Origin of the sequence: Pantoea sp. RG18 (assembly GCF_025910075.1) — a bacterium.
In the GTDB taxonomy this organism is placed as follows: domain Bacteria; phylum Pseudomonadota; class Gammaproteobacteria; order Enterobacterales; family Enterobacteriaceae; genus Pantoea; species Pantoea agglomerans.
This window is the reverse complement of the sequence record NZ_JAPCIL010000020.1, coordinates 1-57,671: the sequence shown is the minus strand read 5'-3', so window position 1 is coordinate 57,671 and position 57,671 is coordinate 1. Positions and strand designations below refer to the sequence as shown.

General features: G+C 53.8%; 49 protein-coding genes (1 of these 49 running past the window's edge). 27 read left to right on the top strand and 22 right to left on the bottom strand.

Features of this window, described 5'->3' with window-relative positions; all coding sequences use genetic code 11:
* On the bottom strand, nucleotides 1-822 hold the 5' portion of the coding sequence (locus OK409_RS20435; RefSeq protein ID WP_264367426.1) for an EAL domain-containing protein. The gene continues 351 nt to the left of window position 1, outside the view; the window shows 822 of its 1,173 coding nt (coding positions 1-822); its start codon is at nucleotides 820-822; its stop codon lies off the left edge, out of view.
* An 817-nt stretch (nucleotides 823-1,639) separates the two neighbouring features.
* On the opposite strand from OK409_RS20435, the gene OK409_RS22505 reads away from it, so the two are divergent.
* From OK409_RS22505 to fetB, 5 genes are all read left to right on the top strand, one after another.
* Nucleotides 1,640-2,818, top strand: a complete 1,179-nt coding sequence (locus tag OK409_RS22505) for a PAS domain-containing protein (protein ID WP_158149862.1) — start codon at nucleotides 1,640-1,642, stop codon at nucleotides 2,816-2,818.
* Nucleotides 2,819-3,309: 491 nt separating this feature from the next.
* The gene (locus OK409_RS20420) at nucleotides 3,310-4,668 is read left to right on the top strand and encodes an esterase-like activity of phytase family protein (RefSeq protein ID WP_264367425.1); all 1,359 of its coding nucleotides are present in this window, start codon (nucleotides 3,310-3,312) and stop codon (nucleotides 4,666-4,668) included.
* A 430-nt stretch (nucleotides 4,669-5,098) separates the two neighbouring features.
* The gene (locus OK409_RS20415) at nucleotides 5,099-5,587 is read left to right on the top strand and encodes a hypothetical protein (protein WP_264367424.1); all 489 of its coding nucleotides are present in this window, start codon (nucleotides 5,099-5,101) and stop codon (nucleotides 5,585-5,587) included.
* A gap of 303 nt (nucleotides 5,588-5,890) precedes the next feature.
* On the top strand, nucleotides 5,891-6,559 hold the full coding sequence (gene fetA, locus OK409_RS20410; RefSeq protein WP_264367423.1) for an iron efflux ABC transporter ATP-binding subunit FetA: 669 nt from the start codon (nucleotides 5,891-5,893) through the stop codon (nucleotides 6,557-6,559).
* Nucleotides 6,546-7,325, top strand: coding sequence for an iron efflux ABC transporter permease subunit FetB (fetB, locus tag OK409_RS20405; protein WP_264367422.1), 780 nt, complete (start codon nucleotides 6,546-6,548; stop codon nucleotides 7,323-7,325). The genes fetA and fetB overlap by 14 nt, the downstream gene beginning before the upstream one ends.
* A 205-nt stretch (nucleotides 7,326-7,530) precedes the next feature.
* On the opposite strand, the gene OK409_RS20400 is transcribed toward fetB, so the two are convergent.
* Nucleotides 7,531-7,932 (bottom strand): VOC family protein, encoded by a 402-nt coding sequence (locus OK409_RS20400; protein WP_010247037.1) that lies wholly within the window; start codon nucleotides 7,930-7,932, stop codon nucleotides 7,531-7,533.
* A 175-nt stretch (nucleotides 7,933-8,107) separates the two neighbouring features.
* Between OK409_RS20400 and OK409_RS20395 the strand changes: the two genes are divergently transcribed.
* From OK409_RS20395 to OK409_RS20380, 4 genes are all read left to right on the top strand, one after another.
* A complete protein-coding gene (locus OK409_RS20395) occupies nucleotides 8,108-8,974 on the top strand; it encodes an alpha/beta fold hydrolase (RefSeq protein ID WP_264367421.1) in 867 nt (288 codons plus the stop codon).
* A 106-nt stretch (nucleotides 8,975-9,080) separates the two neighbouring features.
* Nucleotides 9,081-9,392 carry an antibiotic biosynthesis monooxygenase gene (locus OK409_RS20390; RefSeq protein WP_264367420.1) on the top strand — a complete coding sequence of 104 codons (312 nt, stop codon included), beginning with the start codon at nucleotides 9,081-9,083 and terminating at the stop codon, nucleotides 9,390-9,392.
* Nucleotides 9,393-9,563: 171 nt separating this feature from the next.
* A complete protein-coding gene (locus tag OK409_RS20385; protein ID WP_250489051.1) occupies nucleotides 9,564-10,202 on the top strand; it encodes a TetR/AcrR family transcriptional regulator in 639 nt (212 codons plus the stop codon).
* On the top strand, nucleotides 10,199-10,381 hold the full coding sequence (locus tag OK409_RS20380; RefSeq protein ID WP_071778610.1) for a hypothetical protein: 183 nt from the start codon (nucleotides 10,199-10,201) through the stop codon (nucleotides 10,379-10,381). The genes OK409_RS20385 and OK409_RS20380 overlap by 4 nt, the downstream gene beginning before the upstream one ends.
* Before the next feature lie 175 nt (nucleotides 10,382-10,556).
* Here OK409_RS20380 and OK409_RS20375 read toward each other — a convergent pair whose 3' ends face one another.
* The gene (locus OK409_RS20375; protein ID WP_264367515.1) at nucleotides 10,557-10,778 is read right to left on the bottom strand and encodes a hypothetical protein; all 222 of its coding nucleotides are present in this window, start codon (nucleotides 10,776-10,778) and stop codon (nucleotides 10,557-10,559) included.
* A gap of 291 nt (nucleotides 10,779-11,069) precedes the next feature.
* Nucleotides 11,070-13,244, bottom strand: coding sequence for a TonB-dependent siderophore receptor (locus OK409_RS20370; RefSeq protein WP_264367514.1), 2,175 nt, complete (start codon nucleotides 13,242-13,244; stop codon nucleotides 11,070-11,072).
* Nucleotides 13,245-13,551: 307 nt separating this feature from the next.
* Between OK409_RS20370 and OK409_RS20365 the strand changes: the two genes are divergently transcribed.
* On the top strand, nucleotides 13,552-14,658 hold the full coding sequence (locus OK409_RS20365) for a tyrosine-type recombinase/integrase (protein WP_264367419.1): 1,107 nt from the start codon (nucleotides 13,552-13,554) through the stop codon (nucleotides 14,656-14,658).
* Between the two features lie 18 nt (nucleotides 14,659-14,676).
* Here OK409_RS20365 and pagP read toward each other — a convergent pair whose 3' ends face one another.
* A complete protein-coding gene (gene pagP / locus OK409_RS20360; protein WP_033760546.1) occupies nucleotides 14,677-15,246 on the bottom strand; it encodes a lipid IV(A) palmitoyltransferase PagP in 570 nt (189 codons plus the stop codon).
* 444 nt (nucleotides 15,247-15,690) lie between these two features.
* Here pagP and fhuE point away from each other — a divergent pair, with 444 nt between their 5' ends.
* Nucleotides 15,691-17,913, top strand: coding sequence for a ferric-rhodotorulic acid/ferric-coprogen receptor FhuE (gene fhuE, locus OK409_RS20355; RefSeq protein WP_264367418.1), 2,223 nt, complete (start codon nucleotides 15,691-15,693; stop codon nucleotides 17,911-17,913).
* Nucleotides 17,914-17,983: 70 nt separating this feature from the next.
* On the opposite strand, the gene OK409_RS20350 is transcribed toward fhuE, so the two are convergent.
* The 16 genes from OK409_RS20350 to OK409_RS20275 all read right to left on the bottom strand — a co-directional run bounded on the left by OK409_RS20350 (nucleotide 17,984) and on the right by OK409_RS20275 (nucleotide 37,489).
* The gene (locus OK409_RS20350; protein ID WP_264367417.1) at nucleotides 17,984-18,829 is read right to left on the bottom strand and encodes a VOC family protein; all 846 of its coding nucleotides are present in this window, start codon (nucleotides 18,827-18,829) and stop codon (nucleotides 17,984-17,986) included.
* A 20-nt stretch (nucleotides 18,830-18,849) separates the two neighbouring features.
* Nucleotides 18,850-19,989, bottom strand: coding sequence for an amidohydrolase (locus tag OK409_RS20345; protein WP_062758891.1), 1,140 nt, complete (start codon nucleotides 19,987-19,989; stop codon nucleotides 18,850-18,852).
* Nucleotides 19,990-19,991: 2 nt separating this feature from the next.
* On the bottom strand, nucleotides 19,992-21,092 hold the full coding sequence (locus OK409_RS20340; RefSeq protein ID WP_052270711.1) for an alkylhydroperoxidase domain protein: 1,101 nt from the start codon (nucleotides 21,090-21,092) through the stop codon (nucleotides 19,992-19,994).
* Nucleotides 21,089-22,096: a putative FMN-dependent luciferase-like monooxygenase gene (locus OK409_RS20335; RefSeq protein ID WP_264367416.1), complete on the bottom strand. Its 1,008-nt coding sequence runs from the start codon at nucleotides 22,094-22,096 to the stop codon at nucleotides 21,089-21,091. The genes OK409_RS20340 and OK409_RS20335 overlap by 4 nt, the downstream gene beginning before the upstream one ends.
* Nucleotides 22,093-23,712 (bottom strand): dipeptide ABC transporter ATP-binding protein, encoded by a 1,620-nt coding sequence (locus OK409_RS20330; RefSeq protein ID WP_033787060.1) that lies wholly within the window; start codon nucleotides 23,710-23,712, stop codon nucleotides 22,093-22,095. The genes OK409_RS20335 and OK409_RS20330 overlap by 4 nt, the downstream gene beginning before the upstream one ends.
* Nucleotides 23,709-24,560, bottom strand: a complete 852-nt coding sequence (locus OK409_RS20325; protein WP_223564417.1) for an ABC transporter permease — start codon at nucleotides 24,558-24,560, stop codon at nucleotides 23,709-23,711. The genes OK409_RS20330 and OK409_RS20325 overlap by 4 nt, the downstream gene beginning before the upstream one ends.
* Nucleotides 24,557-25,498, bottom strand: coding sequence for an ABC transporter permease (locus OK409_RS20320; RefSeq protein ID WP_045140088.1), 942 nt, complete (start codon nucleotides 25,496-25,498; stop codon nucleotides 24,557-24,559). Before OK409_RS20320 ends, OK409_RS20325 begins: the two co-directional genes overlap by 4 nt.
* A 12-nt stretch (nucleotides 25,499-25,510) precedes the next feature.
* A complete protein-coding gene (locus OK409_RS20315) occupies nucleotides 25,511-27,145 on the bottom strand; it encodes a TIGR04028 family ABC transporter substrate-binding protein (RefSeq protein ID WP_264367415.1) in 1,635 nt (544 codons plus the stop codon).
* 347 nt (nucleotides 27,146-27,492) lie between these two features.
* A complete protein-coding gene (gene nudI / locus OK409_RS20310) occupies nucleotides 27,493-27,918 on the bottom strand; it encodes a nucleoside triphosphatase NudI (protein ID WP_022624355.1) in 426 nt (141 codons plus the stop codon).
* Nucleotides 27,919-28,236: 318 nt separating this feature from the next.
* Nucleotides 28,237-29,463 (bottom strand): MFS transporter, encoded by a 1,227-nt coding sequence (locus OK409_RS20305; RefSeq protein ID WP_264367414.1) that lies wholly within the window; start codon nucleotides 29,461-29,463, stop codon nucleotides 28,237-28,239.
* 77 nt (nucleotides 29,464-29,540) lie between these two features.
* On the bottom strand, nucleotides 29,541-31,895 hold the full coding sequence (locus tag OK409_RS20300; RefSeq protein ID WP_264367413.1) for a GNAT family N-acetyltransferase: 2,355 nt from the start codon (nucleotides 31,893-31,895) through the stop codon (nucleotides 29,541-29,543).
* A 1-nt stretch (nucleotide 31,896) separates the two neighbouring features.
* Nucleotides 31,897-33,189 carry a lysine N(6)-hydroxylase/L-ornithine N(5)-oxygenase family protein gene (locus OK409_RS20295; RefSeq protein ID WP_010247061.1) on the bottom strand — a complete coding sequence of 431 codons (1,293 nt, stop codon included), beginning with the start codon at nucleotides 33,187-33,189 and terminating at the stop codon, nucleotides 31,897-31,899.
* Between the two features lie 10 nt (nucleotides 33,190-33,199).
* The gene (locus tag OK409_RS20290; protein WP_264367412.1) at nucleotides 33,200-34,753 is read right to left on the bottom strand and encodes a pyridoxal phosphate-dependent decarboxylase family protein; all 1,554 of its coding nucleotides are present in this window, start codon (nucleotides 34,751-34,753) and stop codon (nucleotides 33,200-33,202) included.
* A gap of 552 nt (nucleotides 34,754-35,305) precedes the next feature.
* Nucleotides 35,306-36,679: a PTS ascorbate transporter subunit IIC gene (locus OK409_RS20285; RefSeq protein ID WP_033760509.1), complete on the bottom strand. Its 1,374-nt coding sequence runs from the start codon at nucleotides 36,677-36,679 to the stop codon at nucleotides 35,306-35,308.
* A 39-nt stretch (nucleotides 36,680-36,718) separates the two neighbouring features.
* A complete protein-coding gene (locus tag OK409_RS20280; RefSeq protein ID WP_010247066.1) occupies nucleotides 36,719-36,991 on the bottom strand; it encodes a PTS sugar transporter subunit IIB in 273 nt (90 codons plus the stop codon).
* A 48-nt stretch (nucleotides 36,992-37,039) separates the two neighbouring features.
* Entirely contained in the window at nucleotides 37,040-37,489 is a 450-nt protein-coding gene (locus OK409_RS20275; RefSeq protein WP_010247067.1) for a PTS sugar transporter subunit IIA, read from the bottom strand.
* 576 nt (nucleotides 37,490-38,065) lie between these two features.
* Here OK409_RS20275 and OK409_RS20270 point away from each other — a divergent pair.
* The 15 genes from OK409_RS20270 to OK409_RS20200 all read left to right on the top strand — a co-directional run bounded on the left by OK409_RS20270 (nucleotide 38,066) and on the right by OK409_RS20200 (nucleotide 53,880).
* Nucleotides 38,066-38,800, top strand: a complete 735-nt coding sequence (locus OK409_RS20270) for a GntR family transcriptional regulator (protein WP_010247068.1) — start codon at nucleotides 38,066-38,068, stop codon at nucleotides 38,798-38,800.
* Nucleotides 38,801-39,353: 553 nt separating this feature from the next.
* A complete protein-coding gene (locus OK409_RS20265; RefSeq protein ID WP_033768955.1) occupies nucleotides 39,354-40,352 on the top strand; it encodes an MsnO8 family LLM class oxidoreductase in 999 nt (332 codons plus the stop codon).
* Nucleotides 40,353-40,375: 23 nt separating this feature from the next.
* Nucleotides 40,376-41,527 carry an amidohydrolase gene (locus OK409_RS20260; protein ID WP_264367411.1) on the top strand — a complete coding sequence of 384 codons (1,152 nt, stop codon included), beginning with the start codon at nucleotides 40,376-40,378 and terminating at the stop codon, nucleotides 41,525-41,527.
* An 80-nt stretch (nucleotides 41,528-41,607) separates the two neighbouring features.
* Nucleotides 41,608-42,921 (top strand): LLM class flavin-dependent oxidoreductase, encoded by a 1,314-nt coding sequence (locus OK409_RS20255; RefSeq protein ID WP_022624348.1) that lies wholly within the window; start codon nucleotides 41,608-41,610, stop codon nucleotides 42,919-42,921.
* An 11-nt stretch (nucleotides 42,922-42,932) separates the two neighbouring features.
* A complete protein-coding gene (locus OK409_RS20250) occupies nucleotides 42,933-43,874 on the top strand; it encodes an ABC transporter substrate-binding protein (RefSeq protein WP_010247072.1) in 942 nt (313 codons plus the stop codon).
* A 10-nt stretch (nucleotides 43,875-43,884) separates the two neighbouring features.
* Nucleotides 43,885-44,403 (top strand): GNAT family N-acetyltransferase, encoded by a 519-nt coding sequence (locus tag OK409_RS20245; protein ID WP_010247073.1) that lies wholly within the window; start codon nucleotides 43,885-43,887, stop codon nucleotides 44,401-44,403.
* A gap of 9 nt (nucleotides 44,404-44,412) precedes the next feature.
* Nucleotides 44,413-45,339 carry an amino acid ABC transporter permease gene (locus tag OK409_RS20240; protein ID WP_010247074.1) on the top strand — a complete coding sequence of 309 codons (927 nt, stop codon included), beginning with the start codon at nucleotides 44,413-44,415 and terminating at the stop codon, nucleotides 45,337-45,339.
* Nucleotides 45,323-46,117: an amino acid ABC transporter ATP-binding protein gene (locus OK409_RS20235; protein ID WP_010247075.1), complete on the top strand. Its 795-nt coding sequence runs from the start codon at nucleotides 45,323-45,325 to the stop codon at nucleotides 46,115-46,117. The genes OK409_RS20240 and OK409_RS20235 overlap by 17 nt, the downstream gene beginning before the upstream one ends.
* On the top strand, nucleotides 46,114-47,013 hold the full coding sequence (locus OK409_RS20230; RefSeq protein ID WP_191917407.1) for an ABC transporter substrate-binding protein: 900 nt from the start codon (nucleotides 46,114-46,116) through the stop codon (nucleotides 47,011-47,013). Before OK409_RS20235 ends, OK409_RS20230 begins: the two co-directional genes overlap by 4 nt.
* Nucleotides 47,014-47,169: 156 nt before the next feature.
* Entirely contained in the window at nucleotides 47,170-47,730 is a 561-nt protein-coding gene (locus OK409_RS20225; RefSeq protein WP_010247077.1) for a non-canonical purine NTP pyrophosphatase, read from the top strand.
* A complete protein-coding gene (locus OK409_RS20220) occupies nucleotides 47,727-48,521 on the top strand; it encodes an SIR2 family protein (protein WP_010247078.1) in 795 nt (264 codons plus the stop codon). Before OK409_RS20225 ends, OK409_RS20220 begins: the two co-directional genes overlap by 4 nt.
* Nucleotides 48,522-48,679: 158 nt before the next feature.
* Nucleotides 48,680-49,024: a YebG family protein gene (locus OK409_RS20215; RefSeq protein WP_111534203.1), complete on the top strand. Its 345-nt coding sequence runs from the start codon at nucleotides 48,680-48,682 to the stop codon at nucleotides 49,022-49,024.
* Between the two features lie 615 nt (nucleotides 49,025-49,639).
* The gene (gene licT / locus OK409_RS20210) at nucleotides 49,640-50,473 is read left to right on the top strand and encodes a BglG family transcription antiterminator LicT (protein WP_245114949.1); all 834 of its coding nucleotides are present in this window, start codon (nucleotides 49,640-49,642) and stop codon (nucleotides 50,471-50,473) included.
* Between the two features lie 137 nt (nucleotides 50,474-50,610).
* Complete coding sequence (gene bglF, locus OK409_RS20205) at nucleotides 50,611-52,473, top strand: PTS beta-glucoside transporter subunit IIABC (RefSeq protein ID WP_264367410.1); 1,863 nt, start codon at nucleotides 50,611-50,613, stop codon at nucleotides 52,471-52,473.
* Between the two features lie 12 nt (nucleotides 52,474-52,485).
* The gene (locus tag OK409_RS20200; RefSeq protein WP_264367409.1) at nucleotides 52,486-53,880 is read left to right on the top strand and encodes a glycoside hydrolase family 1 protein; all 1,395 of its coding nucleotides are present in this window, start codon (nucleotides 52,486-52,488) and stop codon (nucleotides 53,878-53,880) included.
* Between the two features lie 68 nt (nucleotides 53,881-53,948).
* On the opposite strand, the gene OK409_RS20195 is transcribed toward OK409_RS20200, so the two are convergent.
* Complete coding sequence (locus OK409_RS20195) at nucleotides 53,949-55,076, bottom strand: Fic family protein (RefSeq protein ID WP_264367408.1); 1,128 nt, start codon at nucleotides 55,074-55,076, stop codon at nucleotides 53,949-53,951.
* Nucleotides 55,077-55,598: 522 nt separating this feature from the next.
* Between OK409_RS20195 and OK409_RS20190 the strand changes: the two genes are divergently transcribed.
* Nucleotides 55,599-57,539, top strand: a complete 1,941-nt coding sequence (locus tag OK409_RS20190) for a methyl-accepting chemotaxis protein (RefSeq protein ID WP_264367407.1) — start codon at nucleotides 55,599-55,601, stop codon at nucleotides 57,537-57,539.
* Nucleotides 57,540-57,671 lie beyond the last annotated feature (132 nt).

Sequence of the window (57,671 nt, the reverse complement as noted above, 5' to 3'; positions counted from 1 at the left end):
CGCGCGCTGCTCAAGAGACATTCGTGCCACACGACTATGAAATTTACGGCCAGAGCCAGCGGTGAGAAAATTATGTGTTTCTTCAGCCGGGATCGGCCTGCTGAATAAGTAGCCTTGTGCATAAGCGCAGCCGATACCCCGCAACATCTCAGCCTGTTCCTCTGTTTCAACACCCTCAGCAATGACGTCCATATCCAGGCTGCGGCCCAAACCGACTACGCTGGAGATAATTTTCCGGCTATCCTTTTTCTGAAGCATTGAACGAATAAAACTGCCATCAATCTTAATCGTGCTGGCGGGAAGCTGGATTAGCCAGGCAAGGCTTGAACAGCCGGTGCCAAAGTCATCCATAGCAATCATACAACCCATTTCAGACAATGCTTCGAGTTCTGCATGAGCCGTCTCTATATCATCGATCAATGCTGTCTCGGTGATTTCAATCCTGAGCCGCGAAAGGCTGAACTGATAACGTTCAGCCAGTTTTCTTAAAATTTCGGGAAGGTGCTTACCGTTCAGTTGCGAAGGAGAAACGTTTATAGACAGAAACTGGTGTTCTGGCCAGGTGCTCGCTGTCATGAATCCCTGAGCGGCCAGACTTGTCATCAGCTCATTGAGTAACCCATGATGTTCCATAGCCGGAATGAACGCAGCCGGAGATACGATAAGCCCTTCGGGCAAAATACGCCGTGCCAGCAATTCAAAACCTACTACGCGCTGATCCTCAAGTGAGACTATCGGCTGAAAAAAAGGTTTAAACTCGCCCGACTTAATTAGCTGCTGATAAGCTGCACGAGCATCAGCATCTTTCAATTTTTCATTCATTTAAATATCCTGAAACGTATTTCTGTAAGGCATTGATGACCTGAGCGGGAATGGAATAGAAAACCTTTTTTAAAACCCTGTTTTGTTTGCGGCGGAAAAATTAATCTTTTGCAAACGTCATTTTGCGGAGGCCTTAAATTGTCTATGGTTATTAAGTGCGATACACATAGCTATAATGTCAGTGAGCGGGGAAAGTTCATGAACATAAAATGCCATACTTATTTAACTCACGGGTCTGCATGAGGCTGATGGTATCTGGTATGGTAAGCCAGAAACAAAGTGAAACCAATCTCATAAAAATATCGCTTAAGTTAAATATTAAACCCTGTTAATACATCCAATATGATCAGCAGCCAGTTTCTCTTATGAATTGCTGAAGTATACCTATGGATATCAATAAGTAATGTGCGGGTTTTCGCCTGTCAGCAGAAGTGACATGCCACAGCTAAACCACTCATTTAATATCCGCGATAGCCAGCTAGTATCAATCCACAACCGCGTATCAAAACTAAGAGTAACATTTCAACGTAAATTTCGTTGGGAGTCAGAGCGTCGGGATTATAAGGCCTGAAATTTTCCAGATATCATAGACCAAAGATAATTTCGCGCCACATGATTTCAAAAAAATACATTTAGCACGCTGGCGGTGAGGCTCATCCATCACCTCAGCTCCGGTAGTTGTCGCTGGCGAGCTATCTATAGCATCTTGTTACAGTATTAATTCAAACCAGCGACCTTTAACTGAATATCCAGAAAGTTCTGCCGATAACCCTTTCAGGCATATTTTTATGCCTGTATATGCTCACCAGGAGAAATAATGCTGAATTTATTCCGGAAACAGTCCGCCAAAGAGCCGACAACGATGGATATCGCTGAGAAATTTATCGATGAAACGATGGATGTGGATCATAGTGATGCCACGCTGCTGAAATGTATTATGAACCTCAGCCAGAAAGGCTATTGGTATGTTGAGACGACCGATCTTAAAAGTGACGCGCCTGCATTTGTTTCACCTGAAGCACGCCAGCTTATGGGATTGCCTCTGCAGAAGGAGGTCGGGCTCTCTTCGCTGATCCAGATGATCCATGCGGATTTCCGGGAAGCGTTCAAAGGTTTGATAAGTCATACACTCAAACATAGCGGTGATGAAAAGCTGTTACGCTGCCTGATAAAAACTGGCGCAAATACCTTTCAGTGGTTTTGCATTCGTGCATCATACAGTCGTGAATTTACGCCACCGCGCCTGGTTGCCGTTATAGAGAATACAGAAGAAGAAACGTCACAGTCCCGCAAGTTTGATATTGTCTCCACCCGTTTTGACCTGTCGCGCGAAATGCTTAATGACGGCCTCTGGGATCTGGATATTATTGGCGGAAATCCCCTGAATCCCGATAACGTATTCTGGTGGTCACCGCAGTTCAGGAAGCTGCTGGGTTTTGAAACCATTGAAGAGTTCCCTGATGTGATGGACAGCTGGGCATCACGCCTTCACCCGGATGACAAACAGAATGCGCTCGATGCTTTCGTCAACCACCTGATGGACTTCAGTGGTAAAACCGGTTTTGATATTGAATATCGTCTTAAACTGCGAAGTGGTGAATACCGGTGGTTTCAGGCCCGCGGGCAGACTAAACGTGCACCTGATGGTACCCCTTTGCGTGCCGTCGGCGCGCTTATTGATATTCAGGGCCGTAAAGACCGTGGCCGACATGAGGAAAGCGAAGTCAGGCGAAACATTCAGACCGCCGAAACCGCAAAAGAAATTGCCGAACTCGTCTCTGAAAACGGGATTATTGCTGCGCAGATCAAACTCATTTCACTGAACGCCAGTATCGAAGCCGCGAGGGCAGGTGTACATGGCCGTGGATTTTCTGTTATCGCCAGTGCGATCCGGGGATTAGCGGAAAGAACGGCAGATATCACCGGACACATTTCTCGTCTTCAGATGCGAATAAGTAATTCTGCTAGCGGCATAGAAAAATCGCCTGAACAATAAACATCACACATTGATGAACACTTACTACAGGTAAATACAGGGATGTTCTGGTGAAGAGATACGACGGCCTGTCTCTGATTTACTCTAACCAGAACATCAGTTCAGTTCGCAGTTTCAACCTATGAAAATTCTCCCGGAGTGGGTTCACATTTCATTACGCGAACTTGCTCTGGGAGTTACTCAGCACCTCAGAGCAAATATCTGGATAGTAAGTAGCCCGCAAGCTTTCTCATCTGTGGTTCACATCCGGAAGTGCATAATGATAGCAATAGGGTGATGAATAAAAATCATTTTTCTGCCAATGTCAGATCCTGGCACTGAGGAGACAGCGTTGTGCACAAGGCAACGTACACTCTACGTTCACCACCTCATCAACCGGCGCCCTAACGGCGGAAAAATCAATCTGTTAGCAGTCCGTTTTTACCGCACATATCATTTTCCTGTCATTTATTGCCTTTACGCTGTCAGCTTTCTCTCATGGATTTAATATTATGAAAATAAAAACGATTTCTTTGGTTATCAGTTGTGCGCTCTCGTTTTCTGGTCTTGCGGCGCAACCTCAGGCTGAGCACTATATCGTCAGTTTTCCGGAAGGTACGCGCGTGAGCTACAGCGGCGCGTTCGCCAGTGCGTTTCCGGATGGTTTGCCGGTGGGAATCGGCTCCGGTTTGCTGTTTACCGGTAAGCAGGGGGATGCGCTCACCTTCGCGACCGTCACCGATCGTGGGCCGAATGCCGACTCACCCGATGTGGGCAAACATGAGTCAAAAATTTTCGTCACGCCAGATTTCGCTCCGCTGCTGATGAATATTCAGGTGCAGAACGGCAAAGCAGAAGCCACGGATGCCAGACCACTACATGACGACAAGGGCAATATTAACGGATTGCCGCTACAGGATGGTGTCATCGGCTCAACCAATGAAGTCGCGTTAAGCGACACACTGAAAGTGCTGAAGGGCGATAACCGTGGTCTGGATACGGAAGGCATTACGCCGGACGGGAAGGGCGGGTACTGGTTGTGCGACGAATATGGCCCGTTTCTGATTAACGTTGATCAACGCGGCAAGATTCTGGCGATTCACGGGCCGCAGGCCATGGCAGGGGAAAAATCCATTGCGGGCGGACTGCCTAATATTCTTAAGTGGCGTCAGCCTAATCGTGGTTTTGAAGGGCTTACCCGTATGCCGGACGGGCGCATCATCGCCGCGGTGCAGAGTACGCTGGATATCAACGGTAAAAGTAAAAAGCAGGCGCGCTTTACCCGCCTGGTGAGCTTCGATCCGGCGACCGGGAAAACCGCGATGTATGGATATCCTATCGACAGCCAGGCTTATAGTAAAAACAGCGACGCCAAAATTGGCGATATCGTGGCGCTCGATAATCAGCATATTCTCTTGATTGAACAAGGCAGCGATAAAAACGACGCGATGCGCAACCTCATCTATAAGGTGGACCTCAGTGCGGCTACAGATCTTGCCGCATTCGATAAGCCTGGTGAGTATCCGGAGGCTGACAACGAGAAAGCGCTGGCGCAGCGAGGCATTAAGCTCGCAGCTAAAACGCTGGTGGTCGATTTACGTCAACTCGGCTGGCAGCAGGAGAAGGCCGAAGGACTGGCGCTGATAGACAGTAAAACCCTGGCGGTCGCCAATGACAATGACTTCGGCGTGAAAACGGTCATGCAAAATCCTGTGGAAGGTAAGAAGCGCAAGGATTATCGGCTGAACGAAAAGGGGGAACTTACTGTAGAGGGTAAGCCGGTTGCAACGACGATCGGCGTGAAGCCGCTGAAGAAACCGGAGTCGGACAGCGAGTTGTGGATCGTAACGCTGCCGGAACCGCTGAAATAAACGTTCCCCTTGCCCTGGGCTGTCTGCGCTTAGTGCCTGATTTTCTGTAAAAGAGCAGGATTCAGCCCGGATTTGCCAGCGAAAGATCGGTCTGCGCCGTATTGTTATAGCGGCCGGCAGCAGACCGATATTCGTTTAAGCAGTTAAACAGCTTTCCACCGCGTTGCGGCATTAAGCGTCACTGGCGAACTTTAAACGTCAGCCTGGCGTTTATTTTTTATTTTCAATGCGATAACCGCTTCCTTCTGCATCCGAGCGCTTTCGATATCGGGCAACCCGGTCAACTACGGCTCAAGTCGCCAGGTTACAGGGCGTGATTATAACATTGTGTAATAATGTGTTATCTGCCTCTTCAACAGATACTCACCACCGTGTAAGTTCTGGGGTCTTATACGCTTGTTGTCCCCATAATCCGCTGAGGAGAAAGAGAGTGAAAGCAACCGCAATGGCCGCTACAAGTCTGTTAATGCTGATGAGCAGTGTTCACGCTGAAGGTCTGACGACGTCGGCAGATGGTAAAAACCTCACCGTCAGCTTCGGCCAGCCCACCATCAAACAGGTGCTGCACTACCGAAAAATGTATGACAAAAAGCCGTTTCCGGATGCGGAGATTTATTATTACGACAACGGTACCTATAAAATCATTTCTCAGGGCGAAAACCACTACGGTGTTTACGTCATGCAGGGCAGGTTTGATGATGAAACTTTCACCGTGCGTTTTATCTCTCTGCCTTCTGCTGACTGGGGCAATAAAACGGCTTTTCATCAGTTAACTTTTATCAGAGGTGACAAGCAGAACGTCTTTATTCAGAATGCCATTGTGGATACCGGTGAAGCCATTGCGCAGCAGAACGGCACCTATACTCAGGAAAAAAACACCGTTACCAACCCGGTCTCTACCAGCTGGAAAAATAAATAATTATCGGGTGGCAGCGTGTCTGCCACTCTGATCCAAACCCGCTGCCTGCCACGTTCCTCGCGCAGGATCGTATTGAGTTTTGTCTGGCGGATACTTTCATACACTGATTTCTTTACTCAGAAGATGCATAGCCGCAATTAAATGCCTTATATTTACTAGCCTGATGTACATTTGCCTTGCCGCGCCCACGCCAGCAGTTTGAGTGCGCTGCAACATGCAGTACCGGTAATCTGCCTGTGAAGGGTAACTCCTGCTTTTTTTTATAATGCCAACACTCATTTTGTCAGGTCCTGAGGCGTAAATATGGACAGAGTTTCACCCCTGCTGGATGTGCAGGATGTCGCTTTTTCAGTCGGGGATCGTCAGCTACTGAAACCGGTCTCCCTGCAGTTATATCAGGGTGATTGCGTCTTGCTGACCGGTCCATCCGGAAGCGGAAAAAGCACCTTCCTCAAAATCCTTGCTTCGCTGATTACCCCCACCTCCGGGCAACTTTTTTTCAGGAACAGTGATATCACCACGCTGAGAGCAGAGGCCTATCGACAGCAGGTCTCGTACTGTTTTCAGACGCCGCAACTGTTTGGTCAGACGGTATATGACAACCTGGCGCTGCCATGGCAGATTCGGCGTCAGAAACCTCGGCGGGACAAACTTGTTGCTGCGCTGGAAAGCGTAAATCTCTCTCCTGATATGCTGAATAAACCTGTTGAACAACTTTCAGGCGGAGAAAAGCAGCGTGTCGGACTACTGCGCAATCTGCAGTTTATGCCTGAGGTGCTGTTGCTGGATGAAGTCACCAGCGCCCTTGATGAAGAGAACAGACTGTCAGTACTTTCACTGATTAACCGGATCGCAGCTGAAGAAAAGGTAGCCGTGGTGCGGATTAGCCATGACGTTAACGATATCCAGCAGGCTGAGCAGGTGCTTCGGCTTGAGACGCCAGAAAAGGAGAATAAACGTGAATCAGCATAATATCAGTGACACCTCGCTGTTACTGTCACTGACGCTGGTGGCTATAGCGCTGCTTATCAGCCAGAAAGAAAAGCTCGGCATGAGCAAAGATATTCTCTGGAGTGTATCCCGGGCGATAATTCAGCTGGTCATTGTCGGCTTTGTATTAAAGTCTATATTCGATGTTAATAACAGCTGGCTGACGGTACTGATGGTGCTGTTTATCTGCGTTAATGCCGCGGTCAACGCCCGTAAACGCGGTCGAAATATTGATAACGCCTTTACGATATCGTTTGTCGCTATTTTTAGTGGCACCGTTATCACGCTGACGATTCTGGTGCTGAGCGGGGCGATAGCGTTTGTTCCGATGCAGGTCATCCCCATCACGGGCATGATCGCCGGTAATGCCATGGTCGCAGTAGGGCTCTGTTACAGCAACCTGAACCAGCGCTTCAGCGACAACCAGCAGAAAATTATGGAGATGCTGAGCCTTGGCGCATCGGTGAAGCTGGCATCGGGCCGCATCATTGCCGACAGCATTCGTACAGCCATGATGCCGACGGTGGACGCTGCCAAAACTGTCGGACTGGTCAGCCTGCCAGGGATGATGTCCGGACTGATTTTCGCCGGAATAGATCCGCTCAAGGCGATTAAGTATCAGATTATGGTCACGTTTATGCTAATAGGGACCGCCAGTCTGTCAACGATCATTGCTGTCTATTTATCCTATCGTCGTTTTTATAATGCCAGGGCGCAGCTAAAAATATCGGATAGATCGCTGGATTAGCGAAACTGATTGGCGGATCTGAAGGTTATAGCTGGTGAGGAAAGTAAGTCTGTTATCAGACGCGCTCGGTTGCTTGCGAGCGCTTAACTGACAGCAGAGTGCTCAGGGGATGCTGCAAAAAACTCCCCGCTGATCTGAAATATCCCTGCAGGGTTCGTGCTTTGATTGTTCATCTGAATGCCTGATACACAACTGGCTTTGGTGTTTAATTCTGCCTGTTCTGATAAAGGTCCCAGCGGTTGCCGTACAGATCTTCAAAAACCACCACGGTTCCGTACTCCTCTTCACGAGGCTCCTGGGAGAATGTAACGCCTTTCGATTTCATGGCTTTGTAGTCTCTCCAGAAGTCATCCGTCTGCAGAAAAAGGAATACTCTTCCGCCGCACTGATTGCCGATAAAACCTTCCTGTCTGTCATTTGAAGCGCGAGCCAGAAGAAGATTGCAGTCGCTTTCAGGGTCAGGTGTAACTACAACCCAGCGTTTACCTGGCTGCGGTGTATCCTCAACAAGGGTAAAACCCAGCTTTTCGGTGTAATACTCAATTGCCCGATCATAGTCATCAACCACGATGGCCACATAACCCATACATCGCTTCTGCGTTCTCATTTCTGCTCCGTCATGTTTCAGTCCTGGTTGCCTTGAAACATTGTTTTAACACAAACGAGTATCCCGGAGTTGGTTGAATTGATTCGGTCTTCACAGTATTAAGCCGTTGTAATAAAGATACATCAGCTGACTTCAGCCTATAATTTTTATAAATCCATGGCGCGGGTATAAAAAAATGTTTGAGGGATTTACTCATACACAAGTCAGACTTTCTGAAGCAGTGCTAAATGTTCGCTATGGAGGTAATGGCCCTCCGGTTTTGCTGTTGCATGGACACCCCCGCACCCACGTAACCTGGTCAAAGGTGGCCCCGCAACTTGCCGAATCTTTTACCGTTGTTTGTCCCGATTTAAGAGGATTTGGCCGCTCATCTAAACCTGCTGATGAGCCCAATCATGCTGGTTCTTCTAAGCGAGATAAAGCGAAAGATTGTATTGAGTTGATGAGCCAGTTAGGTTTTGATCAATTCGCGCTGGTGGGACATGACAGAGGTAGCTATACAGCATATAGGGCCGCACTTGATTACCCTGAGAGAATTACACGACTAGCTGTACTGGATTGTATACCCATACTTGAAGCGCTCAACCGGTGTAATGAGAAGTTTGCCCGACAGTGGTATCACTGGTTCTTCTTCGCTCAGCCTGAAAAACCCGAAATGGCAATTTTAGCCGATCCGGACAAGTGGTATGGAGGCCAGCCCGAAACAATGGGGAATGATGAATACATTGAATTCAGACGAGCTATACACGATCCGCAGACTGTACATGGGATGATCGAGGATTATCGTGCCGGTCTTACTATAGACAAAGAGCATGAGCTTTATGATCGTCAGAATGGGCGATTGATTGAATGCCCGACGCTTTGTTTATGGTCAAAATATGATGATCTGGAAGATATTTACGGCGACGTATTGGGCATCTGGAAATCCTGGGCACCACATGTTCGGGGTAAAGCGATAGCCAGCGGTCACCATATGGCTGAAGAAGCACCAGAAGAAGTGACAACTGAGCTCCGGCATTTTTTATTGCATGAGAATCTTTAACTGGCCGTTACGCAGTAACATCCCATTCTCCATCCCCAGAGAACGAATCGTTGTTCCTGCATTGTCATGTTATGGTTAAACTCTTCAACAACATGAGGATAGCAACATGATTGTAAGAACATGGCACGGATGCGTACCGGCCAGGCACGCTGAAGGCTTTGCAACTCACTTGCAGGAGACTGGTGTTGAACATTCAGAAGCGACGCCAGGGAATCTGGGAGCCTATGTACGCAGAGAAACGCAGGGCGAATGGGAGCATTTCTTCCTTGCGACGTACTGGAAAGATTTAGAAGCCATCAAAGCCTTTGCAGGCGACCAGTATCAGATTGCCGTTACCTATCCGGATGATGAACAATATGAGTTGCTATCAGATCCCTACGTTTTTCAGCATCAGGTCCAGACTGTAATCCCATTATAAGTATTTGCCTGCCGCCGCCAGAAGGCGGCCAATGACTCACCTGTGCCTGTCCACTGACTCAGCATTAAATTTTACCAGGCAAAAAGCATGACTTTTAACACAAGGTTTAGATAAAGCCTTTTAATTGTAGATTGATCGATCTACAATCAATCTTCAAAACAGGAGAACCTCATGAAAGCATCAGCAGGCAGACCCAGAGAATTCGATCCAGAGACGTTCCTCAACACCGCACTTGAATGCTTCTGGCAGAAGGGATATCAGGCAACGTCTATGGCTGATCTTATGAAAGCATCAGGTCTTGCAAGTGCCAGCATCTATAAACTTTATCCCGATAAGCGTGCTATTTACCTGGCTGCTTTGCAGCGATATATGGATGAAGGCATTTCAAGGACAGTGAATCGAAATGCAGAAATGTCGCCAGAAGCTGCATTGCGAGAAACGCTCGAATTTGTGGCTCAGTTATCATCTGCTCCTGCCGGAGAGAAAGGGTGCTTTACTATTGCGGCAGCCAGTGAGCTTTTACCCGGAGACGAAGAGGTCAAAGGGAAAGTTTCCTTTAAATTTAACCATTTAATTAACGAGATAGAGAACATCTTAAAAAGAGGCCAGGATCAGCGGGTATTTCGCCAGGATGAAGATGCGCGAGTCATGGCTCAAAGCATTTTCATGATGCTGGAAGGTATGCGGATATATGGAAAACTCCAGCCAGCGATTGGAGATCTGAGAAAAAGTAATGACTTCATTGTCAGAACGATACTTTCAGACAACCATGACGTAACCGGCAATAGTGCAATTAAGGCATCCGCATGATTGAAGTGGGCACCATTGTTCGGCGAAGAAAAAGAAGAAGAATAATGGTGGTAATTGAATATGCAGATGGTATGGCATTGTGCGGATGGGTCGATAAAGGACGTTTTTTTAAAAGGCGTTTTCCACTGTCTGAATTAAAAATAGGCGTACCTTATTCAAATTTCTGGTCACTCACCTAAATCACTGCACCTTTAAAGACATCGAGTTCAAATAAACATAATTACCATAACCGGCTGCCCTTAATGCGCCGTACTTTAGCGATGCAACAGACTCAGAATAGTTATCACTCAGCGATCACCGGACATCATCAATGCCCGGTAATCAGTTGATTTACATCGGTGCTACAACCTCAGCTTATTTTTGAGACTGCTGATTTTGCTCAGCCTCTTTCTGTTTTTTCTTCGCCATATGATGACCGACTGCGCAGCCCGCTGCGGCACCGGCCACACTATGATGAGCAACATGACCTGCGACGCCGCCTACTGCGGCTCCCTTAAGACAGCCCTGGGCATTAGCCTGTAAATTCACCGACAAAAACAGTCCGGTAGCAATAACGATAACTGATAATTTTTTCATCACTTAATATCCTGATAGTTAGTTATAGTTGCAGGTTGAACCCGACAGAGCATAGCCGCACTCTGGGGTGTTTCGCTGGCCGGGATACAGGAATCACGACATTAGTTACCTGTCGTTACGCTTTCCAGAGGGAATGTAAGTATTTAATGCCATACCCGTGAGTCAGATACTTTCCGGCTCGTTAAGCGGCAGCCAGAGATCAGCATTGAGAAGATAAAACGGGGAGAGTGTAAACCGGAGGTTAGTCGATGAAGATAAAACAGCGCCTCCACCGGGAAGCGCTGCTGCAGATCAGAAGGACATTGTCAGCCCGGCATAATAAGCGCGTCCCGGTTCGTTATAGGTCGATGCGCCATCAGCCTCGCGATATAGCTGTTTATCCAGCAGGTTATTAATCCCGGCATTGGCACGCAGATTTTTGGTGATGTCATAATTAAAATTGATCCCAAATACTGAATAAGCACCAACTTCGCGATTCGACATTGAATTGTTTTCTGTGCGGGATTCCGCATACTGGCGTGGTTTCTGACGGCCATACATCGTCCAGTTCAGATTAGTGGAGAAATCCTGCGTCACCTGCCAGTCCAGCATTGTATTGATCGTGTATTCAGGAATAATCGACAGCGGATTGCCGGTCTTTTTATCCTTCGACTCGATCATATAAGTTGCGTTAGTCCGCCACTCCAGCTCGTCACTGACCAGCGGGATAGTGAAATTGCCTTCCAGACCTTCGACTACCGCTTTGCCGCCGTTACTCCATTGCAGGATATTGTTGCCATTTGAGGCGTAACCCAATACTTCCGTCCCTGAGACGATTTTGTTTTTATAGTCATTGCGGAACCAGGTGATACCCGCAATATAGCCATCCTGACTGAACTCGATACCCAGCTCTTTATTTACGCTGACTTCAGGATCGAGATTTTCATTACCCAGCAGATAACAACTGCCACGGGTAACGTTGATCGGACAGCCATTTCCCCGCGTCGCCAGTAAATAGCCTTCGCTGGACTGATAAAGGTTAGGGGCTTTAAACGCACGGGCGATACCCGCTTTCAGGGTAAAACTTTCTCCCAGAGCCTGAGAAATATTGAGCGACGGACTCCAGTTCGCCCCAAAGGTGTCGTGATAATCAAAACGCAGACCGGGGATGACTTCAGTGCTATCGGTCGCAGCAATATTATCTTCAAAATAGAGTGAGCTCAGCGTTGCGCTGTTTTTACTGTTGCGGCTGCCCGCATCACCACTGACACCGTCGATGGATACGCCAGCCGCACTGGTGCCGTTCATTGAATTTGGATCGTTCAGCTCATCACGGTTCCACTCGGCTCCCAGCGTAACGGTCTGTTCACGCAACAGTTCCAGCGGGAAGCTGACTTCGCCTCCTGCCCGGTAACTTTCAAAGCGACTGGTTGAGAACGTGTTGCTGTTGATCCGGCCTTCACCCGCACCCGCCGTGCCTTCATTCAGGCGGGTGTTATTGGTTTTTTCATAGTTAAAGGTGAGCTTAGATTGTCCCCAGTCCCAGATGCCATTATGCGCAAGGCCCCAGGTCTGACGATACAGACGGTTGGTTTCTGAACCATCGAGAGATTCGATCAAGGCATTACCGGCACCGTTGCTGTACTGGGTATCCCCGGTGTAAATGTTGCCCTGACGGCTGTATCCGTAACTGAAATCCAGCACCTGTAATGGCGTAATCTTCCACGACAGCACACTGTTGATGTCTTTATTGCGAACGCCTTCGCGACCGGCGGCGCCGGAGCCATTGTGCGACTGGTTAATGTCGAAAGCATCGCTGTCGGTTTTGTTGATGTTGCCATAGAGCCGCATGGTCAGAGCATCGCCCGCCAGCGGACCACTCAGGTTAAAGTTAGCGCGGCGGGTTGCGCCTTCTTTATCATCTTCCGGCTGGTTAGTGTAGAGCGACAGCGATCCGCTCCAGTCATTGGTCGGGCGTTTGGTAATGATATTAACTACGCCACCAGCCGCGCCGGAACCGTAACGCGCTGCCGCCGGTCCACGAATCACTTCAATCCGTTCAACCATCTCTGGTGGTACCCAGTTTGAGTCACCGCGGGAATCGCGCTCGCCACGCCAGCTATAACGAACCGAATTGCGCGAGGTGGTCGGCACACCATCAATCAGAATCAGCGTATTTTCCGGCCCCATGCCGCGAATATCGATCTGACGATTGTTGCCGCGTACGCCGTTGGCGCTGTTGCCGGTAAGGTTAACGCCTGGCATTTTACGGATAATGTCGGAAAGGTCGTTGACCGGCGGGTTTTTCTCAATGTCCTGCGAGGTGATCACCGAAACGCCAGGCTGCTGTTTCAGCTCCTGTTCAGCGGTGACCAGCATCGTCTCATCATCAGCCAGCTTTTCTGTCTCTTCCTGATTAGCGCCGTTAGCAGAGGTACTCAATAAACCGGCCAGCAGTAGCGCCACAGGGCGCTTATGGACACGCATGGTTACATTCACTTAGAAAATCTCCCTGAAGTATTAAGGCATGTAAGCAAATGCGTATGATAATGATAATAGTTATCATTGTATATCGCGGTAAGCCACCTTTACATTCCATAACAATGGGCTATTTATTCGCCATAACCATGACCAGAAGGGAGAAGTGACGTTAGTTTTACTTGTTGGGTATCACCCGAAAACTTCCTCAGATTTCATCATAACGCGTCTTTATGACTCCAGACTTATTAGGTCTGGAGTCATAGATAAACAATGGATAGAATGGCCCGCTCTGCAGTGACAAACAGGTATAAATGTGACCCCAGATCTGACACAGATCCCTGCGCGTTCAGCCCACGTAGGCCGCCATGTACTGATCTGGCTGGAGCAGGTTAAAAAGGCTTCACTCAGCGAGCTGGATAATTTTGGCGATGAAGGCTCGGTAGAGCAGGTGATGAAGGTCTGGGTAAAACTCTCGCTGCTGATCAGTCGGCGGCGTCCTGAGATCGCCATCTCCTCATTGCTGAAACATGTCCTGCCGAACATCGGTTCGCAGCCACTCAAAATGCTGAACCGCTTACGCCTTAACCGGCTCTATAACATTCTGATCGCCGACGGTAAAAAAGAGGAGGCGCGGCGGGTGTTCGCGCTGACCAAACAATTTCTTGCCTGGGCCGAGATGCAGGGCTATCTCGATCATTCACCCATCGCTTCAATGAAAAAGCGTGATGTCGCGGGTCGCGCTACGCCGCCGCGCAGTCGGCAACTTACCGATGCAGAAATCTGGGTGTTCTGGCACGGGCTGGATAACTGGGCACTCTCGGAACAGGCGCGCTGGGCGCTGCGTTTATGCCTGGTCAGCGCCCGGCGGCCGGATGAAATTGTGCAGGCGCAGAAAGCGGAGTTCGATCTGCAATTAGGATTGTGGATGCAGGGTACGCGCAATAAATCGCAGCGGGAGCATGTGCTGCCCATTTCACCGCTGATGCGTCAATGCATCGAAGCATTGCTGCGCGCCGCCGAACCAGCCTCACCCTGGCTGGTGCCCGCGCCACGCGATCCGCAACAGCCGCTGTCAAAAGGCGCGCTGAATCAGGCACTTCGCCGGATAATCCGCGCTCCCCGTGGGCTGGGACTGGAGGCGTTTACCCCGCGCGATCTGCGCAGGACTGCGCGTTCAAAACTCTCAGCGCTCGACACGCCTAATGACGTCGCCCGAAAAATCATGAACCATGCGCTGGAAGGAATCGATCGGGTCTATGACACCCATGACTATCTGAGTCAGATGCGCAGCGCCATGACTATCTTTTCGGACGCGGTAGAGCAGATTATTGAATGCGAAAGCTACCATCTGCTGCGTCATCGCTATGATGGCGAAACCCTCACGCTGGACGATCTCTCGCTCATGGCGATGTCACGCTAACGCTTATATCGGCAACTGTCAGAAGTGGTAGCGCAGCCAGGCAAAATAGACGTTACCGTTGTTATGGGTGCCGGGAATATAGGTCATCTGGAAATCGAGATCGCCATAGCCGACAGAGGCCAGCGGCAGTATCGCTGGCACCGGAATATAATCCCAGTTGTGCCGTGCGGTAAAGCCCGCCGTGTAACCCGCACCCCAGTGAAAATTCTGGTCGGCCAGCGGACGCCAGGTTGCCACCCAGCCATAGCCACCAAAGGGTTCCCATTTATTAAAGGAGTCCTTAAACGCCATTAAGTAGATGCCGTTCCAGTTCCCTTTTTCATCGTAGCGGGAGATACCTCCGCCCGCGCCCCAGGGTCTTTCATTATATTTATTGATATGTTCACGATCGTAAGTGGCCCGATTGTGCCAGGTAATCGCGGGCAGATAAAAGTCGTAACCTTCAGGCTGCTGCCAGGTTGTGGCGACTTTATCACTGAAATTATCCCAGCCCGCACTCACGGTCTCCACAAGTGTGGCGGAGTGGGCTGAAAAAACACTGAAAACGGTGGTCGTTATCAGCGCTTTAAGCATTGAAATTTTGCGCACGTACGAATTCCTGCAATATCTGGTGTTAAATAAGGTGATAAAAGATTTAAGGCAGATATTGTGGCATCAGGAGTGACAACTACAGTTCAATGAACGGCCATTACAGGATTTTATCTTTAACAAATAATGATGCAGCAGCCCTGTTGCTCTGACAAGTCAGCAGGCGTGCTGACCCTATAAACGCCTCCCTGTCTTTATCATCTTCCAGCCGTCTTTCACACGCAGACAATTCCCTGAAAAAATTCGTATTGTTTGCTAACAAAATCTTGCAATGATAATCGCAATGCGTATATTTCTCATTTGTTTTAGAAGTTCATCACACCCGCGCGCAGGCGCTCAGGGAAAGGTTTCTGGTTCCTCAAACCATAAGCAGGGCAGCGATGTCCGCAGGAAGCATGGTCGTGACAGTGGCAGCATAAAAACATAAAGATAATTGAGGAATTAATGAACGCTTTCGATCTTCAACACCCCAGGGCAACGGACACTTCTGCTCTGCAACGTCCATTCCGCTTCTCCTTGCTGGCTGTCATCGTCGCCTCGTCGCTGGCGCATAACGCTGCTCATGCCGCAGAGACCGGCGCACCCGCTGCCAGCGATAACCAGACTATGACGGTCAGCGCGTCAGCCGATGATGCCGTAGCCGCTTCGCCCGCCACTGATTACAGCGTACCGGTTACCCGTGCGGGCACTAAAATGCTGGGCACCGTACGTGATGTCCCGCAGTCAGTCAGCATCGTCAGTAAGCAGCGTATGGCCGATCAGCAACTCCAGTCACTGAATGATGTGCTCGCAAATACCACCGGTATTCGCGGTATCAGTGGTGATATGGATCGCACCAACTACTATGCGCGCGGCTTTATGATCGACAACTACATGGTCGATGGTATCCCTACTGCCTTTGCCGCTCGCTGGAACCTGGGTGATGCGCAGACCGATATGGCGCTCTATGAGCGCGTTGAAGTGGTGCGCGGAGCGACCGGTCTGTTAACCGGACCGGGCAATCCATCAGCTGCCATCAATATGGTGCGCAAACACGCCGACAGCAAAGAGTTCGGCGGCACCGTCTCCGCCAGTTACGGCAGCTGGAATAAGCAGCGTTATGTGGCCGATCTCTCGGCTCCGCTCAGTGACTCAGGCAATGTTCGTGGCCGGCTGATCGCGGGATGGCAGGATAACAACAGCTTCATAGAGCGCTATGGCGCCAAAAAACAGTTCATCTATGGCGTGGTTGACGCTGACCTGACCGACTCTGCCACGCTTTCGGTCGGCTATGAATTCAGCCAGGTCAATACGGACTCCACCATGTGGGGTGGCGCGCCGCGCTGGTACACAGACGGCACGCAGATACATACCCGACGCGGCTACAACACCGCACCTGACTGGGCCTACAACGATAAAGAGAACCGTAAAGTCTTTGTGAATTTGAAACAGGACTTCGATAACGGCTGGAACATCACGCTGAACGGCGCGCACAACGAGATGCGCCTCGACAGTAAGCAGATCTACCTTGATGGCTATTTCGATCGTAACACCGGGGCGGGCGTCTCTTCGTATGCCAACTATCCGGTGGTAGGCGGGACCGGTTACAACACCGGTAAACGTAAAGTGGATGCCGTTGATGCCTTCGCCAGCGGTCCTTATGAATTGCTGGGTCGTCAGCATGAGCTGATGGTCGGCGTCAATTACACCCGCCAGGATAACAAGTACTTCAGTACCTTTGAGAATATCTCATCGGAGTCGCTGGGCAACTACAACGAGTTTAACGGTCAGTATCCGGAATCGGCCTGGACGCCGCGTCTGCCAGCCAGCGATACCCAACTGGTTCGCCAGAAATCGACTTATATGGCGACCCGTCTGTCGCTCGCCGATCCGCTGCACCTGATTATCGGTGCCCGTTACACCAACTGGAACCGTGAAACGCCTGGTGGTGAAATGGAAGAAAATAACACCACCCCTTACGGCGGATTGATTTATGACTTCGCTGAAAACTGGTCGGCTTACGCCAGCTATACCTCGGTGTTCCAGCCACAGGACTATCGCGATGCCAGCGGCGCTTTCCTGTCGCCCGTTATCGGCAAAAACTACGAGGCAGGCCTGAAATCTGACTGGATGGATAGTCGCTTCACCACCTCGATTTCGGTGTTCCGCACCGAGCTGAATAATGTCGGTGAAGCAACCACTCAGACGGTTCAGGGGTCAGGTGATGCCGCGTACATTGGCCGTAAAGGCGTGGTGAGTCGTGGCGTGGAGTTTGAAGTCAACGGCGCATTAACCGACAACTGGCAGATGACCCTGGGCGGCACGCGCTACATTGCGGAAAACCGCGATGGCAGCACCTTTAACCCGCAACTGCCGCAGACCAGCTTTAACCTGTTCAGCAGCTATCGCCTGCCGACGTTGCAGCAGCTGACGCTGGGTGGCGGTGTGAACTGGCAGACACATATCTGGAATGATGTCGGTGGCCCGGAAGGCAATGGCACCTGGCGTGCCCGTCAGGGCAGCTATGCGCTGGTTGATCTCTTCGCCCGTTATCAGGTGAACAAAAATTTGTCGCTGCAGGGCAACCTCAATAACCTCTTCGACAAAGAGTATGACACTAACGTGGCCAGCTCCGTAGTCTACGGCGAACCGCGTAATTTCTCAGTGACCGCCAGCTACACCTTCTGATTTGTGTCGTTGTAAAGCCTGTGAAAAACGCCTCAGTTGAGGCGTTTTTCATCCCCTCCTGAATCTGTACTCAGGTAAACCGCAGTGCCAGGTTAAAACCTTCTGAAGACTCCACCACAATCGCCTCGGGCTGCTCATGAAAGGCAATTTCCCCCGTCACCAGCGCGCGTTTAACCAGGCCGAGATCATCCGTCTCAAAACCCAGCGCGACCATCCGGGCGCTGCCATCATAGTCTTCCGGCAGCGGGCCAAATCGCTGCTGCGCATAGTCTGCCGAAGCAAAACGAACCGTGGCAGCACCCGCGCGCAGGACAAAGGCGCCTTCGGGACAGGCGAGCACTTTAGCGGCCCCAAACAGGCGGCTATAGACCAGCGCTGAAAGCGCCGGATCCTGCGCGACAATCACAAACTCACTGATATTACGCACGCCATTGGGGTGACGCTGCCATGCCGGCTGCCATACCACTTCGGGCGTCAGATGCTGGCAAAAAAAACTGCGGCCATTGGGTACCAGCGAAGGGCGAATCCGTACGGTCCTAAAGTGCGCTTCACTCACCGAACCGTCGGGCAGGGTAACCGGACGATGAAAAGCCGCTGGCGGATCGCCATCCAGATCCTGCCGTTGCAGATGCTGAAACTCACTCTCTGCATCGCTGCTTTTCCACACCAGACCGCTCAATCCCAGCGGCGATTGCCAGAGATCGGCGCGCTGGCTCCCTTTGCCCGTCTCATAGCCCAGCAGTTCCAGGTAGTTCTCACCAAAAATAGCCAGGTGATTACTCGATCCCAGCGAGTGATGACCCCGTTCAGTGAGCTGAAAGCCGAGCCTTCGGAAGCGCGCGCTGGCGCTGTCGAGCTGGTCGGCCACGTTAATCACAGCATGATCAAGAATCGGTTGTGGAACCTGAACTGACATAGCAGCACTCCTTTTTTTCGTCATTGCGCCGCCACAATCTGCAACGCGCGTGGCACCAGCTGCGTGAAGTAGTCCACCGCCGGGCCAATTAACGCTTCATCAGGATCGAAGGCGGCGTGATGCAGACCAAACTCGCTGGCACTGCCGATGCTGACAAACGCCCCCGGCACCTGCTGCAGATAGAAGGCAAAATCTTCTCCGCCCATCTGCGGCGACTCAACGTGCTCCGCGAGATAGCCACTCTGTTGGGCAACGTCCAGAGCAACATCCACCCAGCCTGGCGTGTTAATCAGGGCCGGCGGTCCTTCAGTCCACTCCAGTTCGGCGGTCGCACCAAACCCGGCGGCAATACCCTGAATCAGGGATCGCATGCGGTGCGGGATCTGCGCCCGAATTTCGCCATTGTGGGTGCGCACGGTGCCCTCCAGCTCAACGCTTTGTGGCAGCACGTTCCAGGTATTTCCGGCGGTAAAGCGCGTCACGCTCAGCACCACCGTTTCCAGCGAGCTGAATACCCGGCTCGGCAGGGTCTGCAGAGCCGTTACGATATGGCTGGCAATCACAATCGAATCGATGCCCTCCTGCGGTCGTGCGGCATGGGCGCCTTTGCCCTCAATGCGGATAACAAAGCGGTCTACGTTGGCATAAAACGCACCCGCCCGACTACGCAGCGTGCCCAGCGGCAGGTCGGGCGCGTTGTGCAGGCCGAATATCGCCTGAACGCCTTCCAGCGCACCGGCATCAATCAGTTGACGTGCGCCATTAAAGGTCTCTTCAGCGGGCTGAAACAGAATCCGTACCCGGCCTTGCAGCGTGTCTTCCTGCTGTTTCAGCTGCAACGCCACGCCGAGCATCACGGCGCTGTGAACGTCGTGACCACAGGCGTGCATCACGCCCGGCTGCTGTGATCGCCACGGGCGTTCGGTGGTTTCTTCAATCGGTAACGCATCGATATCCGCGCGCAGGGCGATCAGGGGTTCGCCATGACCGATTTCTGCCACGACGCCGGTTTTCAGCCCCAGCGGCAACAGCCGGATCCCGGCCTGCTCCAGCCAGCGGGTAATACGTTCCGTGGTGGCAAATTCATGATTCGAAAGTTCCGGATGCTGATGCAGTTCGCGACGCCACTGCACCAGTTGGTCGGTTAAAGGCAAAGTCATGATTATCCCTGTTGTTCCGGCAGAAAAGGTTCGCCCAGCGTCAGCATCAGGCGATTAGCCCAGGCAAAAAAGGCGGTTGATTGAATCAGATCGAGCAGGGCGAGCGTATCCAGACCCTGTTCACGCAGTGCAGAGAGCTGCGACTGTGTCGGCTGGGCAGGGGTCAGCGACAGTGCTGCTGAGAATGCAATGATCGCCTGCCAGCGCGCGGCGTGTCCGTGAGATAACACCGCGCCGGGTGCAACATTCAGCAGCTTCTGTACCGCTTCATCCTGCTTTGAGAGCTGGCTGGCTTTACGCGCATGGACTGAGGCGCAGTAAATGCAGCCGTTGACCTTACTCACCACGGTGGCAGCCAGTTCGCGCTCGGCGCGTGGCAGCCCTCCTGCGGTATAAAAAATGCCTTTATCGGTCAGGGTGCGCTGTTCCAGCAACGGCAGATTGCGCGCCAGCAGGCGAAAATAGTCGGAGTCGGTGTGACCGAATTTTGCCAGTGTCGCCTGCTCTTCCTCGCTGAATTCCGTCAGCGGTTTTGCCGGCAGCCAGGGCTCCCAGCCGAGTTCCTGTTGCGTAAACGCGGTCAGGGCAGTTTTACCGCTGGCGGTATGTAAGGCCTCGTGCCAGTGACCGGCGACTACCGGGGCAACCTCACCCGACGCCTCATCGCCCTGTAAGCTGCGCAGACCCGCCAGCAACCGGCTCTGAAAACTGACAAATGCCACCAGCTGTGCCAGTGTGACAATGCCGCGCAGGCTCCAACCCGCCTGTTTCAAAGCCTCCAGATGCGCGGGAGCAGCAGTAACCGGCTCAAAGGTCAGGCGATGGGCAAAAGCCTGTGCCGCGTTGATCCGAACACTCCCGGCCAGACTCTCCTGTGGCTGGTAGTGCGCCTGCAGGCCGGGTTGTGCATGCCAGCCGGCAACCTGAGCAGCCAGCAGACGGCGCTCCGCCAGCGGAAAATCTTCATCACCCTGGCTAAACAACAGGGTGTAGCTACCCTGAGCATGTTGTGTGGCGGCGTGACGTGTCTGGCGCGCATGGGCCAGTTCGGAATCGGGATCGATATCTGCCAGTGTGGCGATCAAATCGTCAGGTTGATTCATGAAATTCTCCTGTGAGGTTCGCCAGCGGCACGAAGCGCGGGCGCAAGATGTTGGGCAATCAGTTCAATCGAGCGCAGCGTGTCGGCATGCGAAGGCTCAACCGAATGCACCTGAAATGAGATGTCGGTGACGCGCGCCAGTGCGCTGTCCTGCGCCAGCGAGTGCTGCACCTGATCGATGCCGCCAACATGGGCATCAAACTGCGCCAGCAGGTCATCAAAGCGTTCACCGCGTAATTCGCCACGATACTGCGCAGCCTGCTGACGAATTCCCGGTTCAGCTACCTGACGGGCATAGCGGTCAGAATCGGCCACGAATGCGGTACGGGAGGCGAGGATGCGCGGCGTGATTCCCGCAGGAAGTGCCGCAAGATAGGCATCGATCAGCGGATTCTGCAATGCATCCAGCGGCAGCTCAGGCTGGCCCGCCGGGCGCGGCTGGGTGCGGGACAGCATCAGACCATGGCCGCCCTGAGCGGCACGGATTGCGCCCTCAACCGAGAAGGTGGCGATCCACACCCGTCCGGCAAGCTGCGGCGCGGCGGGATAGAGATGATTATCAGGATGCCCCAGTGAATCCCCGCGCCAGGCGCTGAGCAGCGTATGCAGATGGTCGGCAAAAGCGGCACCGCGCTCGGTAAAGGTCAGACCAAACGGCAAAAACGAATCCGGCGTGCCACCGGAGCCCAGCCCGATCTCCAGCCGCCCATCTGCCAGCAGATCCAGTACTGCGGCATCTTCAGCCACCCGCAGCGCATTTTCCATTGGCAGGGTGATGATGGCGGTGCCGAGCCGGATGGTGCGGGTCTGCGCGGCGACATGCGCCAGGAAGAGCAGCGGCGACGGCAGACCACCCTCATCCTGATGAAAATGGTGCTGAGCAATCCACGCATTATCAAATCCGCAGCGTTCGGCATGCTGAATCTGTTCGGTGGCCAGCTGATAGCGCTGTTTCGCCGGCACCTTATCCAGCAGTCGGGTAAAAAATCCGAGACGTCGGCTCATGCTGACTCCTTGTGGGTTAAGGGAATAAGCGGAGGAATGGCAGCCATTAATTCCCGGGTATAAGGATGCTGTGGCGCACTGAAAATAGTGACAACGTCACCTTGCTCTGCGACTTCGCCCGCTTTTAACACCGTGACGCTGTCGGCAATCTGCCGCACCGTCGCCAGGTCGTGCGTGATAAACAGATAGGTCAGACCCAGTTCGGCCTGGAGCTGCTGCAACAGGTCGAGGATTTGCGCCTGCACCGTGACATCCAGCGCCGAGGTCGCCTCATCCAGTACCAGAATCTCCGGCTTGCAGATCAGTGCCCGCGCAAGCGCCACACGCTGCCGCTGTCCGCCGGAAAGTTCGTGAGGATGACGTGAAAGAAGAGAGAGCGGCAGCGCCACCCGCGTGGTCATCGCTTCTACGCGCTCACGGCGCTGACTACGGCTCAGCCGCTCAAAATTACGCAGTGGCTCTTCAATAATTGCATATAGCGTCTGACGCGGATCGAGCGAGGCAAATGGGTTCTGATAGACAAACTGGATCTTCCGCCGCAGCTGACGCAGCGCCTCGCCGCGTAATCCGTTGACCACGATGCCATCCAGCGTCACCTCGCCGCTGTCGGCGGTTTCAAAACCCATAACGATGCGCGCCAGCGTGGTTTTGCCTGAGCCGGATTCGCCTACCAGTGCATGCGTAGTGCCGCGCGCCACCTGAAAGCTGACCTGGTTCAGCGCCTGCAAACGCTGCTGTTTGCCCAGCGAAAAGCTTTTCATCACGCCGGTTGCCCGGATGGCGGGGGCAGAAAAACGGGCGGTTGCAGATTTAACTCTGGCGGGTCGCTGTGGTGCCGCATCATTCAGTAACTGACGGGTATAAGGATGAGCAGGCGCGCTGATAACCTGTTCAGTGCGGCCCGATTCCTGAATCTCGCCGTGACGAAACACGATAATACGATCTGCGCGTTGCGCCGCCAGCGCCAGGTCGTGGGTGACAAACAGCACGGCGGTGCGGGACTCCTGCCGCAGGTTGTCCAGCAGATCGAGAATGCGCTTTTGCACCGTGACATCCAGCGCGCTGGTCGGCTCATCCGCAATAATGATCTCCGGCTGCAGGGCGAGGGCAATGGCGATCAATACCCGCTGCTTCATGCCGCCCGACAGCTGATGCGGATACTGCTTAACCCGCTGTTCCGGATGGCTGAGGCCGACGCGATTCAGCAGGTCAATCACCCGCTGCTGGCGCTGCGCTGACGGTAATTTCAGGTGCAGTCGCAGGATCTCTTCCACCTGTTCGCCGACCGTTTTCACCGGGTTCAGGGAATTACCGGGATCCTGCGGCACCAGACTGATGCGCGCCCCGCGCAGGGTATCGAAGCGCTTTTGCGACCACTGACTGATATCCACGCCGTTGAGCAGGATTTCGCCCCCTTCGCGGCGGCCATTTTCCGCCATCAGACCCATTATCGCCTGTGCGGTGGTGGTTTTACCGGAGCCGGACTCCCCGACCAGCGCCACCATCTCACCGGGCTGCAGCTCGAAGCTGACATTATGTACCACCGGCTGCCAACGGTTGCCGCTGCGATAGCTTAGCGTCAGATTATTGACCGCGAGTAACGGCTGAGCGCTCATCGGCGTCCTCCTGAAAGTTGCTGGCTGATGCGATTGGCTGCGAGCACAACAGCGACCACCACCACACCAGGAAAAGTGGTCAGCCACCAGGCGGTAGCCAGATAATTACGCCCTTCAGCGATTAACAGACCCCATTCCGGCACCGGCGGTGGGGTGCCGTAGCCGAGGAAGCTCAGAGTCGACAGCGCCAGAATCGCCTGACCAAATTGCAGGGCGGCATAGGCGATCACCGGCGTCAGCGCATTGGGCAGAATGTGACGCCACAGCACGCTGAAAAAGCGGCCGCCGCTGCCGTAAGCCGCTTCGACATACTCACTGTGACGAATGCGCACCACTTCGGCGCATGCCAGTCGGGCGAAGCTGGCGATGGAGGCAATGCCCACCGCTAATGCGGCATTCAGGGTGCCGAAGCCGAGTAAAATCAGCACGCTCAGAGAGAGCAGCAACGCCGGAATCGCCAGCAGGACATCCACTGCGCGCATCACAATTGATTCAGTTTTGCCACCGATAGCCCCTGCCACCAGACCCAGCGCGGTACCTGCCAGCAGTCCGATCGCCACCGCCATGACGGCGGCGGAGAGCGAATGGGACGCGCCGTAAACGATGCGGGCAAAAAGATCGCGGCCGAGCTGATCGGTGCCGAGCCAGTGTCCGGCCTGCGGAGCGAGTCGCTGTGCACCCGCAACGCCTTCAATCGGGCTGGCCTGGGTAAAGAGGGCCGGGAACAGGGCTGCCAGTACGGCCAGCAGCATGACTGAAACGGCGAGCCACAGGCCCGGCGAAAACTGTAAAGTGCGCATCTTTGCCGCCACGGGTTGCCGCGCAGCAGCGTAATCAACCAGACTCATGTTGCACCTCGTAACAGCTGTAAGCGCGGGTCAAAGAGCGGCATCAGCAGATCCACCAGCAGGTTGATCACCACAAAACCCAGCGCAGAGATCATCACCACCGCCTGCAACACCGCCACATCCTGATTGTTCACCGCCTGCTGCGTCAGCTGACCGAGACCGCCCAGGCCAAACACCGTTTCGGTGATCAGCGCACCGGCAATCAGTTCTCCCAGCAGCAGGCCCGCCACGGTGAGCACCGGCAGCATGGCGTTGCGCAGGATGTGCCGCCACAGCACAGAGTGCTCGCTGGCTCCTTTGGCGCGCGCCACCGCCACAAAAGGCCGGGTTGAAACCTCATCGATGCTGCGCAACAGAATCTGAGCCAGCGGCGCTGAGATCGGCACGGCGACCGTAATGATGGGCAGAATCAGTCCCTGCCACGGTGAGGGATTGATTACCGGGATCCAGCGCAGCTGGAATGAGAAGAGCTGAATCAGGGCTATGCCGAGCCAGAAGGTCGGCACTGAGATAAACAGCGCGGGCAGTGACTGCAGCAGATTACGCAGGCCGCGCAGGGCAGGCAGCCGCGACAGTGTCGCCAGCACGAATGCCAGCAGTGTCGCCAGCAAAAAGCCGCACAGGGCCAGTCGCAGCGTGCCAGGCAGATTGCTGGTCAGCAGTTCACTGACCGGCACGCCCGCCTGCACCGAATAGCCGAAGTCGCCGTGCAGCATCGCCACCAGCGTGTGCAGATATTGCTGCCACAGCGGGCTGTCCGCGCCATAGGCCTGACGCATCTCAGCAATCTGCTGCGGACTCAGGCCGAGATCCGGATTCTGAAATTTGATCAGGACCGCATCGCCTGGCAGCACCTGCAGCAGCACAAACGACAGGGTAAACGCGGCCCACAGGACCAATACCCCCAGGCCAGCACGTTGCAGCAGATAATGACGCATCCTCACCTCCGGTTACTGTTTTTCCAGCCAGGCGCCATAGAGTGCCGGACGGCCTACCGCTTCAAAACTGACCCCTTTCAGCCAGGGCGCACCGGCATAGACCTGCGGCTCTTCGAAGATCGGAATCACATAGGCCTGGTCCAGCAGATACCGCTGAACGTCACCGGTCAGCTGTAATCGTTTTGCCGGGTCAACTTCAGCGGAGATGGCGACCAGCAGCTGGTTCAGCTTGTCATCACGGAAGTTTTTCACTTTGTCGCTGGAGCCGCCTTTCTGCAGCAGGTTGTCGCGGTTAGCCGGATAGAAACTGCTTTTGATCACGTCGGGATCGGCGCGGCCGACTTCGGTGACGTTCAGCGGGGTCTTAAGGGGGTCGAGATTATCCAGCGTTTTGCTGCCGGCATCGCCCGCTTTAACGCTGAGGGCGACGCCCGCCTGGCGCCACTGCTGTGCCACCAGTTGCAGCACCTCTTTGTTTTGCGGCTGCGGCAGTGATTCATAGACGGTTAGCGCCAGTCGCTGGCCTGCTTTTTCACGGATGCCATCGGCACCCGGTTGCCAGCCCGCCTGGTCCAGCAATGCCTTCGCTTTTGTCAGATCAAAAGTGAGTTTGTCCGCCAGATTGACGTAGCCGGCGGCGGTGGTGGCCACGACCGAGGTTGCCTGCGGATAGTTCGGCGAGAAGAGCGTCTCAACCACCTGTTTCGCATTGGTGGCGTGCAGCAGCGCCTGACGCACCCGGATATCGCTGACCAGCGGATTATCCGGACGGAAGCTGAGGCTGTCGTTTACACCACGGGTCGGCGCGGCATAAACCGGGAAGTTCTGATCTTTAGCCTGCTTCTCGTCGTAGGCCTGCACCTGGCGGATCAGGCCTGCCTGGCCCGCCAGCAGTGCACCGATACGCACGCTGTCTTCCGGCGTCACGATCACTTTTATCGCATCCAGATTGGCCGGACCTTGCTGCTGAATGTTTTTCGGTCCCCACTGATAATCTTTACGCGCTACCAGATCCACCTCCCGACCGAGCTTCTCATCACTGACCACAAACGGGCCGGAGCCGACAATGTGACGCGCATCGCCCAGCTGATCGAAACTGCGCGCCAGGGTACTCAGCGAGACCAGGCCAGAGCCAATGGTGGCGGTGCCCTGTAAAAATCCGGGCGAGGGTTTTTTAAAATAGAATTTCACCGTCAGCGGGTCGATCACTTCGCTGCGTTCATAGTTATTAATCACTTCCGATACCGGCAGGCGCAGCGCTTTATTTCCCAGCCCGTAGGTATCAAAGTTTTTCGCCACCGCGTTCGCATCTAATGGTGTGCCATCGGAAAAAGTCACGCCAGGCCGTAATTTAAAGGTATATTCGGTTTTGTCGGCATTGGTGGTCCAGCTTTCCGCAATCCAGGGTTCAACCTGCAGCGTTTCGGGATTCTGCCAGGTTAATTTATCGGTAATCTGATTGAGAATGCCGCCATTAGGGTAAAAGCCGCCGGCAGGCGGATAGAGGTTGGTATGTGCCTGCTGTTCAAGATAAATCAGCGTACCGCCTTTGACCGGTGCAGCCACCGCGTTAAAGGTCAGAGTCCCGGCAAGTAAAGTAAAAACCAGCGTTTGTGCGCGTGGTTTAAGGGGAAATAACGTCTTCATGGTGAATTCCTTTGTTATCAATTGCCTCAGCAGGCGGAATCATCATCGAATGACGCAACACACAGATAAAGTAACGATTTGGTCAAAGCTTATCTGAAAAAAATAAATGCGGGATTGGGTGGTTGATATTAGTCTGAATGGGATGACCTAAGATAAACGTTCAAAGTGTAAATCGGCATCCATTGCCAGAGCAGGGAGCCCATGAATAGAGTGTAAGATGAGGCAGTGTTGAAACACTGGACATGCCAGAAAACGCTGAAGTTTTCCGTTGCATAAGCACTGCCCCGTTTAGCTAAAATCGTACTTAAGTTATCGATAGACTTTTAAGGAGATCCTGCAATGCATATTCAGATAAGTCCTTTTTGGCTAAACGTAATCCGGGTGGCTTCATTCAGATCAATGTTTTTTAAAGCCTCAGGTTCTACCCAGATAATCTCCTGAAACTCTTCATTGAAGGTTATTGTTCGGTTTGCGCTCAGACAATCAAAGATAAGATAGATCATATAAATTTCTTCAGTCATTCCATCAGAATAGGTTTTGATTCTGACATCATCCCGAAACGTCCAGGGTGTGATATTTGTTATCTTGAGCGCCTCGCCTAATTCTTCCCTGATTTCCCGCTTTAATGCTTCTTCGATTGTTTCACCTGGCTCCATTCCGCCGCCTGGCAAAGCCCACTGTCCAGGAAAAACACCCCTGTCAGATGCCATTTTACATAGCAAATATTTACCCTCATTTTGAATGACCGGGCACACAATGACTCTCTGTCGCATTACTTCTCCTTATTGATGTTAAAAATTCCAGATCTGAAATGGGCGGTTCAGAAGGCCGATAGTTGTTTTGTCATTTTTCTGGTCATACTTACCGCTCAACAGCTTAGCGAGACAATGCTTCTGACACCGATGTCACAAAAGTGGCATTCCTGTTATAAAAACCAGGAAGCACTCTTAAGAATCCTCAAATCAGAAAGATTATAACCATGGATATTGTAAGGGTATGGTGCGGCGATCACGCTTTAATGATGCCGTAATCGGATTCTTTATGGTTAGCAGTGCGGGCAAGTACTATATCGCACTGCTAAATATATTCGATTATTCCGTGCACAATTTCCGCTGGTCTGCTCGTAGAAAAGCGCTGACCAGAACCAGCCACAGCAGACCGCAGATCAGGTTCACCACACTGAAGCCGCCGGTGCCGTAACTAAAATACGCGGTTTTGGCTGCTTCAATGCCCAGCGCAATAATCAGAATACTCACCATGCCGAGCATCGCCGCCACGCTGCCTTTTCCGGCGCTGCTGGAAAAAAGCGTCATGCGATAGAGTCCGGCGCTGACCAGCCCGGCGCCGAAGCCGTAGAGGCTAATTCCGGCAGTCAGCCACAGATAGCTTTGCGGATTTAGCACGGTAGCGGTTACTGCGATTGCCAGCCCGCAGACCACCGGCCAGGCACCGAGCCGTAACGGCTGTTCAATGGGCAGACGGCTGGATAAGCGTCCCAGCGTCAGGTTGCCCGCAATCATGGCGGCGAAGACCGGCAGCTGTAACAACGCATAGCCGATGCGGCTGAGTCCCGCATCGTGGATTAATATCACCGGCGACAATGCGACCCATGCGATGCAGGGCACGGTGACCAGCCCGATGGCCAGCGAGCCGCGCATCACCTGACGATCCTTCAGCAATGCCGCGTAACCGCTGATAATCGATCGCAGCGACAGCGGTTTCTGCCGGTCACCTGCGGTTTCGGGCATCGCATACCACAGACCTGCCAGCGCCAGCGCCGCAATAGCGCCAATCAGCCAGAACAGGGTGCGCCATTCACCCACGGTAAGAAAAGCCGCACCCACCAGCGGACCGGCCAGCGGGGCCAGCAGGGCGACGTTGGCCATCAGCGCCATCATTTTGATGCTGAGCGATTCCGTAAACGCCTCCTGCACCGCCGCGTAGCCTACCGCGCCAATAAAACAGAGGCTGACGCCCTGCAGAAAACGCAGCAGGACGAACTGCTCAATGCTTTGCACCCAGTGCGTCGCCACACACGAGAGCATAAAAAAGGCCACGCCGCTGAGCAGCACCGGACGCCGCCCGATACGGTCAGAGAGGGGGCCAAGCAGCCATTGCAGCATAATGCCACCGGCCAGATAGGCGGTGAGCGAAGTAGAGACCCACTCCGGCCCGACCTTAAATTCCTGAGTCACCAGCAGCATGCCGGGCTGGATCATGTCGTGAGCGATATAGGTAGCGAACTCAAACAACACCAGCGACAGCGGAAAAATCAGATGTCGTCGGGTCAGTTGCGCGACCGGTTCGAAAGAAACCATTACAAATACCTGCGATAAAGCCATTAAAAAAGCGGCCACCAGGGTGACCGCATAATTTCAGCGTGACGGTGTAACGCTTATCGCCAGCGGGCGATCGGGTTATTCAGCGTTCCGGCGAACTTGAGGTTCTCAGCGGGATCGGCGAGGTTTATCATCTGCTGGTTATTCGCCAGCTGCAGGCGGTTCAGACAGGAGCGGGTAAACTCCGGCGCGAACATGTCATAGCGCGCGAACTTAGTGGCATGCTCCGGGTGCGCCTGCTGGTAATCCTTCACGCAATGCGCCACCGCCTGCCAGAACTCTTCCTCCGGCAGCGTTCCTGACTGATGCAGAATCGCGCTGATAAAGCGGAAGATGCAGTCAAACACATCGGTGAAGATCGAGAGCAGCTTCAGGTTCTCCGGCACATCCACCGCCAGACGCTGCACGCCTTCCGGCAGCACCGCATCCGGATTCATCACGGCGATCTCTTCGCCGATATCCTTCATGTATGCACTGACCGGCACGTTGTTCTCCAGCAGCATGATGAGGTTTTCACCGTGCGGCATAAACACCAGGTCATGCTGATAGAAGCAGTGCAGCAGCGGGCTGAGATAGCAGGTCAGGTAGCGTTCTATCCACTGCTTCGCGGGCAAACCAGAATCCGCTATCAGCGCAGGCAGCAGTGCCTGCTGATGGTGATCGACGTGCAGGAAAGAGGCCATGGTCATCAGACGCTGGCCGGACTGCAGGCTGGCCGCAGGATTATCCCGCCACAGCGCTGCAAACATCTTTTTATAGGCGGAGTCGCCTTTGATCGCCTGCTCATAGTAGCGGTTGTGATAGCCGACCGCCGCGACTTCGCGCAGGATGCGGAAATCACAGCGATTCAGCCACGCATCGCCAGCAACCAGTTGTTCCAGCCAGCCGTTTATCGCGGGCGTTGTCGCCATATAGTAGGGGGACAGTCCGCGCATAAAGCCCATGTTCAGCACCGACAGGGCGGTTTTCACGTAGCGCTTCGCGGGCTGGCTGCGGTTAAAGAAAGTGCGGATCGACTGCTGCGCCTGGTAAGCATCGTCTCCGGTGCCGAGATAAACAATATCGTGACTGGCGATGTCCGCCGCAAACACGGTCAGCAGCTTGTTCTGCCACTGCCACGGATGCACCGGCATCAGGATATACTCCTCAACCGCCAGCCCTTTATTCACCAGCTGCGCAGTAAACTGCTCCAGGGTGGTGTCGCCCAGTTCATCACGCATCAACTGCTCATAGCTCAGCTCGCTGAGGCTGGAGAAATGGGCGTTGCGGCGATGAACCGCGACCCAGATGAGGTGAACGGGCGCGGCGGCCTCGGGCGCATACGCCAGATAATCATGGGCATCGAAGCCAATACGCCCGTTGTTGGCAACAAAGCAGGGATGGCCTTCGGTCATCGCCGCTTCCACCGTCTGGAAATCGGCTGAGACCAGCGCCTGGCTGTCAGGATTATTCTTCTGCAGCTTATAAACGCTGCTGCACAGCGTGCTGCTGATCTCTTCCATGTAGGTCGCCAGCAGTGCCTGTGTAATGCCGATCTCCCCGTTAAACTCCACGATAAATTTCAGCGCATCCAGCGGCAGATCACGACCGTTCTCCTGCTTGCGCAGTGAGCCGGCGTCGATTTCCCAGTGATCCAGCGCCAGCCGCGACGCCCGGAAATGGTAGCTCGCTTCACCGCCTGGCACCGCAAGCTGATAGCTGCCGTCGCCCGACTCCTGTGGCGTAATGATTTTCTCATGCGCGAACTCGGCAATCGCTTTACGGATCAGCATGCGGTTTGCCTGCGCCCATTGGTCGCCCGTCAGATGTGTACCGTTCATCAGCGAAGAGGGGGTGTTCATAGTCTGCGACTCCTGCAGTAACGCGTGTTGATAATCTTCCCGCTGGCAAAAGGCCAGCCAGGCGGTTTTATGACCCATGTCGATGGTGTGCTGATAGCGGAACCCGGCACGCTTATTCAGCACGTGAATCTTCTCATTGCGCACATCTGGCTCTACCACCACGCGGCGCACCTCGGGGCGGCTGAACATGTAGTCCATCACCAGCGTGAAGACCTGCCAGCTGAAGGCTCTGATCGGCTGGCTAGCGGGGGCAATCAGGATATGCATGCCGTAATCATCGGGTGCGGCAGGATAAAATTTGCCGACCTCGTCGTCGCAGGCGCGATAGCACTCAATCAGGCAGACCGGCTGGTCGTTGCAGCAGCCAATCAGCGCAGCATGGGGATCGGCAGCAGTCAGCGTCTGATAGAACTCAGCGACCTGATTCAGGCTCTGCTGCTGCATACCCCAGAAGCGGGCGTAATCGCGGGTGACCCAGCGATGAATCAGCGGCGCATCGCTGGCGAGCATGGGCCTCAGGGTGAACTGGCCTGCGGGGCGGGCGGCGCTGAACAGTGTTTGTGAACTCATCTCAGTGCTCCGATTTAGCCGGGAAGGTCTGGAAGGCAATCTGACGCTCGATCGGGTAGACCTCGCGTCCGGTCAGTTCGCGCAGCAGCACCGAGTTGCGGTAGCAGGCCATGCCGAGATCCGGCGTAACAAAGCCGTGGGTGTGTAGTTCGGCGTTCTGCACGAAGATCTGATTGTGATAATCGATGCTGTAGTTGCGCTGCACGTCGTAGCGGCCTTTGTCATCCCAGCGCAGGCGGGCGTTGATGCCCTCTAAAAACATCGGTGGCTGGTAGTGATAGCCGGTCGCCATCACCAGTCCTTCGGTGCGACGGGTGAAGGTGCAATCCTGCTCCTCCTGATGCAGCGTCAGCTCGAACTCTCCCTGTGGCAGCCAGCGCATAGCGGTCAGCGCCGAGTGAGTAAACAGGTTAACGTTCAGATCGCCGTCGAGCTGTTTGACATACATCAGGTCATAAATGTCGTTAATCAGGCTGCTGTTGATGCCTTTGTAGAGATTCTTGTGGCGCGCATTCAGTTCGTCACGGGTGCTGGCGGGCAGCGCGTGGAAATAGTCGACCCACTCCGGCGAGGTCATCTCCAGCGTGAGCTTGGTGTACTCCAGCGGATAGAAGCGCGGCGCGCGGGTGATCCAGTTGAGCTGATAGCCAAAGCGGTCGATATCGGTCAGCAGGTCGTAGTAGATTTCTGCCGCGCTCTGGCCGCTGCCCAGCACGGTGATGGAACGCTTCTGCTGCAGTTCCGCTTTGTTGACCAGATAGTGGCTTGAGTGCGTCAGGCGCTGGCGGTGCGGCTGGCTGCACTCCGGCATCCAGGCTTTAGGCCCGGTGCCGAGGATCAGATGTCGTGCCAGATAGTTCTGTTTCTGACCATTCCGGGTGTCGGTCACCTGGAGTTGATAGACGCCAGCCGCCTCATCGTAGCTGACATACTCGACGTGGCTGTTCCAGCGCAGATTAGAGAGCCGTGAACTGGCCCACTGGCAGTACTGATTATACTCTTTGCGCATCAGGAAGAAGTCTTCACGGATATAAAAAGAGTATAATTTCCCCTTTTCCTTCATGTAGTTAAGCAGGCTGTAAGGGCTGGTCGGATCGGCGAGTGTCACCAGATCGGCCATAAACGGCGTCTGCAGATGGGCATTTTCCAGCATCATGCCGGTGTGCCAGTCAAAGCCCGGGTTCTCATCCAGGAAAAGACCGTTCAGTCCCTCAACCGGCTCACTCAGACAGGCCAGACTCAGGTTGAAAGGGCCGATACCGATACCAATAAAATCGTAAACGGAATTATTCATTTCAGAGCTCTCACTGTTTCGCCGCGTTCAGCGCAGACGCACGTACCTGCTCGCGGCCATAGTGCGCGATCAGGCTCAGCACATCTTCGATGTCGGCGATGGTCGTGGTGGGATTTAACAGGGTGAATTTCAGGTACTGACGCCCATCGACTTTGGTTCCGGCAATCACTGCGTTGCCGGAGCGGAAGAGCGCTTTACGGATAGCGGCGTTGATTTCGTCGATCTGTGCGTCGCTGGCGTTTTTGCCGGGCACGTAGCGGAAAATCTGGGTGGTCAGCTCAGGCGCGTGCAGCACTTCGATAGCAGGATGCGCAGTTAACCGCTCATGAGCCGCCTGTGTCAGCTCTATCAGCGTATCGAAAGCGTCACCCAGCGCCGCCGGACCCATCACGCGCAGGGTCAGCCACATTTTCAACGCATCAAATCGGCGGGTGGTCTGAATGCTTTTGTTGACCAGATTCGGCGTGCCTTCCTGCTGGGCACTGAGCGGATTCAGGTAATCTGCATGGTGCGTGACATGCTTCAGGTTGTGGCTGTCCCGCACAAAGAACGCACCGCAGCTGACGGTCTGGAAGAAAGATTTGTGATAATCGACGGTGACGGAATCAGCCCGTTCAATGCCATTCAGGCGTGAGCGATGATTCTCTGAGACCAGCAGCCCACAGCCGTAAGCGGCGTCAACGTGCATCCACAAACCATAATTGTCACAGAGACGGGCAATCTCCGGCAGCGGATCGATGCTGCCAAAGTCCGTGGTGCCGCTGGTGGCAACCACAGCAATCGGGATCAGCCCTTCACTGCGACATTTCTCGATCTCCTTAGCCAGGCACGCTGCGTCCATACGGTAGTGGGCGTCGTGATCAACGGCGATAACTGCGTCATAGCCCAGCCCTAAAATCGCCATCGATTTCTGGATGCTGAAGTGGCTGAGTTTTGAGGTAAACACTCGCCATTTCGACGCGGTCTCAGGCAGGCCGCGATGCTTAATCAGATGCCCCGGATGATGTGCCGCGCACCAGCTATCACGCGCCAGCAGCATTGCCATCAGGTTGGATTGGGTGCCACCGCTGGTGAAGATCCCATCAGATCCGGCAGGCAGGCCGATGCGGCCAAGCGTCCAGTCGATCACCTTCTGCTCAATCAGCGTACCGCCTGCGCTCTGATCCCAGGTGTCGACCGAGCTATTCACTGCCGCCATAATCTGCTCAGCCATCAGAGAGGGCAGCACGACCGGGCAGTTCAGGTGCGCCAGATATTTAGGGTGGTGAAACCAGACGGCGTCACGCAGATAGAGCTGACTCAGCTCTGTCAGGGCGTCATCGTTGTTACCCAGGGGACGATCGAGATCGACCTCACTGAATTCCGCCGCCAGTTCATGGGGCAGGATACCGCTGAAAGGCTTCTCAACGCCGGTAACGGTACGGGTCATCAGCGCCAGCACCTCCTGAGTCTGCTGCGACCAGTCCGCCAGTTGCTGATCGTTAAAAATAGCCGTTTCGGCACCGCTGGCATTGGATGCTGGCGCGAGATCCTGTGCCGCCTGAGTGGATGAGCGTAAAAGCATGTTCAGTTCCTGTGCGTTAATACCAGTGACCCTGCCGACGTAAGGTCAGCAGCGTTGGATGTCCGCTCAACAACTCCAGTAAACATAAAACTAACTAACCAGATAAAAACCCTGACCATTAAATGGATTAGTGTTTTCACCTTAAAAAGAGTAAATACCGCATATTATTTGTGGATTTGGCAGCGTTAAACGCTTTGTTATATGCGGATGAGAGTGTAAATGTTAATCATTATCATTCAAATGTTTTGTTGTTAAATTTTATTTATTAGTATGTCTAATGTTGAAAATGTGATGTTGATCACTTTTCTGGATCGGAATAATCCTTTTTTTACGCGGTTTAGCGCCATCAGATGTCAGGTAATTGGGATTGCGATTAGTGGCTATTGGTCAGGGGTGGGCGAAAACGAGTGGTAATAATAATTTTAGTTGGCGCTAAATGAGGCTCATTCTGATTGGTATTCAGGCGGGGCATAAGCGGAGCTGTAAAGCAGGTTACACACAAACAACCAGAAAGCGCTCATTGCCCTTTCTGGTTGCCATTAAGCGTTCTGATTATCCTGCATTTGTTTCTACAGGTGTCTTCTTTTTAGCCGTAAAGTTATAAATCACTAACAAGCCAAAAATGCCGGTGATAATCATGGTAATGGTTCCCTTATCCATAAAGTGAGCCATATTACCCAGCAGGATGCCGGTGACGCCGAAGTCGGTATCCGAGAAGGTGGTGTTGGTCAGCCCTATCTGTCCGAGTACCGGCAGCAGGGCGACAGGCAGGAAGGTAATTAACAGGCCATGAGCAAAGGCACCGCAAATCGCCCCACGCTTGCCGCCGGTCGCATTACCAAACACGCCAGCCGTAGCGCCACAGAAGAAGTGAGGAACCACACCCGGCAGAATCAATACCCAATGCAGCTGACCGAGAACAAACAGCCCCACCAGGCCACCGACAAAGCTGGAGATAAAGCCAACCAGCACCGCATTCGGGGCGTAGGGGAAAACAATCGGGCAATCCAGCGCCGGTCTGGCTTCCGGAACCAGTTTTTCTGAAAAGCCGGTAAAGGCAGGGACAATTTCAGCCAGGATTAAGCGCACACCCTGCAGAATGATAAAGACACCCGCCGCGAAGGTAATGGCCTGGATAAAGGAGTAAACAAGGTAGTTCTGACCATTGCTGAAATTAGCCTCTACATATTCTTTACCGGCAGACACCGACAGGATTAAGTAGATAATCATCATCGTCAGAGAGATCGAGATGGTACTGTCACGCAAAAAACTGAGGTTTTTTGGCATGTTCATCTCTTCGGTGGATTTAGATCCTTTGCCTACCAAAGAGCCGATCCAGCCTGATAAGACATAGCCAATTGTCCCGGTATGCGCCAGCGCGACATGGTCGCCACCAATGATCTTACGCATATAGGGCTGGGCGATCGCCGGGAAGGTGGCCATCAGAATGCCCAACAGCAGTGACCCGGTGTAAATAAGCTGAATACCTTCAAAACCGGCAACCGATAAAATAATCGCGATCATACAGGCCATATAGAACGTCACATGCCCTGACAGATAGATATATTTCAGTCGGGTGAAGCGGGCGACAACGATGTTGGCGACCATGCCGAAGGCCATGATCATCGTGGTAGGCGCACCATATTTTGCCAGAGCGATAGAGACCATCGCTTCGTTATTAGGAATGATGCCCTGAACATCAAACGCATGTTTGAAAATGTCGCCCAGTGGCGTCAGTGAACCGACCAGAACGGTTGCGCCGCCTGCCAGTACCAGGAAGCCCAGAATAGTTTTTACCGTGCCCTTGATAACATCAGGAAACGGCTTCTTCTGCGCAATCAGTCCGAAAAATGCCACCAGTCCGACTAATATAGAGGGCACTTTCAGCACGTCGACGACGAACTGCAAAAGATTTTGAGTAAACATATTAACCTCGAGGGTAAGGTGTTTATCTAATTATTAGCGTCACTTTTTCTCAAAATACTCACGTATTTTCTGCTCCACTTCTTTCAGGTCAATGATGTTATTAATGATGATGACCTTCTGTTCAGGAAGGTTTGCGCTATAGGCAATGTCTTTGGCCATAACAAAAACATCTGCCACATCGGGGGTGACAGAGCCGAGATCCGAATGTTCCACTTCAGCTTCAACACCGATCGTTTTAAGCACTTTCTTGATGTTCATTTCCATCATGAAGCTGCTGCCTAAACCTGAACCACACACCGCCATAATTTTCATATCAAACCTCATTAACTAATGATTAAAAGTCGCGTTTCAACGGGCAGACTAAACGCCTGATAAAATCGTCATGAGCGCTTCTTTGCTGCTCGCATTGAATATCTGCGCCATGATCTCTTCATCGGACAGCACTTCCGCCAGCTGGGAGATCATTTCGATATGGCTATTACTGTCCGGTGCGGCAAACATGAAAATAGCCTTCACCGGATCGTTCTCTTCGGAGTCAAATTTCACTGCTGTACCCAGCAGCACAATCGACAACCCCAGTTTGTGTGCGCCTTGTTCCGGGCGTGCGTGGGGCATGGCAATCTGGGGCGCGATGACAAAAAAGGGGCCGATCTCCTCTTTTTGCTGAATAATCGCATCAATATAATCCTGCGATATTGCGCCCTCACTGAGCAGAGGACGTCCCGCAATAACTAACGCTTCCTGCCAGTCAGTCACGCTTTCGACGTACTGGATTTTCTCGTTATTTAACCACTTAGCCAGGTGTGACATCGTCTTACTCCTCCTGTTTAAATGCGCAATAAAATTTAACTAAACGCATAAACCGTGTGGCGTTTGCCTGCTCCCGGTTGCGCATAACCCATCTCATATAAAATTTTCTCAACCGGAACAGGGCCTGTTATGCATTCCGATTTTTCATAAATTCCTGAGTATGTACAGTCAGTTTCCCTCAAAAACCCCGTTATCACTTTTTTAGATAAACTTTTTGTCAGCAGAGCGATACAAAAATCGAATGTAGTAAAAGGAGGTAACATCCTTAAAAGTCATGATTTTCATGGAGTTATTAAAAAAATATTTTCTCATTGTTCAGATGGGGTTATATTTCACAACGGTCATCACATCTGTACATGTTAAAGGTGTCTAGTCATCCTGATGATGTCCTTCGACGTGTACGGACACAACATGTAAAGTTAAAATATTGCTTATCAGGCTTAACATCAGTGCCAATTTGATAAGTTGATCACATATTCAGCTAGCGGAAGTGGTACTCATCCGGCAATGTCAGGCAGAACTGTACTGACACGGATTAGAGGGAGTCTGTCCTTCACTCAAACGGGAAGAAAGCCAATGGTTGATGGCATTACTGAAAAACAAAAAGAGGTTGTTGATTACATCCTCAATAAAATTAAGGATGATGGCCTTCGACCCGGAGAGAAACTGGATACCGAAATATCAATTGCCAAAAGTATCGGCATTACTCGCGCAACGGTGCGTGAAGCCACACGCATTCTGGTGGAGCAGCAGAGAATTTACCGGGTTAAAGGGTCGGGTATTTTTGTCGGTTCCACGGAAATGAGTAGCCAGGCGAACCGATATCATGTGCTTTCACCTTTTGATTATCAGGCGCAAAGAAATGGTCATAAAGGTGTAAGGAAAATCATATCGGTCAGCATAATCAAGGTTCCTTCTGCTGATATCGCTCAGGCGCTGCGTATTAAAAACAGCGATCAGATCTATAAAATTTTACGCCTGATGTGTTTCGATGACATCCCGGTAGCTCTGGAACATATTCACCTGCCGGTTAATATGTTTAGCAGCATGGAGTTCAGCAAGCTGGAACTGTCAAAATATGCCTACATTGAAGAAGTTACCGGTAAGAAAGTGCAGCTAAGGGACCAGCATTTAACGGCCGTCAATCTTACGGATACACAGTCGCTTACACTGCTTAATTTAGCGGAAGGGGATGCTGTCATTCAGCTTAATGAAACTGTTTATCTCGACGACGGCGTTCCATGTGAAGTCAATGTGGCGCTTATCAACACCCGATTTTTCCCGTTGAAACAAAATTCGCAACGGCCTTAGAAAAATAATCTTGTTTCTGGGCTCAATGCTTTGCTGTGCCCAGATATGACCCTATCAGACAGATTCATGCCCGGTTTACACCTCTCATTACAGTAGAGGATCTTAATTCCGGATAATGTATAAGGTCCTGTAAATCATCTGGCAGTTGCAATGAGTTATCTCTGACTCAATTGCATTCTTCATATGCTTATTTATCTATCTGGCGACCCGTGCTTCAACATCCTGTGAAGAATGTATTTCAATGCCATGAATTCAGGCTGTCTGAATTTCTGCAGTCGCGGCTAACAACAGCTGTCATCTCTCCATACGTAAGACGATTTTCTGCAAACCTTTGCCAGTTCGCCGATTTTACTCACCTGAATATCAGGCAACAAATAGCGTTATACGCAAAATATCTGCCTGATTACCTGTTTCAGAGCCCGTTTTCCCTCTTTCACTTCTCACTGTTCTCCATTATGACGAAATCAATAATGCATAAAACAATATGATGTTTTACCAATGATCGACTGCGCAGCACACTGGTCTGCAACCGGAATAAACAAGGACCAGGTGAATGGCATATCGATTAAGTCTGTTAGATAAAGCGCCCGTGCTGCAGGGTGAATCACCCACCGCGGCGCTGCAGCGCACGCTGCAGATGGCGCAGCGGGCAGAGGAGTGGGGTTATCACCGCTTCTGGCTGGCGGAACATCACAACACCGCGCAGCTGGCCAGTCCTTCACCTGAGGTATTGATTGCCTGGATCATTGCCCAGACACGACATATTCGCGTCGGATCGGGCGGCGTGATGTTGCAGCACTACAGCCCTTATAAAGTGGCAGAGAATTTTAACCTGCTCGCTTCGCTGGCACCGGGCCGTATTGACCTCGGCGTGGGCAAAGCGCCGGGCGGACTTCCACTCTCCACCCATGCGCTGCAACAGGGTGTTGATGCCGCTAAAAAAGGGAGCTTTGCCGAACAGCTTCAACTGCTGGATAGCTGGCTGAAGCCCGGTCAGGCTGATCCTGACGATGAGGGTTTAGCCGCCACGCCACTGCCGCCACGTCCGGCGAACCGTTTTCTGCTGGGTGCCAGTGAAGAGAGCGCACTGCTGGCCGCCAGTCTGGGCTGGCAGTTTGTCTTTGCCGCTCACCTCAATGGCGACCGCCAGTTACTGGAGCATGCGCTGAGTACCTACTCCCGCCTGAGCCAGGGTCAGCGCGCCCTGGTGGCCGTGCAGGTGGTGGTAGCCGACTCACCCGCCGGGGCTGACCTGCTGGTAGCCAATCTTCGTCACTACCATGTAGCGGTGAAAGATGGCCCGAGCGTCAACGTCGCCAGCCTTGAGCAGGCGGAGCGCTATGTGCGTCAGGGCGGATACCGCGATTATCAGATTGAGCCGCGCACGCCGTCACTTCTGAAAGGCACGGCGGCGCAGGTTCATGCCCAGCTGGACGCGCTGCATCATAATTTTGACATTGATGAGTTTGTTATCGACACGCCGATTACTGAGCCGGTTGCACGTCTGCAGTCACTTGAACTGCTGGCCACGCATCATCTGGTCGCAGCCTGAATCCCCGTCAGTGGAGAGTCATCATGAACCCTGAGTCACAACTGATTGAATGGCGACGCGAACTGCACACCTGGCCGGAGCTGTCGGGTCAGGAGTTCGCCACCACCGCGCGACTGCGGGGCTGGCTGCAGGCGGCGGGCATCCGGCTGCTGGACTATCCACTGGAAACCGGCGTGGTGGCAGAAATTGGCAGCGGAGAGACGGTGATCGCGCTGCGCGCCGACATCGATGCGCTGCCGATCCATGAGGCGAGCGGGGTGCGTTTTCACTCCCGCCATCCTGGCGTGATGCACGCCTGCGGCCACGACCTGCATAGTGCGGTCATGCTGGGCGCGGCGTTAACGCTCAACGCACAGCCCGATCGGTTAGCTGGCCGGGTGCGCATCCTGTTCCAGCCTGCTGAAGAGATAGCGCGCGGTGCGCGTCAGTTTATTGAGGCGGGGGTACTGGATGAGGTGCAGGCTATCTTCGGGATGCACAACGAGCCTTCGCTGCCCGTCGGCACCTTTGCCACCCGCAGCGGGGCGTTCTACGCGAATGCTGACAAATTTATTATTCGCGTCACCGGCAAAGGCGCACATGCCGCGTATCCGGAGCAGGGTGTCGACAGCATTGTGACGGCCAGCCAGATTATCCAGGCGTTACAGGGAATCACCAGCCGCAGCTTCAGTGCCCTGGACAGTCTGGTACTGAGCATTACCCGCATCGACGGCGGCAAAAGCTGGAATGTATTACCCGGCGGCGTTGAGTTTGGCGGCACGGCCCGAACCCACGATTTACAGGTGCGCGCCGAACTGGAACAGCGGGTGCGCACGCTGGTTGAGCACTTCGCCGACGCCAATGGCGCGCAGGCAACCCTGAGCTGGCACCCTGGCCCGCCAGTGCTGATTAACGATGCGCACTGGGCGACCTTCAGCAGCGAAGTGGCGCAGCAGGCGGGCTATCGGGTGCAGACCGCCGATCTCCATCTGCTGGGTGAGGATTTTGCCTTCTATCTGCAACAGGTGCCGGGGGCGTTTGTCAGCATCGGCAGCGCCAGTGACTTTGGTCTGCACCATGCCAGCTTTACCCCGGATGAGGCGCTGATTGCGCCCGCCGCCGACTACTTCGCCCGACTGGCCCGCCAGGCGCTGCAACATCTTAACGCGCGATGTCGGGAAGCCATTCTGAACTGAATTCATCTGCAACCCGCTAAAGCACGACGGTTCTGACCACCGTCGTCGGGCATCGCTACGACTAAAAAAGAGAGAGCATCATGACCACAAGACAACTTCGGCTGGGCACCATTCTGCATGGCGCATCGGGAAACATGTCCGCCTGGCGCCATCCGGCGGCGCAGGCCGATGCCAGTATTAATCTGGATTACGCCAAAAAAATTGCCCGCAAGGCGGAGCAGGGCAAACTCGATTTTCTGTTTGTCGCCGACGGGTTGTTTATTAACGAAAAGTCGATCCCGCACTTTCTGAATCGCTTTGAGCCGCTGACGCTGCTCTCAGCGCTGGCGGGCGTCACTGAACATCTGGGGCTGGTTGGCACGGTATCGACCTCTTACAGCGAGCCCTTCACCGTGGCGCGTCAGTTTGCCAGCCTTGATCATCTCAGCGGCGGGCGTGCGGGCTGGAACGTGGTGACGTCACCGCTGGAAGGCTCGGCCAAAAACTTCTCACGCCAGCAACACCCGGAGCACGCATTGCGTTACCGCATTGCCGATGAGTATCTGCAGGTGGTGAAAGGATTGTGGGATTCGTGGGAGCAGGATGCTTTTGTGCGTGATAAGGCGAGCGGACAATTTTTCGATCCGGCGAAGCTGCACACGCTCGATCATCACGGTGATTTCTTCCAGGTACAGGGGCCGCTGAACATCGCCCGCACGCCGCAGGGTCGTCCGATTATCTTCCAGGCGGGCGCGTCCGACGACGGTAAAAAACTGGCGGCGCGTCATGCTGACGCCATCTTCACCCATCAGCCGACGCGTGAAGAGGCGCAGGCATTTTACCAGGATGTGAAACAGCAACTGGTGGCGAATGGCCGTCAGCCAGACGATTTGCACATCTTCCAGGGTGTCAGCGTGATTGTTGGCGATGATGCCGAGGACGTGGAACGCCAGTATCAGACCACGGCGGCGCTGGTGTCGATTACCGATGCGCTTAACTACCTCGGGCGTTTCTTCGACCATCACGACTTCTCTCAGTACCCGCTGGATCAGCCGTTCCCGGATATCGGTGACATCGGTCAGAACAGCTTCCGCAGCACCACCGACGAGATCAAACGCAAAGCACAGCAGCATGGGCATACCCTGCGCCAGGCCGCACTGGAAGCGGCAACGCCACGCCCGCTGTTTCACGGCACGCCGGAAGAGGTGGCGGATGGCCTGCAGCTCTGGTTTGAAACCCAGGCTACTGACGGCTTCATCATTAATGGCGGCACGCCCGATACCTTTGAACGTTTTGTTGACCGCGTGGTGCCGATTTTGCAGGCTCGCGGCCTGACGCGCCGCGACTATCCGGGCAGCACGCTTCGTGACAGCTTCGCCCTGAAACAACCCGTTAATCAGTTCACCTCACAATAAGAGCACAAGCCATGAACAAAACATCGCGTCTTATCGCCCTGCTTATTCTGGCGGCCAGTAGCCATGCGCTGGCTGAAGATACCAGCGTCTCCTATAACGGCCAGCGCGTCAGCCTTGAAGCTAACAAAGCGCCGATCAATACCGTGAAGAATCCGGAGGCGATCGCGCAACTGCCTGCGGGTCATCGTTTTGTGGTGCCGGGTTCCTTTACCGTGGCAGTCGCAGCGCTGAACTCCCCGCCGTTAACGGTGTTTTCCGATGACAACAAAACCCTGCTTGGCAGCGAAGTGGATATTGCCCGGCTGGTGGCTGACAGCCTGGGATTAAAACTCAACGTGGTGCCAGCTTCATGGGAAGACTGGCCGCTGGGTGTGGCCTCGGGCAAGTATGACGCGGCGATCTCCAACATTACCGTGACCAAAGATCGTAAAGAGAAGTTCGACTTCGCCACCTACCGCAAAGATTCACTGGGTTTTTATGTCAAAACCAGCAGCCCGATAAAGTCACTGACCAAAGCAGAAGATATTGCCGGGCTGAGGATCATTGTGGGATCCGGCACCAATCAGGAGGCGATTCTGCTGGCGTGGGATAAAGAGAATCAGGCAAAGGGACTGAAAGCCTTTACGCCGGTATATACCAAAGATGATGCCGCTCAGACGCTGGCGCTGCAGGCTGGCCGGGCTGATGCCTACTTTGGTCCCAATGTGATTGGTGCCTGGAAAGCGGCACTGACCGGCAAAACCCGTCTGGTCGGCAGCGTCGATGGCGGCTGGCCCAAAGCGGCGCACATTGCCGTTACCGTGAAGAAAGGCAGCGGTCTGGCGGAACCGATCAGCACCGCGCTGAACGGTGTGATCGGCAACGGTGACTATCAGAAGGTGCTGAACCGCTGGGGTGAAGGTGTTGAGAAGATCGATCGTTCTGAAATCAATCCCGCCGGGCTGGGCGACTAAGGAGCTGACCATGAGTGAATCCACTTTTCGCGAAGTTTCACCCGACGCGCCGGAATTGCAACCGATCCTGGGCGGCCTGTTTGGCGAATATTCCGCACGCTATGGCGACTATTTTTCCCGTCGTAACGAGCTGGAACAGGAGCTGACCGAATGGTATCTGCCGCCGCAGGGGCTGTTTATCGTGCTGGAGCGTGACGGCGAGATCATCGCGATGGGCGCTTATAAACCCTATGACCCGCAGACCGCCGAGCTGAAGCGCATCTGGACCCGCAGCGATCTGCGGCGTCAGGGGCTGGCGCTGGTGGTGTTACAGGAGCTGGAGCGTCGCGCCTTACAGGCGGGATATCAGCGGCTGTTTCTCACCACCGGCTTCCGTCAGCCGGAGGCGGTGCGGCTCTATACCGGTCACGGTTATCAGCCACAGTTCGATCTCAGCGGGGATCTGGAGCGTTATGGCCAGCCGCCGCACGACGGACGACTGCGTTTTATCAAAGTGATCGGCGTCTATAACGTCGCCGCGGCAAGTTAAGAGGTGACCATGAGCAAACATCAACATCTGCAGGTGGTGCCGGCACGCTACCCGGCACGCACCGCAGGGGCTATCGTTGCGCTGTTTATTCTGGCAGGCGTGGTGCAGTCAGTGGCCTTTAATCCGCGCTGGGAATGGAGCGTGTTTGCCCGCTGGTTCTTTGATCCGGTGATCCTCCACGGTCTGGGCCAGACGCTGCTGCTGACGCTGCTGGGTACGATATTCAGTCTGTTTCTGGGCGGTCTGCTGGCGCTGGCACGTCTCTCCTCATCGTGGCTGCTGAGTACACTGGCGTGGGGTTATATCTGGCTGTTCAGATCACTGCCGCTGATTGTGGTACTGATCATTCTTTATAACTTCTCGTATCTCTACGACACCCTGTCTGTCGGCATTCCGTTTACCGGCCTCTCCTGGGGGGCGTATCAGACGATTAACGTGCTGGGGCAGTTTCAGGCAGCCGTTATCGGTCTGACGCTGGTGCAGGCGGCCTACAGCGCGGAAATTATTCGCGGCGGGATCCTCGGCGTCGATCACGGTCAGGTGGAAGCCGCGTCCGCGCTGGGTCTCTCCGCCACACGCCGCACCTTCCGCATCATTCTGCCGCAGGCGCTGCGCGCCATTATCCCCACCGCGTTCAACGAGATCATCAGTCTGGCGAAAGGCACATCCGTGGTTTATGTGCTGGCGATGCCGGAGCTGTTCTACACCATCCAGATGATCTACAACCGCAATCAGGAAGTGATCCCACTGCTGATGGTCGGTGCCGCCTGGTATCTGATTATCACCACCGTGTTGTCCGTGATTCAGTACAACGCCGAACGCTGGATGGCCCGCAGCGTCACCCGTGAACCGCAACCGTCGCGCTGGCGACAATGGCGCAACCGCGTCACGCCACTTCATCCGACCGAGGAGATCAGCCATGTCCGAAGCCATTGATTACCGCACCTCACACACAACCGGTGCCATCAGCATCACTGGTGTCAGTAAACGATTTGGTAAACATAAAGCGCTGGATGATGTATCGCTGTCACTGGCACCGGGGTCCGTCACGGTGATCCTCGGGCCGTCAGGCTCCGGTAAATCCACGCTGCTGCGCACCATCAATCATCTGGAACGGGTCGACGAAGGATTTATTCAGATTGATGGCGACTACATCGGCTATCAGCAGCGCGGCAATAAGCTGTATGAACTGAAAGAGAAGGCGATTCTGCGCCAGCGCATCAATGTCGGCTACGTGTTCCAGAACTTCAATCTGTTCCCACACCTCAGCGTGCTGGATAACCTGATTGAAGCGCCGATTGCCCATCGTCAGTTAACGAAACCGGAAGCGATACAGCGTGCAGGCGAACTGCTGGATATTGTGGGCCTGCGGCATAAAGCCGATGCGTGGCCGCGTCACCTGTCGGGCGGGCAGCAACAGCGCATCGCGATTGCGCGTGCGCTGATGCTCAATCCACGGGTCATGTTGTTCGATGAACCGACCTCGGCGCTGGATCCTGAACTGGTGGGCGAAGTGCTGGATGTAATTAAAAAGCTGGCGCGTTCCGGCACTACGCTGGTGATTGTGACGCATGAGATCGGCTTTGCCCGTGAAGTGGCGGACAACGTGGTCTTTATGGTGGATGGCCGGATTGTGGAGCAGGGCAGCACCACCCAGGTGCTCAATAATCCGCGTCATGAGCGCACCCGCCGTTTTCTGGCGCGCGTGTTATGAGGGCATTAACGTTAACGGTTCTGACGCTGCTTCCGGCGCTGGCCTGTTCTGCGGCTGAGAAGCTCGATGTCCTGCAAAACGAGACGCCGATTCATGCCCCGGCCAATCCGCAGGCTATTGGTAAAATTCCGGCCAATTACCGTTTTATCGAACCGGGCACCCTGACGGTCGCTACCTCAGCGACCAACTCGCCGCCGCTGTCGCTGCTGGCGTCTGATAACGTCACGCGGATCGGCAGCGATCCCGATATCGCCCGACTCCTTGCTGATAGCCTGGGGCTGAAACTCAGGCTGGTTCCGGCTTCCTGGGAGGACTGGCCGCTGGGCATCAGCGCCGGACGCTATGATGTTGCGATGTTCAATATTGCCGTGACCGAAGAGCGCAAGAAGAAGTTCGATTTTGCGACGTATCGCGCCGACAACCACGCTTTTGCGGTGAAAAGCGACAGTCATATCAGCAAGATTAATAGTCCGGCGGATATTGCCGGTAAGCGGATTATCGTCGCCTCGGGCACCAATCAGGAGCGTATTTTACTGAGCTGGGATGAGCAGAACCGGGCTAAAGGTCTGCCTGCGGTAACGCCGATTTACCTGACTGATGATGCCTCCGCGACGCTGACGCTACTGTCGGGACGGGCAGATGCGATGTTTGGCCCTCACTCGATGGCGGCCTGGAAAGTGGCGTCACGCGGACAGACAAAGCTGGTTGGCAGCGGACCGTTTCGCGCCTGGGTTGCCGTGACCACCAAAAAGGGCAATGGCCTGGCACCCGCGCTGCAGACTGCGCTGGATGGCACCATCGCAGGCGGGCAGTATCAGCAGGTGCTGGCACGCTGGGGCGAACAGGATGAGGCCATCACTCAGTCTACGGTGAATCCACCCGGCATTGTTTACTGAGTCTGCAGAACCGGCTCGCCTGCTGCGGCCGGTTCTGCGCACTTCAACCTGATGAGCACAGAATTGAACTACACTCTCCAGCGTTAGTGATTTATCCTGCCCGCCTGTTTCCGTAAAATCCTCACTGTGTGGCGGAGTAATTGACCTGGAAGCCCCATGAAAATCAGATTCCTTTCTGCCAATGAGCAAAAGCTGGCGGAGGTGCGCAAAATACTCGAACCTGTCGGGGTCGAAGTTCTGCCCATCGCCCGTCGCATCGAAGAAATTCAGACTGAAAACGAACTCGACCTGGTGCGCGACAAACTGACCAAAGCCTTTTCGCTGATTGGGCGACCGCTATTTGTAGAGCATACCGGCCTCTATCTGGATGGCCTCAATGGCCTGCCCGCCGGTCTGACCCGCATCTTCTGGAACCGCCTGGACGCTGAGCGCTTTACCGCACTGGTGCAGGGGCTCGACAGCCAGGCCGTGACGGCCAAAACGGTGCTGGGCTACTGCGATGGTCGCAAAATGTACCAGTTTTCGGGTGAACTGCGCGGCACCATCGCCGCGAAACCTGCCGGAACGCGTGGCTTTCAGTGGGACTGCGTCTTTATTCCTGAAGGCTATGAGCAGACGTTTGCTGAAATGGGCGAACTCAAGAATGAGATCTCGATGCGGCGCATCGCGCTGGATCGCTTCGCCACCTTTTTAAAAACCTCGCGGGGCATGGCATGAAACCTGAACTCAAACGCGCCTATGATTCCGGCAAACTGATTCTGTTTGCCGGTGCCGGTATTTCGCGCAATTTTGGCCTGCCCGAGTGGCATGAACTGATTGCGCATCTTGCTAATGAGCTGGGTTACGATCCAAAAATCTTCAATACCTATGGCACGCACCTGTCGCTGGCGGAGTATTACAAACAGAAAAAAGGTTCGCTTGGCCCGCTGCGCAGCTGGATGGATCGCGAATGGCATCGTCCCGATATTGATGTCCGCTCTTCTGAAATTCATACCATGATTACGCAGGGTAACTTCTCGCGTATCTACACCACCAATTACGATCGCTGGCTGGAAGCGGCGCATGAAGCGCACGGCGTACCCTATTATAAAGTGGCCAACGCCGCGGACCTGGTCTCTCTCACCGAAGATAAGCGTCACATCATCAAGCTGCACGGTGATTTTGATGATGACACTTCAATCGTGCTCGATGAGAGCAGCTATTTTGAACGCCTCTATTTTGATTCGCCGCTCGACATTAAACTGACTCACGATGTGATGGGCAACTCAGTGCTGTTTGTCGGCTACAGCATCAGTGATTTCAATATTCGCCTGCTGTTTTACCGTCTGACCAAGATGTGGGGCCGCACCGGGCTGGCAACCGCCCGGCCAAAATCGTACCTGTTCACTAACCGGAACAACCCGGTGGCCAAAGAGGTGCTGGGGCAGTGGGGGATTGAGGTGATCGTCTCGGAAGAGGACGATCCCCGTAAGGCATTGGCGATGTTTCTTGAAGAGCTGCTGGTGTAGCCGCCGGCCCTCGCGGCGGAGAATACGTCAGGAAAAATGAAAAAAGCCTGTGCCAGGTTAAGGTTAGCCCGTGCACAACCGATAAACTCTATTCTCTGCTGGCAAAGCAGGATCGGCATGATATACTGTATGCATACACAGTACCTGAGGGCGAGAAGATGGCTGTTGAAACAAAATTTGTAGTAGTCAGAAAGGGTGAAGAGAAGATGACGTTTGCCAATAAGAAAGAGGCCGATGCCTACGACAAAATGCTCGATATGGCCGAAGCCTTCACCGACTGGCTGTTACAGCATCAACCTGCACTGGAAGAATCTCAGGCGGAAACGCTGGGCCTGCTGATTGCAGAGCAGAAAGATGCCGTTCAGCATATTCTGCGCACCAGCAAACTGCCGGAAGCGGCAGCAGCACCCGTCTCTCAGCCAGAAGCTGTCTCAGACGATAGCGCGGATGAGCCGCAGGAAGAGCCTGCTGCAAAGAAAGTACGCGCCGTTAAAGCCGCGTAATCTCAACAGCGCCGGAAGCGAACCTTCCGGCGTTGCTGTTTCTGAATAGCGGTTTGAGCTGTTCTCCTGCTAACTTCTTTACAGATAGTCTTCCTTCCACTCTTTTACCCTGCATAACGGGCTCTGACGCTCAACGGAACGATTTCACACGTTAAAAACTTTTCGTCCGATAAATCAAAACATTGTGATCAGTGACAAAAGCGTTCAAAGCGGTGTGTTTTTAATCGCTAAATGGCAGTTAATGAACACTGCAGTCCATTAGTCGATTTTTCAGACGACCTTCCTCGCATGACCATCTTCCTTCCATAACGTGAGTTTTCATTCCACTGAGCGTCATACCCCTTTTGCTGCCCGGAACCGCACCCCGGGCTTTAATACTGGTCTCGTCCGGCGGGTATCGCCACACGCAGGATGCCTGGGTGACTGAACTCAACACGGTAGTCACTTTTTAAGTTAATAAGAGGATTTCGATCGCTGTCACGCTTTTTGCCCTGACAGATTGAGGTCACGACTAAAACTGATAGAGTTCCCGAACTGGATTGTTACTGCTTAGGCAGGCAAAACCTGACTTCTGGCCTCTGTCGGATGTCAGGTTTTTTTGTTTCTGGGGTTCCGATGAAAATCGCCAAAATTCTTAATAACAACGTGGTGATGGTTCAGGATGAGCACGGACGCGAACAGGTCGTGATGGGGCGTGGACTGGCTTTCCAGAAGCGCATCGGTGACAGTCTCAACGCTGCGCACATTGAGAAGGTATTTGCGCTGCAAAGTGATCTGCTGGTACGTCGTCTGGAGGAGTTGTTACACCAGATCCCTGCAGAAGTGATGACCACCTGCGACCGCATTATTGATCTGGCAACACAACGTCTGGGGACATTGCAGGAGAGCTTGTATATCACATTGACCGACCACTGCTACTTTGCCATTGAAAGGCAGAAAAAAGGTCTGGCAATTAAAAATGTGTTGCTATGGGATATCAAACGCCTCTACCCCAAAGAGTTCGAACTGGGTCAGGAGGCCAGGGCTATCATTTCCCGTCGTCTGAATGTCGAACTGGCGGAGGATGAAGCCGGCTTTATCGCGCTACATCTGGTGACGGCGCAGCTCAATAATGAAATGCCGGAAGTGATGCATGTCACCCGGGTTATGCAGGAGATTCTGCAACTGGTGAAGTATCAACTGCAGCTGGAGTACATCGAATCGTCGCTGAGTTACCAGCGTTTTGTCACTCATCTGAAGTTTTTTGCTCAGCGGATGCTGACGCGTACCGTGGTGGACGATGACGATGTATCGCTGCATACAGCAGTAAAAGATAACTATCCCAAAGCCTGGAAATGTGCGGTGAAAATCGCGCAGCATCTGCAACAAAGCTATCAGCGTGATCTGACCGCAGAAGAGATCATGTTTCTCGCCATTAACATCGAACGGGTGAGAAAAGAGGGGCAATAAGCTCCATAAACCGGATTGTTACTGCTTTACGCAGGCAAAACCTGAGCGCGGCCTCTGAAAGGAGGACGTTCTCAGGTTTTTTTCATTTTTGGCTCAGTTAACTGATGTCCGCAGGCATCGGTTGTAAGGAAATCGAGATGGAATATCACACGCTGGCGCAGGATATCCTCAGCCATATTGGTGGCCGGGAGAACATCGTTAGTCTGGTTCATTGTGCCACCCGGTTACGCTTCAAACTGAAAGACAACCATAAAGCCGATGCTGAAGGACTGAAGAAAAATCCGGGCGTTATTATGGTCGTTGAAAGCGGCGGGCAGTTTCAGGTGGTGATTGGCAACCACGTTCATGATGTCTGGCAGGCTGTGCGTAGTGAAGCGGGGCTGGCTGATGAGCTTTCTGCAGCAACAGAAGGGGAAAAGACCGGGGGTAATGTTTTCAACCATCTGATCGACATTGTGTCAGGCATTTTTACCCCGTTTATCGGCATTCTCGCCGCCTCAGGGATCCTAAAAGGTTTGCTGGCGCTGGCCGTGGTCTGTGGCTGGCTTTCTGTTGAAAGTGGAACGTATAAAATCTGGTTTGCAGCCAGTGATGCCCTGTTTTTCTTCTTTCCTCTGGTGCTGGGCTACACCGCCGGGAAGAAATTTGGCGGCAATCCCTTTATTACCATGGTGATTGGCGGGGCGTTGACCCACCCGACGATGATTGTAGCTTTTAATGCCAGCCAGCAGTCCGGTGAAATGACGGACGCGTTTCTCGGCATCCCTGTAACCTGGTTTAATTACAGTGCGTCGGTTATCCCGATTATTCTCGCTGCCTGGGTAAGTTGCTGGCTGGAAAAACAGAGCAGCCGGCGACTTCCCGCCTCCATGAAAAACTTCTTTGCGCCACTGATCTGTCTGAGCGTCACCGTGCCGCTGACCTTCCTGGTGATTGGCCCACTGGCCACGGGCTTAAGTCAGATACTGGCGAACGGTTACCAGTGGATTTATGCGCTGGCACCCTGGCTGGCTGGTGCCGCCCTGGGCACGTTGTGGCAGGTCTGTGTGATTTTTGGTTTGCACTGGGGACTGGTGCCACTGATGATCAACAATCTTGCCGTACTGGGGCATGACTCAATGCTGCCCATGCTGTTGCCTGCTGTCATGGGCCAGGTTGGCGCGGCGCTGGGGGTGTTTCTGCGCAGTCGGGATGCACGACAGAAGATGCTGGCGGGTTCATCCGTGACCGCAGGGATCTTTGGTATCACTGAACCGGCTGTCTATGGCGTTAATCTGCCGCTGCGCCGTCCCTTTATCTTTGGCTGCGTGGCGGGCGCTATTGGCGGTGCCATTGTCGGCCTCAGCAGCACCCACGTTTATTCATTTGGTTTTGCCAACATCTTTACCATCGCACAGATGATCCCACCTGGCGGTGTGGATTCCACGTTATGGGGCGGTATTGCCGGGACGCTACTCGCGCTGATACTGGGTTGCGGCATGACGCTGGTAGCGGGCATGCCCCGAAACACGGCGCCAGACGCAACGCTCCCGATTACCCCTGGCGAAGATGACATTCTGTCACCGATGACGGGCACCGTTCTGGGGCTTGGTCAGATTCCCGATCCAACCTTCGCCAGTGGCCTGCTGGGACAGGGTGTGGCCATCATCCCTTCCGACAACAAAGTGATTGCGCCTTTTGCGGGTGAGGTGGCCTCCCTGTTTCAGACCCGACACGCCATAGGGCTGCTGAGTCACAGCGGGATTGAGCTGTTGATCCATGTGGGTATCGATACCGTCAGGCTCGACGGCAAACCTTTCACGGCACATGTAAAAGTGGGCGACGCGTTCAGGGCCGGCGATCTGCTGCTGGAGTTCGATCGTCAGGCCATTCTTGATGCCGGATATGACCTGGCAACACCGATCATTATCACTAACAGCGATGAGTATCCTGAGGTGATGACTGTGGCAGGGACCGCGGTCACTGCAGGTACGCCTTTACTCAGCGTCACTCGTCAATAAAAGGAGAACAGGATGAAAACTTTCCCGGAGTCATTTTTATGGGGCGGTGCTGTTGCCGCTAATCAGGTTGAAGGCGCATGGCGGGAAGAGGGCAAAGGCCTCTCAACCTCAGACGTTCAGCCACAGGGAATTTTTGGCCCGGTATCGGAGCGCGTTGAGGGCAGCCAAAGCCTCAAAGACATCGCGATCGACTTTTACCACCGCTATCCGGACGATATCAGGCTGTTTGCAGAGATGGGGTTCAGCTGTCTGCGGGTTTCCATCGCCTGGACGCGCATCTTCCCGAACGGTGACGAGCAACAACCTAATGAGGCCGGTCTGGCCTTTTATGACCGGTTATTCGACGAGCTTGCCGCACATCACATTACTCCACTTGTTACGTTGTCACATTATGAGATGCCCTGGCACCTGGTGAAGCAGTATGGTGGCTGGGGTAACCGCCAGGTGATTGGCTTCTTTGAGCATTATGCCCGTACGGTGTTTGCCCGCTACAGGAAGAAAGTCAGACTCTGGCTGACCTTTAACGAAATTAACATGTCGCTTCACGCGCCGATGACCGGTGTGGGTCTGCCGGAAACCAGCAGCAAAGCTGAGGTGTATCAGGCAATTCATCATCAACTGGTCGCCAGTGCGCTGGCGGTGAAAGCCTGCCGCGAGATTAACCCGGACGCCAGCATTGGCAATATGCTGCTGGGAGGGCTGGTCTATCCACTCAGTTGTAAGCCTGATGATGTGCTGGAAGCGCTGCAAGAGAACCGGAAATGGCAATTTTTTGGCGATGTTCAGTGCCGTGGTGTTTATCCGGGCTATATGTTGCGGTTCTTTCGTGAAAATAATATTCAGCTGGATGTCACGGATGCCGATCGTCAGATACTCCAGTCGACCGTCGATTTTATCTCGTTCAGCTATTACATGTCCGGCTGCGTAACCGCCGATGAAGCACTGAATCAGCAGATGCGGGGTAACATTCTGAGCATGGTGCCCAATCCTCACCTGCAGAGTTCTGAATGGGGCTGGCAGATTGACCCGGTGGGCTTGCGGACCTTACTGAATCTGCTGTGGGATCGTTATCAGAAGCCGCTTTTTATTGTTGAGAACGGACTGGGCGCCAAAGACATACCGGATGCAACGGGCGTCGTGCAGGATGATTATCGCATCAGCTACCTCAACGATCATCTGGTTCAGGTGCGTGAGGCCATTGACGATGGCGTGGAGGTCATGGGTTATACCAGCTGGGGACCTATCGATGTTGTCAGCGCATCAAAAGCCGAATTGTCTAAGCGTTACGGTTTTATTTATGTTGACCGCGATGATACTGGTGAAGGTTCGCTGGCCCGCAGCCGGAAGAAAAGCTTTTACTGGTATAAAGAGGTCATTGCGACCAACGGGGCTTCACTTAAAGAGTAATTCCCGCACTCAGGAGTACATTACAACGATCGCGATGTACTCCCGGTTAGCAGTTAAAACAGCCCGGCTCAGGGCGTCTCGCGGGTGTTAACCTGATAGCGGGTACTCCTGCCTCCGCCTTCAAGCCGGTAAAGGCAGCCTTTTTCAACCAGATCGGCCAGATGACGGGTCGCGGTGGCTTTACTCACTTTGGCGACCTTCTGATACTGGCTGGCGCTGATCCCCAGTTCGAAACCCTGCTCGCCGCCATCCAGCAGCCGGTTCAGCACTTTCACCTGTTCCGGACTCAATCCCATCCCCTGATGCCGCAGCCAGAAACGCGCTTTCATCTGAGTGCGATCGATGACGTTCATCGCCTGTTGCAGACTCTCATCCAGGATATCAAGAAACCACACCAGCCAGTGAGTGATATCCAGGCCGCCTTTCTGCGTCTGCTCAAGGATGCGGTAATAACCGGCACGCTGCGTCAGAATGGCGGGTGACATGGCATACAGCCGGATGCTCTGACTGTCGGCCTGCGCCAGCGCCAGATCGGTTAACGCACGCGTGATACGACCATTACCATCATCAAAAGGGTGTAGAGTGACAAACCAGAGGTGGCAGATGGCGGCGCGCAGCAACGGGTCCAGCATCACATCATGCTGACTGCTGTTGAACCACTCAATAAACTGCGCCAGCTGCGGCTCCAGTCCCTGTCGCGGCGGCGCTTCAAAATGCACCGTGGGACGATCGATGCGACCTGAGATGACCTGCATCGGCTCACTGCCGCGCAGCGTGCCGACGCTCAGGCGCTGCACCGTCCACTCATCGGCAGGGAAAAGCCAGAGATGCCACTGACAGAGACGTTCAGACGTCAGCGGCTGGCTGCGGTTGTTGATGGCATCGAGCATCATGGCGGCCAGGCCTTCTGAACGATCGGAGACCGGATAGGGCTGCTCTTCCGTCACGCCTAACCGACGCGCCAGCGATGAGCGGACCGATTGCACGTTGACCCGCTCCTCTTCAATCGCGGAAGAGGAGAGGATATTGCTGAGCAGGGTATCCAGCGTCTGGGTTTCACTGTCTGAATGCAGGCTGGCACGGCCCAGCAGCAATCCGCGCTGCTGCTGCAGATGGCGCAGGCGCGGTAACAGCACGGCGTCCTGCCACTGAAAATGGGGCCAGTCCGGCTGTTGCCAGATCCAGGTAACGCTCATAATCGGCTCACGCTAAGGGTGGATGAGCCGAATAAAGGAGGTTATTCGGCTCACAGAATGAGTCGATAATAGCGAATATTTGGCTCACAGGCCAACCCAGCTGAAGTGAGGGCAAAAAAAAGGACCCGAAGGTCCTGTTTGCTTAGCGGGAGAACTGCATAAAGGTGTCTGAATAGTAGTGAACGATCCAGGCGACATACGCCAGCCAGACAACCATCCCAACAGCTAATCCTGATTTACCGATCATTGTTCTATCTCCACTGCGATAAGGGGGCTACAGCAACTGTTGACATAAACTGACAGTAATGGCGGGCACCAGTATTGTTGCAGATCAAAAAAAGGCCGTTCATTCGCAGCGCGATAATCCCTTTGCGATCAACTTCCCGTAATCACGCGCTGTGAGACCCCCATCACGGCGGGGAAATGGCCATTAAAGTTCAAAAAAACGCCGCCGATAGATGATCTCAGGAGCACCATAACTACAAGGAGGTATTGAGCCAGGTAAATTTCAGGGGAAGCACTATGGTCAGTCAGTTAACACATAAGAAAAGAATGAGTACCCGTGCCCAGATGCTGATCATGGGTGGTTTAACGATAGTGCTGGGATTTACCGTGACGATTGGCGTCCTCAGCTGGCAATCCGGTAAAGAGCAGAAGGCGCTGGCCGAACAATATCTGCAGCAGATTGCGCAGAGCCGTGCCTTACAGGTGCAGCAGGAATTGAGCCATGCACGTGATGTCGCGAGTCACCTCGGACAAAGTCTGATTGCCTTGCCCCACGTCGGCATTACCGATCGCAAAGCGGCCGATAAGGTGATGGAGTATGCGCTGCGTGCTAACCCTGACTATCTGTCGATGTCAGTGATATTTGAACAGAATGCGTTTGATGGCCGGGATGCTGATTTTGCTTCACAGCCAGGTCAGGCACCGCAGGGCCGCTATGCCTTTTTTGTCGATCGTGACGCATCAGGTAATTACTCGATGCATCCGCTGCTCTCCTATCTGACACCGGGTCAGGGCGATTACTATCTGATCCCGCAAAAAACACAAAAAGATACGCTCACCGAACCCTATAGCTATGCCTATAACGGCGTACCGACGTTGCTCACCTCCGTCGCCGCCGCGATTATCGATCAGGGCGCCTTAAAGGCGATCGTTACTTCTGACATTTCACTGGCATCACTGCAACAGAAAGTGAATCAGATCAAACCCTGGCAGGGAAGCGGCTATGCGCTGCTGCTTTCTCACGGCGGGAATGTGGTCTCTTCGCCGGTGAAAGATGAAGCCGGGAAGCCCTGGAAAGGCGAAAAAGAGGGTTTTACGTCAAAAGTCGTCCAGCGATTTGATGCCGTGCTGGGTGAAGACGCTTTGGTCACCTGGCAGCCGGTGGTGATTGGTAACAGCGACAAACCCTGGTATCTGGGCGTGGTGGCACCGGTCAGTCAGGTGATGGCCGCCTCAAACCGGCAGCTGATGTGGGCGGTGATCCTGATGGTCGTGAGCGTTCTGCTGGTCGGGACGGTGCTGGGCATGCTGTTCAGCCGTAAAGTGTTGCGTCCGATTGGTGGCGAGCCGGCTGAAGCGGCGCATATTGCGCTGGCCGTCGCCGATGGCAAGCTGGATAACGCGATTGTGGTGAAAAACGGCGATCGCAGCAGCCTCTTTTTCGCCCTGGATACCATGCAAAGCCAGCTCCGGCAGATTGTCGGGCAGATTAAAGATTCCAGTGAATCAGTACGCCAGGGGGCGGGTGAAATTGCCAGCGGAAACCTCAATCTGGCGTCACGCACCGAACAACAGGCCGCCGCGCTGGAGCAGACCGCAGCCAGCATGGAGCAGATCAGCGCCACGATTCGCCTGAATGCCGATAACGCGCAGCAGGCGACCAGCCTGACTGAAAACGCTACCCACATCGCCAGTCGTGGTGCCTCGCTGGTGGGTGAGGTGGTGCAGACCATGGCGCAGATCGACGACAGCTCGAAAAAGATCGGCGACATTACCACCATGATCAACAGCATCGCCTTCCAGACCAATATTCTGGCGCTGAACGCGGCGGTGGAGGCTGCACGTGCCGGTGAGCAGGGACGCGGTTTTGCGGTGGTGGCTTCTGAAGTGCGTAATCTGGCCCAGCGCAGCGCGAACGCGGTGAAAGAGATCGGCGCACTGATTGAAGAGTCGAGCGTGCGGGTCGAGAGCGGCGTCCGGCTGGTAAACGATGCCGGTAAAACCATGCAGGAGATGATGCAGGCGGTGAATTCGGTGCAGGGGATTATCGGTGAGATTGTTACAGCATCAAGCGAACAGGCGCGTGGCATCAGCCAGGTAACGATTGCCGTCAATGAAATGGATGGCGTCACCCAGCAGAATGCCGCGCTGGTGCAGCAGATGTCGGCTGCCGCCAGTTCGCTGGAGGATCAGGCGCAGCAGCTGTCACAGACGGTGGAGCAGTTTCATCTGGCGTAAGCAGGCGTATGTTTCCTGATCCAGACTCTGCTTCACAAAATAAACCCGCCGCTGGCGTAATGCTGATCAGTTAAGATTAGATTTGTAAAGGCTGTCACGGTCAAACGTGGCAGCTTTTTTTCCGGGCGAGCG

Coding starts and splice junctions, on each gene's coding strand:
- OK409_RS20250 (WP_010247072.1), top strand. CDS start 42,933: ATGAACAAAACATCGCGTCTTATCGCCCTGCTTATTCTGGCGGCCAGT.
- fetA (WP_264367423.1), top strand. CDS start 5,891: ATGGACAGAGTTTCACCCCTGCTGGATGTGCAGGATGTCGCTTTTTCA.
- OK409_RS20240 (WP_010247074.1), top strand. CDS start 44,413: ATGAGCAAACATCAACATCTGCAGGTGGTGCCGGCACGCTACCCGGCA.
- OK409_RS20395 (WP_264367421.1), top strand. CDS start 8,108: ATGTTTGAGGGATTTACTCATACACAAGTCAGACTTTCTGAAGCAGTG.
- OK409_RS20275 (WP_010247067.1), bottom strand. CDS start 37,489: ATGTCACACCTGGCTAAGTGGTTAAATAACGAGAAAATCCAGTACGTC.
- OK409_RS20340 (WP_052270711.1), bottom strand. CDS start 21,092: ATGAATCAACCTGACGATTTGATCGCCACACTGGCAGATATCGATCCC.
- OK409_RS20330 (WP_033787060.1), bottom strand. CDS start 23,712: ATGAGCGCTCAGCCGTTACTCGCGGTCAATAATCTGACGCTAAGCTAT.
- OK409_RS20320 (WP_045140088.1), bottom strand. CDS start 25,498: ATGCGTCATTATCTGCTGCAACGTGCTGGCCTGGGGGTATTGGTCCTG.
- OK409_RS20385 (WP_250489051.1), top strand. CDS start 9,564: ATGAAAGCATCAGCAGGCAGACCCAGAGAATTCGATCCAGAGACGTTC.
- OK409_RS20345 (WP_062758891.1), bottom strand. CDS start 19,989: ATGACTTTGCCTTTAACCGACCAACTGGTGCAGTGGCGTCGCGAACTG.
- OK409_RS20390 (WP_264367420.1), top strand. CDS start 9,081: ATGATTGTAAGAACATGGCACGGATGCGTACCGGCCAGGCACGCTGAA.
- OK409_RS20305 (WP_264367414.1), bottom strand. CDS start 29,463: ATGGTTTCTTTCGAACCGGTCGCGCAACTGACCCGACGACATCTGATT.
- OK409_RS20215 (WP_111534203.1), top strand. CDS start 48,680: ATGGCTGTTGAAACAAAATTTGTAGTAGTCAGAAAGGGTGAAGAGAAG.
- OK409_RS20230 (WP_191917407.1), top strand. CDS start 46,114: ATGAGGGCATTAACGTTAACGGTTCTGACGCTGCTTCCGGCGCTGGCC.
- nudI (WP_022624355.1), bottom strand. CDS start 27,918: ATGCGACAGAGAGTCATTGTGTGCCCGGTCATTCAAAATGAGGGTAAA.
- OK409_RS20420 (WP_264367425.1), top strand. CDS start 3,310: ATGAAAATAAAAACGATTTCTTTGGTTATCAGTTGTGCGCTCTCGTTT.
- OK409_RS20400 (WP_010247037.1), bottom strand. CDS start 7,932: ATGAGAACGCAGAAGCGATGTATGGGTTATGTGGCCATCGTGGTTGAT.
- OK409_RS20265 (WP_033768955.1), top strand. CDS start 39,354: ATGGCATATCGATTAAGTCTGTTAGATAAAGCGCCCGTGCTGCAGGGT.
- OK409_RS20270 (WP_010247068.1), top strand. CDS start 38,066: ATGGTTGATGGCATTACTGAAAAACAAAAAGAGGTTGTTGATTACATC.
- OK409_RS20225 (WP_010247077.1), top strand. CDS start 47,170: ATGAAAATCAGATTCCTTTCTGCCAATGAGCAAAAGCTGGCGGAGGTG.
- OK409_RS20350 (WP_264367417.1), bottom strand. CDS start 18,829: ATGTCAGTTCAGGTTCCACAACCGATTCTTGATCATGCTGTGATTAAC.
- OK409_RS20315 (WP_264367415.1), bottom strand. CDS start 27,145: ATGAAGACGTTATTTCCCCTTAAACCACGCGCACAAACGCTGGTTTTT.
- OK409_RS20380 (WP_071778610.1), top strand. CDS start 10,199: ATGATTGAAGTGGGCACCATTGTTCGGCGAAGAAAAAGAAGAAGAATA.
- OK409_RS22505 (WP_158149862.1), top strand. CDS start 1,640: ATGCTGAATTTATTCCGGAAACAGTCCGCCAAAGAGCCGACAACGATG.
- OK409_RS20285 (WP_033760509.1), bottom strand. CDS start 36,679: ATGTTTACTCAAAATCTTTTGCAGTTCGTCGTCGACGTGCTGAAAGTG.
- OK409_RS20235 (WP_010247075.1), top strand. CDS start 45,323: ATGTCCGAAGCCATTGATTACCGCACCTCACACACAACCGGTGCCATC.
- OK409_RS20260 (WP_264367411.1), top strand. CDS start 40,376: ATGAACCCTGAGTCACAACTGATTGAATGGCGACGCGAACTGCACACC.
- OK409_RS20290 (WP_264367412.1), bottom strand. CDS start 34,753: ATGCTTTTACGCTCATCCACTCAGGCGGCACAGGATCTCGCGCCAGCA.
- OK409_RS20370 (WP_264367514.1), bottom strand. CDS start 13,244: ATGCGTGTCCATAAGCGCCCTGTGGCGCTACTGCTGGCCGGTTTATTG.
- licT (WP_245114949.1), top strand. CDS start 49,640: ATGAAAATCGCCAAAATTCTTAATAACAACGTGGTGATGGTTCAGGAT.
- OK409_RS20325 (WP_223564417.1), bottom strand. CDS start 24,560: ATGAGTCTGGTTGATTACGCTGCTGCGCGGCAACCCGTGGCGGCAAAG.
- OK409_RS20255 (WP_022624348.1), top strand. CDS start 41,608: ATGACCACAAGACAACTTCGGCTGGGCACCATTCTGCATGGCGCATCG.
- OK409_RS20200 (WP_264367409.1), top strand. CDS start 52,486: ATGAAAACTTTCCCGGAGTCATTTTTATGGGGCGGTGCTGTTGCCGCT.
- fhuE (WP_264367418.1), top strand. CDS start 15,691: ATGAACGCTTTCGATCTTCAACACCCCAGGGCAACGGACACTTCTGCT.
- OK409_RS20245 (WP_010247073.1), top strand. CDS start 43,885: ATGAGTGAATCCACTTTTCGCGAAGTTTCACCCGACGCGCCGGAATTG.
- OK409_RS20195 (WP_264367408.1), bottom strand. CDS start 55,076: ATGAGCGTTACCTGGATCTGGCAACAGCCGGACTGGCCCCATTTTCAG.
- OK409_RS20295 (WP_010247061.1), bottom strand. CDS start 33,189: ATGAATAATTCCGTTTACGATTTTATTGGTATCGGTATCGGCCCTTTC.
- OK409_RS20300 (WP_264367413.1), bottom strand. CDS start 31,895: ATGAGTTCACAAACACTGTTCAGCGCCGCCCGCCCCGCAGGCCAGTTC.
- OK409_RS20280 (WP_010247066.1), bottom strand. CDS start 36,991: ATGAAAATTATGGCGGTGTGTGGTTCAGGTTTAGGCAGCAGCTTCATG.
- OK409_RS20190 (WP_264367407.1), top strand. CDS start 55,599: ATGGTCAGTCAGTTAACACATAAGAAAAGAATGAGTACCCGTGCCCAG.
- bglF (WP_264367410.1), top strand. CDS start 50,611: ATGGAATATCACACGCTGGCGCAGGATATCCTCAGCCATATTGGTGGC.
- OK409_RS20220 (WP_010247078.1), top strand. CDS start 47,727: ATGAAACCTGAACTCAAACGCGCCTATGATTCCGGCAAACTGATTCTG.
- OK409_RS20335 (WP_264367416.1), bottom strand. CDS start 22,096: ATGAGCCGACGTCTCGGATTTTTTACCCGACTGCTGGATAAGGTGCCG.
- OK409_RS20375 (WP_264367515.1), bottom strand. CDS start 10,778: ATGAAAAAATTATCAGTTATCGTTATTGCTACCGGACTGTTTTTGTCG.